Raw genomic sequence first — 57,671 nt, forward strand, 5'->3', positions numbered from 1 at the left:
GCTATTGCCTCGAACCGTTCACACAATAGTTTGTCTGTCTTTGAAATAGATAAGTTTGGCGTGCTTGCTCATTTAGGTGAAATTGACACAACACTTACCGACATTTACGGCATGTGCCTGTTTGTAGAAAATGGCGTCGCTCAGGTGTTTGCTAACGATACCAGCGGCCTCTTCGAACGTTATGAAGTCTCTTTCGACAAAAATAAAAAAACTAAAGGAACGCTTACCCAATCGTTTTCTCTTCCCTCACAACCTGAGGGCTGCGTGGTAGATACACAAACCAACACAGCGTACTTTGGTGAAGAAGGTGCAGGCATTTGGTCAATGGATATTAGCTCTACTAAACACGAGCCTACTTTCGTTTCTGCAATAGCCCCACCAGTAGAGGCGGACATGGAGGGCTTGGCCCTGTTTACTGTTGATGCTCAAACGTACCTTATTGCATCAAGCCAAGGTAACAATAGTTATGCAATCTACAACATCAATAGTAAAAACGCCGACCAGCTTACCTTAATGGGGCTTATTCGCATTACCGCCGATATGAATCACTCAATTGATGGGGTTTCAGAAACCGATGGACTTGAAGTAACGAACGCCAACTTAGGTGGCGTTTACAGCGAAGGTCTTTGGGTAGTCCAGGATGGACGAAATGTCATGCCCTCTGAAACACAAAACTTTAAGCTGGTTTCAGGTACACGCTTAAAAGAGGCCATAAGAAATTTGGTGTCAACGAAACATTAATTAGACAAGTTATAAACCCATTATGCGTTGAAAAGGAGGGGCAACCCCCTTTCTTTTCAACGCTTTAAGAAAGGCTTTTACCCTGCTCGCTGGTAGCCATCATTTAGCTGAACGTCTATCGCACGCAGCACTGCCGTTCGGTTAATGCAGCCTAAAAGCACTCCGTCATCATCAACTACAGGGTAAACGCGAGGCTTTTCTTTTAATAATAACTGCGCTAATTCTATTACCGACATATATGGCTTTACAGACACCACGGGGGTTTTCATAATTTCCCCCACTCTGCAAATTTGCTCTCGGTAATAGCTCGACGCGATCATTTGAGCAATACAGTCTTGCTCTGAAAGAAAGCCAACCACCCTTCCTTTGGTATCTAGTACCGGGCCTCCGCTTTGTCCGCTGGCCAATAATACTTCGACAGCCTGCGCAACGGGCATATCGATATTAAGCTTCACTGGGTGAGTATTCATATAATCACTGACTTGCAACGATTCCATTTTCATTTCTCCAGCCGTGGCGCCCAATGAGACCGATACTGCTAACTATTGGCGTTACGGCACATCAATTGTTTTTAACCACTTGTGAAAGCAATTTTCCCCCACACTTAAAGATTAGACCTATACTCACCCACAAGCCAGCGTAATTAACAATAAAATAACAACTAATCTTTATAGATTGCTATGCTCACTTTACCCTCTGTATCGATGCTAGCGCGGTACATCCCCGCAGAATTGAACGGCATCGCAATGTTACCAACACTATCAATAGCAATAACACCACCGTCGCCGCCCGCTTTAACTAACACATCGTTGACTACAGTGTCGGCTGCTTTTGCTAACGTTAGCCCCTGATACTTCATGCGGGCACAGATATCAGCCGCAACATGGTATCGAATAAAAAACTCACCGTGCCCTGTCGCAGACACTGCGCAACTTTCATTGTCGGCATAGGTACCCGCACCTATAACTGGTGAATCGCCAATTCTTCCGTAGCGTTTGGCTGTCATTCCACCGGTAGAGGTGCCTGCCACGATATTGCCACCGCGGTCTAACACCACGGCCCCCACCGTACCGAAACGCTCATTCCCCTGTTGCGTTCCGTAACCGCTTGATGCCTTTTCCATACGCGCTTTTACTTTATCTAGCGCTTGTTTGCGAAACTCGGTATCAAAGACTGTGTTTTTAACCTGCTCTAGCCCGTTCTCTTTAGCGTACTGTTCGGCACCTTCACCCGACAGCATGACATGGGGCGATTCATTCATTACCAGCAATGCTGCCTCAATAGGGCTTCGTATTGTTTTAACGCCAGCAACGGCGCCCGCGTTTTTACTGCCTCCATGCATGATAGAAGCATCGAGCTCATGCTCACCGTCAAAGGTATAAACCGCGCCTATGCCCGCGTTAAAAAGCGGTGACGTTTCAAGAATTTTAATAGTCTCTACCACGGCAACTTCGCCTTTTTCACCTTCTTTTAAAAGCGAATAGCCATGCTTTACCGCTTTCGATAGCACATTTTTGTAGGCGGCGTCTTTCTCTGCCGTCATGGACGATTTTAAAATAGTCCCCGCGCCTCCGTGAATAGCTATTGCCACCTTCGGCTCCTGGGCTAACGCATTGGTAGCTAATAATGCGGCGGTAACCACGCTGAAGGTGCATAAGGTTTTATACCAACCATTAGATGAGACGCTAAAACGAGCTAAGTTCAAATTACATTCTCCTAAACGCTTTTATTATGAGTACTGAATTAACTACCATTTAATTCAGCGCAGTTAAAGCAGGCTTTATAACCCTTAAACGTTAAAATGACACAATAAGAAATAACAAGCTAGGCCACGGCAAGAAGTTCAATGAAGGTATTAAGATCGTCGTCTATGGAAGGAAGCAGGGCTTTGACTTTTTCCCACTGTGCCCCCTTAGATAATTCCCACACTAGCTCAAAGTCTTTTTTAAGTTGCACAGCACCGATATCCGCTGACATGCCCTTAAGCTTTAAGGAGAGCACTTGAACTTGTGTAAAGTCTTGCTCCTCTACAGCACCTTTTAACTGCTTTAACTTATCAGGCGCACTTTGTGAGTAAAGTTCGCAAACCCGAGAAAACAACGCTTTATCCCCCATTATTCGCGCTATCGCATCGTCTTTATCCCAACTCTCTCTCACCTTTCCATTATCTGGCGCTGGTATATCGCTTAAAGCATTAGACTCGTTGGCGCTTGTTGCTGTGACAGTTTCGTTAGTATCGCTGTGACTGCTCATATGGTCATCCATCGACACCTCTTCTTGCACACTGCTACAAGATGCTTCTTTATTGATAGCGTTTAGCAGGCTATCCACAAGGGCTGGCGCATCGCTCTTTATTTCGTTGTTACGCTTAGCGTCTTCGCTTTTTAATGCCATCGTTTGGTGTATAAGCCATTGCTTAACTTTGGGGATCAACACGTCTGCAATTACGGGCTTAGTCGTAAAATCGTCCATGCCGGCTTCTAAGCACTTCTCTTTCTCGCCAAGCATGGCGTTGGCAGTCATCGCGATAATGGGCACATTGGCATGCAGCGGGCCAGCTTTACCCTCACGGATAGCCCGGGTGGTTTCATATCCATCCATGTTCGGCATTTGGCAATCCATCAAAATACTGTGGATACGACGCCCTTTTTTCTCGCATTTTTGCAAAAATGCAATAACTTCCTCACCGTCGCAGCAGGTAAACATCTTACCAGGCAGGCTTTCCAGTACGCCTTTGGCCACCTCTCTATTTATCAAATTATCATCAACAATAAGTAGGTTAGCGTCTTCAATAGACAATTGAGGGTCTGATGTCTGTTTAACCGTCTCGAAAGCGTCGTCACTTGGACCATTTCCGTCACTGGGATGAAGTTCGTTCATTGACGATGAGTATCCCCCAAGCGCTGCATCGATTCCCTGTTGAACAAGCGTAAAACTTGAACGAAACAGCGGTTTAGGTAAATAAATTGGCTGTATATGGTTAAATTGGTAAGGCGCTCCCTCTATTTTTTGAAGGATGAAAACCACCGGTAAAGCGCAGGCTTCTTGCTCAGTAGTATGCGCATGCCAGATATCGTCTAAATCGTTAATCAAGGGGCTAGACTCATCAACAATAACCGCGTTGAACGTCGACCACTCAATTTTATCGGTATTGCTGTCTAACACGTAGGCATCTGCCCCCACATGCATCGCCAAACTACAGATATTCTCTTCTAGAGGCGAATAGCCAGCCGATACGCCTATACTGATACCACTTAGCATTGCACTTTCCATTTCTAGCGCGCGCTCAAATGATGCTTCGGTATCTGGAGTTTTTTCAGTAAGCGTAACGTAAAATGAAAATGTACTTCCAACGTCTACCACAGATTTAAACGTTATATCCCCGCCTAACAGCTGTGTCAGCTGCTTGCAAATAGACAAGCCAAGCCCTGTTCCACCATACTGAGTCGCAACGGAAGCATCGGCTTGAATAAATGCAGTAAATAGCTTTGGTTGACTTTCCGGGGCGATACCTACGCCAGTGTCACTTATGCTAAAATGCAATTCTTGTAACCCTGCGTCGTTTTCATATAACGCTGCGTTTAGCTGTATGTGTCCTTTTTCTGTAAACTTGATGGCGTTATTCAATAAGTTACTTAATACCTGATTTAGCCTATGGCGGTCGGAATTAATCTCTACACGAGGAAGCCCCGTGGTATCAACTATTAGCTCAAGCCCCTTAGTTGCAGCCTTCACCGCAAACACTTTCGCCAAAGACTCTATCAGCGTTAAAGGTTCGAAAAGCTGGTGGTTAATATCTAATTTACCCGCTTCAATCTTCGATAGGTCGAGAACGTCGTTTATTAGAACGCTTAAATTGTTACAGCTAATTTCCATCATAGACACTAACTGCTCAGCCTTATCATTGAGAGGCTGGCGTTTGAGCAATGACAGTGAACCAACCACCCCATTTAATGGCGTACGCATTTCATGACTAATATTGGAAATAAATGAGCTTTTTACGCTACTCGCCTTACGCGCCTCTTCCGTTGCCTTCGTCAGCTCTTTCGTTCTACTGACCACTTTTTCTTCAAGCTTAAAATTAACTCTTTCTATCGCATCTTTAGCTTTGTGTTCATCAGTCACATCTCGAATGACAACGGCAACGCCAGAAAATTGTGAGTTATCACCCCATATCGTCGATGCAGTAATAAGAAGTTTGTGCTCGTTTTTTTCACCGTCTATATACGCTGTTGTAAATGTCTCTTGCTTACCGCCCTTGGTGAGAACGGTTTCTAAACCAAGCGGTGACAGCGGCTTAAACGAGGAGAAGTGTTGGTTTATAATGACCTGGCTGGGTATACCAAAAAGGGATTCAGCTGCCATGTTCCAACTTTTCACTTTACCAAAAGCGTCTACGCTAAAAATAGCGTCTTTAGATATTGCAACAATTGCCACTGACTCACCGCGGACCTTTGCAAGTTCGATATTCTTACGATTACTTCGGTAAAAAAACAGCAATGCAACCGTGAATATTATCGTCACCGCCACCAATACGCTATAAACACTCATTCGTTTATCATTGAATAACAATGGTGAATGCACGCGAGACGCTATATAGGATGTTTTCCCCTTCCACTGGCGAGAGCCTCGCTCTTCCAGCCTTTAGCGGTTGCACAAATTCACTTTGCCAGTTTATTGAAGGGTTCAAATCTTTAGAAAAGGATTTATCGCTATCTGGGTGTAAGGTAAAGTAACCTTCATTATCAGTTACATAAAGCGATTGATTTTGCGCAAGCGCCTGTTTCATTTGGTCAAGCAAAAAGCGCGCGTTTACGTTCATTATTATAAAGCCGTAACGCTCATTAGCATCACTTAATATAGGAAGCGACAACCTGATAACCGCTTTATAGGGGAATTCCAACTTTCCGTATTCACGATTTAAGTTAATACTAGAAATGTAAAACTCACCTTTGTTGCTTTTTACACTCTCTTTGAAGTAATTTCTCGACGCCTTTGTTTGTAAGTCGATATCACTGGCGATAATGACAGCGCCACCCTCGCGCTCCACCCTAATAACCTCGCTCCCTTCGTTATTAGACTGAATCACTCTCAGTTGGTCAATTTCACTGTTGTTCTCAATAAAAGCAACAAATATCGTTTCTAAACGATGTTTCCATTGATCTAACGTGGTGCTATCTTTTGGGTCTACGTTACCGTTTGCTGTCGCCCGAACTATGCCGCTAATAGGTGGTGTTTGGTGCAGGAAATTAAGTGCATTGGTATACTGAAGTACCTGCATATCGGCCGCGGCTTCCGCATTTGCGGCACTTTTTTCTAGTGCTGAATACGTCTGGGCTATTGCCGCAGCTTTAATATTACCCTCAAATAGCCCCACAACCAGTATGACAAGTACGACCGCAAGCACAACGGTAAGCCCGAACGTACCTTTCGCTTCGCTTAATGTTGACTTGGGTGTAAAAGACGACAAACAAACAATATCCGTATTAATTTTTATAAGGTATAAACTAGACAGCAAACGGGGGTTGCGCAAGTCATTTACAGTGCAGCTAAGACTAAAGATTATAAGTGAATGAATGTTTTACAGTCGCCTTTGCTGCGTATACTCCCTTCAGCATTGCCTATATAACCATCAACATTTGGTATTGTATTTTACGCAGTGTACACTGCGTTCAATATTTCATTGATAACATACTGGTGGTTATGCATACACCTACATTTTTGTGGCACGATTTCGAAACCTTTGGCACAAGCCCACAAAAAGACCTCCCTTGCCAATTTGCCGCTGTTAGAACGGACATGGACTTAAATGTCGTTGGTAAGCCCATCAATATTATGAGCGCAATTGCTAACGATTACCTGCCTCATCCAGAAGCGTGTCTTGTTACTGGGATCACGCCTCAACAAACCATTAGAGATGGCTCAAACGAAGCTGATTTTGCTGCAAAAATTTATCATGAGATGTCTACGCCGAATACCTGTAGCGTGGGCTTTAATAGTATTCGCTTCGACGATGAAGTGTCCCGCTATCTATTTTATCGAAACTTCTACGACCCGTATTCAAGAGAATGGCGCAATGGAAATAGCCGCTGGGACATCATCGACGTAGCAAGAGCCTGCTATGCGTTAAGACCAGACGGTATCAATTGGCCGTTGAGAGAAGATGGCTCGCCAAGTTTTAGGCTTGAAGCATTAACGGCTGCCAATAATATCGGACATGATAACGCACACGATGCGCTAAACGACGTTTACGCCACCATATCTCTTGCCAAGCTGATAAAAGAAAAGCAGCCGCGCTTATTCGACTACGCGCTTTCTTTGCGTAATAAGCATACCGTTATGCAGCAAATAGATTTGAGCAAGCCATCGGTATTGCTTCATATATCGTCAAAGCTGCCGGCCTCACAGGGTTGCTGTACATGGGTTATGCCGATTGCTAAACACCCGACTAATTCCAATGCGTTTATCGTGATTGATTTGTCTCACGATATAGACAGCGTGTTAAATGATTCTGCAGATGAAATTAAGCAAGCACTGTACGCGCCTTCCGATACGTATGATGATGCGCGAGAGCGCCCGGGGCTTAAGCTTATTCACGTGAACCGCTCTCCTTTCATTACCACAGCCAAAGCCATGACAGAAGACAATGCACAGCGGCTCGGCTTAGACCGCGAGCGCTGCTTAGATAACTACAAAAAGCTGGCAAGCACACCAGATTTAGTTAGTAAAATTGTGGCAATATATGAAGAAGAGCGACATAGCAGCGAACTTGATATTGACCACGCGCTATACAGCGGCGGGTTCCTTAGCGATGAAGACCGGCGCTGGTGTGAAAATGTGATAAATGCTAAACCAGAAGATTTAGCGACGTTCGGTGATAAAACGCAGCACGAACGGTTGAAAAAATTGCTGTTTCGATATCGCGCAAGAAACTACCCCAATACGCTTACTGCCGACGAAATGACAAAATGGCAGTACCACCGTCAGGCGCGGCTTACCGACCCGGATTTTCACGGTTCTATAACGCTGGAAAACTATATGATGAGGCTTGAATCTCTGGCTCACGAGCACAGTGACAACCCTGAAAAGCAAGCGATATTACGGGCTCTCTATCAATATGCCGAAAACCTTTGACGGCGGTTTTAGAACGCCTTAAATTAAGAACATTGACAGAAAAACAGCAATTTATTAGACGAAGTCAAGGAATGAAATAATGCTGCCGATAATAACAATACACGCGCGCAAGGGAATAAAGATGTCATGAATGGCGTAACAATAAGTTTCGATAAATCTAGAACCTATATCAACCTAATGCTCAACCCTTCTGAATTTACCTCAGAAGTAGACATACGGGAAATAAAAAAGCAGTTAGAAAGCGGCGAAACCAAACGTCTTTACGTTTCAGAAAAAGCGCTCAAATCTGCCTGTGACACGGCTAACCATTACTTTAAAACAGGTGATGGGACTATCGTTCAAGAAAGAATTGGCGAACGTAAAAACGCGGAAGTAGAATTCCGTGTTCCCGATGACGGCATGCACGCGAACCTTGTGCTCACTACTCCCTATGGTGGAAAGCTACCCGCGTTAAGCACGATTAAATCGCTGGCGATAAAAAGTAGAGTCATCCGAGGTGTAAGCACCAAAAAGATAGAATCTATGCTGAGTAATGCTAGGCGAGCTGAGCCCGGCACGGTGCTAGAAGAAACTATCGCGAAAGGGCTTCCTGCTAAAAATGGTAAAAACTCTAAGTTCATTCCTCTTGTTCCTAATGCCCTAGAACGGGTGTTAAAGCCTCAGGCAGATGACGGCGAGCGCGTAGACATGCGCAACTTAGGCGAAATTATTTGTGTAAAAATAAACACACCTGTGTTACGTCGCACCGCGCCAACCCAAGGTCGCTCTGGTTTTGACGTAAAAGGCAATAAACTCCCTGCCGTCGCAGGCGAGTGGGTCGACTTTAAAATGGGAAGCGGAACCGTTGTGTCAGACGGCGATGCCAACCTTTTGATGTCGACCATTTCGGGCATGCCTAAGTATCGCGACCAAATTATGAATATCGATGACACCTTTATCTGCAATGGCGTTAACGTAGGTACAGGGCATGTGAATTACGAGGGAGCGGTACTTGTAAACGGCGATGTAACAGAAAAAATGCAGATTAAAGCGGCCGGTGATGTAACCATAAATGGTTTTGTTGAGTCGGCGCATATTGAAGCTGGTGGCGATATCATTATCACCGAAGGCGCTATGGGTAAGGTGAATGATTCCCAAGGCGAGTTCCAATGTAAATTAGTCGCATCAGGAAGCATCCACGTGCAGCACGGCCAAGGTATTGATATTCAATGCGGTGGAAACATTACCGTAGGCAGGCAGCTGGCCTACAGCCGCTTGCGTTGCGGGGGAGCTGTTATCGTAGGGCAAATTGACAAGCCTATGGGTAACCTTTTTGCTTGCGATATAATAAGTCAAGATCGCGTGGAGGCAGGCACCCTAGGGGCCGTTTCCGGCAGTACGTTGAAAGTGGACTTTAGCCCGGGCTTTAATCAACTCCTTGAACGAAAAGACTCGCTAGATGAATTGCTACGCCAGATTCGCGAGAACAATTTAAAGCACAAAGAGAAAATAGCACTTATCCAAGGTAAGAAAATTCCAAAAGAACTTCAGCACAAAGCCGCTGAGGCTTTAGAACTTTTCAACAATGAAAGCGCGCTGCTAGAGTGGCTTGAAAATAAGGCCAATGATGTGAAGTCGGCTAAAGAAAACTACCAGTCCGACATTAAACTTATCGCCAATAAACGGCTATACCCTGGCGTATCGGCTAAGTTAAATAACAGAAACTGGCGTTCAGAGCGTGAATATGATCGTGCGCAAATACACTACGACGCTCATCAATGGCACTACGAGCCTTTGATATAATGGGAGATATCGTGCTTTAACTAAGGAGCTATCCTTTATGAAGCACGCTTTCTTTCACATGCTACCGACATAGGTCTCAAGCTATTCCTGTATCTCGACGGCCTAAGCCGTGAAGCCTTAACACACGCTAATAATAACGAAAAGAACGCGTTGTTGAGTAGACGTAGATTTAGACATTATATTTATTCGTTCAAAAATTTATGGCGCTATGCTCACATTACCAAACCCGTGGCGCTTAGATTGATACAGGGCTTTCATGGTACGCTCCATCCAGTCGGAAAACTCTTCACATTGCTTAAGCTCAGACATGCCAATCGCAACTTTAAAATTATCGGTTAGAAGGTAATGACTCGTTACACAATTAAGTAATCTATCTGCGAGTATCTTTGCAGCACCTACCTCGGTTTGTGGGCAAAGTATAATAAATTGCTCACCACTAAAGCGAGACACCACGTCCACCTCTCTAACGGTATTTAAGCATTGGGTGGCAACCACTTTAAGCGGCTCTTCCAGCGATGATGCTTCAAGCGAATGCCCATCGTCATGAGAGTGGGTTAGCTCAAGAATGATTAACGAGGCCGTTGTTTGAAAGCGCTGGAAGCGAGAGATTTCCTCTTCCGCTCGCTGAATCATATGGTTGCGATTGTACAGCCCTGTAATTGTGTCATGGGCAGAAAGAAAGCCAAGGGTTCTGTTTTTTTCCAGCAAGGTGGCCTGTAGCGCGCTTATTTCTTCATTTTTCTGATTAATAATACGCTTGTAGGCACCTACGTGACGGTTCCTCGATATTAACCACAACAGCCCTATTAGCACAATAATAGTGCTCAATATCATCACGGTATAATTACGGCTGTAGCGTATTTGAACATTATTCCATTGTTTGTATATTTCCACTTTCCGAGATTCAGGGATCCGCTCGATGGCAAAGTTGAGTTTATCAACCAAGTGCCCATACGATTTATTTACCCCAAAGGCCAGAGAGTCGAAAGGCTCTGCATAACCAACAATGTTAATGTCTTTTAATTTTAGGTTGTTAATGTGCATATTTACGCTCATCAAAGAGCCGACCATGACATCAAACTCACCATTTGCCAGCTGTTTCAACCCTTCTTCTTCCGACGGCATACGTTTCAACCGTATCCCCGGATAGTTGCGGGAGATATACTCTACTTGTCGATAACCTTGAACTATGCCTACCGTGCGATTACCTACGCCGGAATAACCTTGAAGCATAGGCGTACCTGCCTTCGCCACCAGCACATTAGGCGCTTCGAAGTAAGGAATACTGAAATCTAGAAACTGCTTTCGATAATCCGAGGTATTGAGCATAGGGATCACTTGACACTTTCCCTGCTGAACATATTCTAGGCTCTGTTGCCAACTTTCTGTAGGTATAAGCGTGAATTCAAGGTCAGCAATCTCGGCAATCAGCCGCATATATTGGGCTGAGATGCCAACATGAATACCATTTCTTATCGCTTCGTATGGCGCCCAGTTGGGGTCAATGCAGTAAGTGATCTCCTCAGATGGAGTAAAAGCGGCTTGTTGTTCGGGGCCCGCTTTTAGAATAGCGCTGAAAACACTCGCGCCTAAAAACAACACCACACCAAAAAGATACTTTCTTATTTTTTTCAACCACACACCCAAAACAGTTAACGAGCTCAAAGACAACCGCGAAGTATTAAGCGTAACTAATAAAAATGCAATCAATTAGGCGTATATGGGCCTAATTGCTCAGGTAACGCTCTGTCTTTGCTGGAATGTCGCATTTTCATAACGTTTTTCGTTCATGATTATTGCAAGCCTTGTTACCGCCTTTTCGACATCGGCGAAGCTCAAATAAAGCGGCGCAAACCCTATTCGCAAAATATTAGGCGCGCGGAAGTCAGCGATCACCCCTTCAGCAATCCACGCTTGGCAAATGGCATAAGCCTCATCGTGGGCGAGGGCTAACTGGCTACCCCGGCAATTAATCGGTGGGCTCGCCACACCGAAATGTTCTAACACCCCTGCCCTTTTTGCTTCAGCAATAAAAAAAGCTTGAAGCTTTTTCGACTTCTCGTCGATGGCTTTCAGTGACACATCGTCAAAAACGTCTAATGCCGCATCCAATATACTCATGCCTATAACACCGGGCGTACCGCACAAGTTTTGCTTTACCGAGCTATCTGGCGCGTAGTCGGGAGAAAATGAAAAAGGGGCACTGTGTCCCATCCATCCAGACAGGGGCTGCTGATAGCTATCTTGATGACGGCGCGCAACATAAATAAATGCTGGCGCGCCGGGGCCGCCGTTTAAATACTTGTACGAACACCCTACAGCAAAATCTACGTTGCAATCATCCAAGCATACTGGGAAAGCACCGGCACTATGGGCAAGATCCCACAACGTCAAAATCCCTTTTGCATGTGCTTGCTCGGTAATGCCTTTCATATCAAGCTTAAGCCCACTTCGAAAGTTAACCTGCGTAAGCATAAGCACGGCAATATCATCGGTTAACTGGCTACTAATACTGGCTTCATCTACATAGCGGATACTGTACTCTTCGCCAAGTAAATCTAACAACCCTTGAACCATATAGATATCGGTTGGAAAATTATCACGTGTGGTCGCAATTACTTTGCGCCTTGGGTTCATTTTAAGCGCGGCGCTTAACACTTTAAATAAGTTAATAGAGATAGAGTCACAGCAGATGACCTGGCCCTGTTGCGCGCCTATAAGCTCCCCTATTTTGTCGCCGACTTGTTGAGGTAAGGAAATCCACTGGTGTTTGTTCCAACTTGTAATAAGGCCTTGCCCCCATTGCTCTTGAACTACTTCAACCGCTCGCTTTTCTGCTGATTTCGGTAAAGGGCCAAGAGAATTACCGTCTAAATAGATGGTGTTGTCTGGAAGCGAAAAAGCCCCGGCTTTGTGTGCTAGCGGGTCCTTGTCATCAAGTTGCTCAGCGGAAAAAACCTTATTAATCATGTTCACCAATAACCTCAAGTAAAGCATCAAAGGATGTAGAGTCAGGGTGTAGCCAATCGAAGTGGCCACCATTTGTTATTATCTTTTGTTTTGCGCCAGCCATTGTAGCGTGGAGTTTAGGTACAATGCTATCGGCGTCACCTTGCATCAACACTATGGGTGTATTGATAAGTTTCGCGTTAGGAGTGGCAGCTTGATAAGCCTCGGGGTTTTCATCCGGCATGCTATGCATGAATTTTGCAGTAGCAGTCTGGCAACTGTTGGCTCCAACAGCGTAAGCGTTTATATCGGTGATAGCAGCAAGTCCAATGACTTTCTCAACGCTAACGCTTTGTGTGAATTGCGGCAGTTTCTGTGCGGCAAGCATAGCAAGATGCCCACCTGCCGAATGCCCAGCAATATAAACCTTCGAATAACGTCCATTACCACGGATACGTTCAAGCGACGTTATCATGGCCTCAGTAACATCATTTAAGCTACCAGGCCAACCGCCGCCTTTGTCGCCAACGCGCCGATACTCCATTACGAAGACACCCATCCCTAAATCCGCCAACGCCTTATAAAACCCGCTTGCATGATCATAACCGTAGGCATTCAACCAGCACCCGCCATGAACAAACACAACAGCTTTTCCAGCAAACTTATCGTGCTTTGTATTGCGTCCATGCCACACGTAAACAGACTGGAGCGGGCTTTCTCCGTAGCTAAACAGCTCGTCATGTTCTCTTGTTGGCAAGACACCCAACGCAGCATATGGCACTTGCGTTAACGTTTTACTGCTAGCTGACAGTTCATTAGATTTATCGTGGGTGTCTTTGTAAATTTCGCTAGTATTAGCATGGGTGTCATTCTTAACGTCATCTCGCTTAACGTCAGAGTTTGCGGGTTGCTTAATCTCGGGGGCGCTTTGTGTGGGGCGCGCGTCGCTTTTAACGTGGGTGTCTTTGCTAGCCGTATTTATACGATGGATGTCTTTATTACTTGCTGTAATATCTTGGGTGTCTTTGTAATTGAACTGCGGTTCGATTCCACTTTTGAAAGTAGCTGATTGCGCAACAGCTAGCTGTTGCAAAGAGATAAGTGCGATAAATAGTGCGCGTGTAAAAGTAGTAATGTGTACTGTGTTCTTCATGTTCTGACTTTTTCTTTTGTTGAAACACAGAGCAACATTAAAGTGATGTCACTCTGTGATTAAATCGTTTACATGTACGCTATGAAACTTGACTTAAAGCATCTCAACAGCAAGAGCAACGCCTTCTCCACCGCCAATACACAAAGATGCTATACCTTTACGACCATTGCTTTGTTTAAGTGCATGAAGAAGTGTTACAAGGATGCGTGCGCCAGAAGCGCCAATGGGATGGCCTAATGCGCATGCCCCGCCTTTTACGTTCACTTTGCTTTCATCAAGCCCTAGCTTTTTAATCGCCAGCATAGTTACCATGGCAAAAGCTTCATTGATTTCAAAAAGATCTACGTCTTCTTTTGTCCAACCAGCTTTGTCTAACACTTTTTCCATTGCGCCTACCGGTGCAACTGTAAAATTCTCGGGCTCTATTGAGTTCGTAGCGTGAGCTACCACTTTTGCTAATGGTGTCAATCCAAGGGCTTTAGCTTTACTTTCACTCATAACAACAAGTGCTGCAGCACCGTCAGAGATAGAGCTAGAGTTCGCTGCCGTTACCGTACCGTCTTTTTTAAAGGCTGGGCGGAGTGTGGGGATCTTTTCAGGGCGAGCAGAACCCGGACCTTCATCAGTATCCACCACTGTATCACCTTTACGTGAAGATACAGTTACTGGTGCAATTTCGTCGTTGAACGTGCCGCTATTTATTGCTTCATGCGCTTTAGACAATGAACTTAATGCAAATTCATCCATTTCACCGCGGCCAATATTCTCTTCATCAGCGGTATCTTGAGCAAAGCACCCCATTGCTTTACCGTCGTAAGCATTCTCAAGGCCGTCTAGCATCATGTGATCAATAACTTGGCCATGCCCCATGCGATAACCCGTTCGCGCTTTTGGCAACATGTATGGCGCGTTACTCATACTTTCCATACCGCCAGCTACCACCGCAGAGGCGCTGCCTGCTTTGATAAGATCATGGGCCATCATGACTGCTTTTAAGCCTGAACCACAGACTTTATTGATAGTGGTAACACCGGCACTTAGCGGAAGCCCCGCCCCTATTGACGCTTGTCGCGCAGGAGACTGCCCTAACCCAGCCGGTAAAACACACCCCATAATGACCTCGTCAATTACAGAGACATCCACCTCATCACACGCAGCTTTTATCGCAATTTCTCCAAGCTTTGTCGCAGCGAGAGAAGACAAGCTACCGTTAAAACCACCCATAGGTGTACGTTTCGCCGCGACTATCACTACTGATTCATTACTCATATCCGTGCCCTTAATTTCATTTAAAATATTGAATGAATTGAAGAAAGCCAGTCAAATGTATACAAAAGTAAACACCTCTATCAGCTACAAAACCTGACCTTCACCATGAAAAATTGACGTTAGCAAAATGTTACTTTACCTTAACGTAAAATGTAATTAACGTTAACGTAAACCTGTACTGAGTATGTGTCAACCAAACACTACGTTTTAATATAGCGATGTAAAACCACTCGCTCAAAACGTAATGCTTTTACAAAGACACCCACTCAATTCAGGCAACAAATTACAAAGACACCCATGCAAACGACGGGTGTTAAGCAGCGCTTAAAGAACAAGGTACATGTAATGAACAAGTACGATGACGAAACAACATATGCAATAGGTGAGCTCGCTCGAGAGTTTGACATCACACCTCGCTCCATCCGTTTTTATGAAGAGCAAGGATTAATGTCACCCTCTAGGACGGGGCAAAATCGCGTTTATTTGAATAAAGATAGAGTGCGATTAAAGCTAATTTTGCGTGGTAAACGGCTGGGTTTTTCCCTAGCGGAAGTCAAAACACTGTTCGACATGTACGACACAAACCCTAATTCGGCGGTTCAGCTGGAAGCCATGCTAGATATGACTGAACAAAAGAGAGCTGTACTTAAACAACAACTAGAAGATATTCAAATGTTAATGACTGAACTGGATGATGTTGAAGCACGCTGCCGTGAAGAACTCGCAGAACTAAAACGAGGAAAAATCGCATGAATACCTCCTACCCTACTTTAAATTTCGGGCTTGGTGAAGACATCGAAATGTTACGAGACCAGGTCTATCAATTCGCTCAAAATGAAATAGCGCCTCTTGCTGAAAAGGCTGATGCTGAAAATCAATTTCCTAATCAACTATGGACTAAGCTCGGAGATATGGGGCTTCTAGGGGTGACTGTCTCAGAGCAGTACGGTGGTTCTGAAATGGGCTACCTTGCTCATACTATTGCTATGGAAGAAGTGAGTCGTGCTTCAGGCGGCATAGGGCTAAGTTACGGCGCGCACTCGAATTTATGCGTGAACCAAATATTTAAAAACGGTAACGACACTCAGCGAGAAAAATACCTGCCGAAGCTTGTGAGTGGCGAGCATGTCGGTGCATTAGCCATGAGTGAACCCAACGCGGGATCAGACGTTGTAAGTATGAAGCTGAAAGCGGAAAAGCGCGGCGACAAGTACATTCTTAACGGAAATAAAATGTGGATAACTAATGGTCCTGACGCCCACACATTTGTTATCTACGCTAAAACCGATCCAAATGCAGGCCCTAAAGGGATCACGGCCTTTATCGTTGAGCGAGACTTTCCTGGTTTCAGTCGCGCACAAAAGCTCGATAAGTTAGGAATGCGCTCATCAAACACCTGTGAGTTAGTGTTCGAAGACTGCGAAGTGCCGGCTGAAAACATCCTTGGAAAAGAAGGCGAAGGTGTTCGTGTGTTAATGAGCGGCTTAGACTACGAGCGGCTTGTTTTATCAGGTGGGCCGCTGGGTATCATGCAATCTTGTATGGATATTGTTGTGCCTTACATACACGACCGCCGACAGTTTGGACAGTCAATCGGCCAGTTCCAGCTAATTCAGGGAAAAGTAGCAGATATGTACACGCAAATGAATGCTGCGCGTGCTTATGTTTACACTGTTGCTAAGTCGTGCGACCGCGGCGAAACAACGCGCAAAGATGCGGCTGGCGCCATTCTTTATTCTGCTGAGCTCGCAACCAAAATGGCGCTAGATGCTATTCAGCTTCTTGGCGGTAACGGTTACATCAACGAATACCCTACAGGTCGCCTGTTAAGAGACGCAAAACTTTATGAAATTGGTGCTGGCACATCAGAAATTCGCCGAATGCTAATAGGCCGAGAATTATTTAACGAATCTAAATAACGCAAGGTAGAGGGTGATAATGCCTTCACTGTGTGGCGAAATGCTGCGAAAAGTGAAAAGCAAATTATCAAGACACCCAACCTTGCAGAATTAAAACGCGAATAAGTTGCAAAGACACCCATCACAGCAAAAGATGGTTAGCATGGGTGTCAAGCTAACACCAGTTAACGAGGCACACTTCGTTGATGCCCAACACAAGGAGGGGTTATGCCCGTTCTTCGCTCAAGTATAAATACGAAATCTGAAACGTTTATTGCAAACGCTGAGCACATGCAGGCTCAGGTAAACGACCTATTAGAAAAAATTAATAAAATTTCTCAAGGCGGTGGTGAAAAAGCTGCACAGCGTCATATATCTAGAGGAAAACTACTGCCTCGTGACCGTATTAATGCACTAATTGACGCTGATACACCATTTTTGGAAATAGGACAGCTGGCCGCATGGGAAGTGTACGACGACTACGTGCCCTGCGCTGGCGTTGTTGCAGGTATAGGTATTGTTGCAGGAATTGAGTGCATGATTGTGGCTAACGACGCCACGGTTAAAGGCGGGACCTATTACCCGTTAACGGTAAAAAAACACCTGCGCGCACAAACTATTGCCGAGCAAAACAATCTACCCTGTATTTATTTAGTGGACTCTGGCGGCGCGAACCTACCTCGCCAAGATGATGTTTTCCCTGACAGAGAGCACTTTGGCCGAATATTTTTCAACCAAGCTAATATGTCGGCTAAAAATATTCCACAAATTGCGGTTGTAATGGGCTCTTGTACAGCAGGTGGTGCGTACGTCCCCGCGATGGCAGATGAAAGTATCATCGTAAAAGAGCAAGCAACAATTTTCTTAGGTGGTCCTCCCCTTGTTAAAGCCGCTACAGGCGAAGTGGTTACCGCTGAAGAGCTTGGCGGCGGCGATGTGCATACGCGTATTTCAGGTGTTGCCGATCATCTCGCTAATAACGATCACCACGCACTCTCGCTCGCCCGTAATGCCATATCAAGACTGAATAGGAAAAAGCCCGATTATGTAGACGTGGCCGACGTAAAGCCACCACGTTACGACACAAAAGAAATTTACGGCATCGTTCCCGCAGACAGTCGACAAACCTATGACGTGAGAGACATTATCGCTCGTGTCGTAGATGACTCTGATTTTGACGAGTTCAAAGCGCTTTATGGGACAACGCTTGTGTGCGGGTTCGCACGAATATTTGGATTCCCAGTTGGTATTGTTGCCAATAACGGCATACTTTTCGGTGAAAGTGCACTTAAAGGTGCGCACTTCGTCGAACTCTGCGCAAAACGTAAAATTCCGCTTGTATTTCTGCAAAATATTACCGGCTTTATGGTGGGTAAACAGTACGAGCACGGCGGCATTGCAAAGCACGGCGCCAAAATGGTAACTGCAGTAGCGTGTGCCAATGTTCCAAAGCTCACCGTTCTTATTGGTGGAAGTTTCGGTGCGGGTAACTATGGCATGTGCGGAAGAGCTTATGACCCACGGTTTCTGTTTATGTGGCCAAACGCCCGTATATCAGTAATGGGGGGCGAGCAAGCAGCTGGTGTACTGGCTCAAGTAAAACGCGACCAGAAAGCACGTGCGGGCGAGACATGGAGTGAAGAAGAAGAAAAGTCTTTTAAACAGCCGGTTATCGATACCTATGAAAAGCAGGGTCACCCCTATTACGCGTCTGCGCGGCTCTGGGACGATGGCGTTATCGACCCCGCAGATACTCGCTTGGTACTGGGGCTGTCGCTTTCAGCGTCGCTTAACAAGCCTATCGAAGACACCCAATTTGGCATATTTAGAATGTAGGAGTTTAGGTCATGGAACCATCGGTTATTTACCACGTAGACGAAAGAAACATCGCCACTGTTACATTGAATAGAGCTGAAAAGCACAATGCCTTCGACGATAAAATGATAAGTGAGCTAACCCGTGCATTTAAACAGGCGGGAGAAGATAAGAACGTAAGAGCACTGATCTTAAAGGCCGAAGGTAAAAGCTTTAGTGCTGGTGCTGATCTTAACTGGATGAAAAGAATGGCCACCTATACCGAAGCGCAAAATGAAAATGACGCACTCGGTTTGGCAGAAATGCTGCAAACGCTTTACACAATGCCGAAGCCAACGATAGCAAGAGTACAAGGCGCAGCCTTCGGCGGAGCTGTAGGCTTGATTGCGTGTTGCGACATTGCCATCGGAAGCAAGCTGAGCAAGTTTTGCTTAAGTGAAGTTAAAATTGGTCTTATCCCGGCCACAATTAGCCCTTACGTTGTTGAAGCAATGGGCGCTCGTGTTTGCAGGCGTTATTTCCAAACGGCGGAAGTTTTTTCTGCCAGAAGAGCCAGAAGGTTAGGCCTTCTAAGCGAATCGGTGACTGAAGACGAGCTTGATAGCACTATCGACAACATTTTATCTAACATCATTAAGAACGGACCTCAGGCTGTAGCGAAAGCGAAAGCGCTCGTGCAGTGGGTGTCTTCGCAAGAAATCAATAATGAGTTCCTGAGCAAAACAAGTAAGTTAATTGCCCAAGTTAGGACCTCAGAGGAAGGTCAAGAGGGCTTATCTGCCTTTTTAGAAAAGCGCAGTGCTTCTTGGGTGGAGATGAACAATGATAAATAAATTACTAATTGCAAACCGCGGTGAAATTGCCTGCCGTGTTATAAAGACAGCCATCGCACAGGGCATAAAAACCGTCGCCGTATACTCAGACGCCGACCGCAATGCACTGCACGTAAAAATGGCAGATGAGGCTATTTACCTTGGTCCTTCCCCGTCAAAAGAAAGTTATTTAAAAAGCCATGTAATAATCGAAAAAGCAAAGCAGCTAGGCGTTGATGCTATTCACCCAGGTTATGGTTTTCTCTCGGAAAATGCTGAATTCGCCAAGCTTTGTGCTAAGAACGACATTATCTTCGTAGGCCCACCAGCGTCAGCAATTGAAGCAATGGGCTCTAAATCTGCGGCTAAACACATAATGGAAAAAGCCGGCGTACCTTTAGTACCCGGTTACCATGGCGATGACCAGGACGAATCGGTATTAAAAGCGGCTGCTGATGATATGGGCTATCCAGTGCTTCTTAAGGCTGCTGCCGGTGGCGGTGGTAAAGGTATGCGTCAGGTTTGGAGCGAAAAAGATTTCTCTCAAGCCCTAAACGCTGCCAAACGCGAGTCTATGGCGAGCTTTGGCGATGACCATATGCTTGTTGAGAAATACCTGACTCGGCCTCGTCATGTCGAAATCCAAGTTTTTTGTGACACCCATGGTAATGGAGTTTACCTCTTCGAGCGCGACTGCTCAGTGCAGCGTCGACATCAAAAAATTATTGAAGAAGCCCCTGCCCCAAACATGTCTGCGCATGTTAGAGAAAAAATGGGTGAGGCTGCAATTCTTGCAGCCAAAGCAATCAATTATGTTGGTGCTGGCACTGTTGAGTTCTTACTTGATGAAGATGATTCATTCTACTTCATGGAAATGAACACACGTCTGCAAGTGGAACACCCTGTTACCGAGATGATTACGCGAGAAGACTTAGTACTTTGGCAACTCATAATCGCTGAAGGAAAGCCGTTACCTAAGGCGCAAAACGCACTTACCTTAACGGGACACGCATTCGAAGCGCGTATTTATGCCGAAGATCCAAAGAATGAGTTTTTACCTTCAACGGGTACCTTACGCTTACTGCATGCGCCAGAAGAAAATGATGTAGTTCGCGTAGATACAGGTGTAGAGCAAGGTGATGAAGTAAGTGTGTTTTACGACCCTATGATTGCCAAGCTTGTGGTTTGGGGAGAGAACCGTGAAGTTGCACTGAAGCGTTTAACAAGCGCTTTGGGGGAATATTATATCGACGGGGTAAGCACTAACATTGATTTTTTAAAGCGTGTAGCGTCACACCCATCTTTCGTTTCCGCGGAACTAACAACTACATTCGTGGAAAAGCACCACGATACACTCTTTAGTGAAACGATTAATCAAGACACCCAACACGACTTCCCCGCTATGGCACTACTTTCCATTCTAACGAGAAGCCAAAGCCCAAGAACACCCTCTGTATGGTCGACAGCCGGCGCTTGGAGGGTCAATAGTCAACACAGTGAGACGCTTACGCTGATTAGCGACAACAAGGAAACACAGGTTGAAGTTAAGCATCATTTTGATGATAGCCATGGTTACTGGGAAGTAACCGTAGATGGCCAAAGCTTTGCGGCCTCTGGCGTTATTATTGACCAAACGCTAAACGCTACTATTGACGGACACAAGAGGACGTTTTCATTCTCTCAAGATAGCGAACAGTTTACCCTTTTTAACAAAGACACCCACGTCAAGTATGTTGTTAAGACAGCATCGTTAGGTGACGTCAACAGTACCGATGACCAAGCAAACTTTAATGCACCAATGAATGGCACTATCGTTACCCACCTTGTTAGCAAGGGGCAAGAGGTCAAAAAAGGTGAGCCTATCCTAATAATGGAAGCCATGAAAATGGAGCACAGCATTATTGCTCCTCATGATGGCAAGGTTGAAGAGTTTTATTTCAACCCAGGGGAGCTCGTTGACGGTGGGGCAACGCTATTAGCGTTTTCTTCGAAAGATTTGGCTAAGGCTTAATATTATGCTTCCATCTAAAGTCAGTATTGTCGAAGTTGGTCCGCGCGACGGACTGCAAAATGAAACGCTCAACTTAAGTGCAGCGCAGAAGATTGAGCTAATAAATCTACTTTCAAAAACCGGCCTTAAACGCATAGAAGCAGGCAGCTTTGTTTCTCCAAAGTGGGTACCTCAAATGGCAAATTCGGATGAAGTTTTCCAGGCACTCCCTTCTAGAACAGATGTCCAGTATTCTGCGCTTACACCTAATCTTAGGGGACTAGAAACCGCTATTGACGCTGGCGTAAAAGAAGTTGCTGTGTTCGGCTCTGCATCTGAGGCATTCTCGCAAAAAAATATAAACTGCTCTATAAGCGAGAGTTTGAAACGCTTTGAAGATGTTTTTCAATTGGCTGATCAGAATAATATTAAGGTTAGAGGCTATGTTTCATGTGTTATGGGGTGCCCCTATCAAGGGGACATTTCGCCTAAAGCAGTTACGCAAGTGAGTAAAGCCCTACTTGATATGGGTTGTTATGAAATTTCGTTGGGGGACACTATTGGAGCCGGCACGCCTAGAGCAACGAGTCTACTGTTAGAAGATGTGCTTAAGGATATACCTGCACAAAAACTTGCGGCCCATTTTCACGATACATACGGCCAAGCTCTCGTTAATTTGTACAAAGCACTTGAATACGGGATTGCTACTATCGACTCCGCTGTCGCGGGTCTTGGGGGGTGTCCTTATGCAAAAGGGGCTAGTGGAAATGTTGCAACTGAAGATGTTGTATATATGCTTAATGGGATGGAAATTTCATCAGGTGTGAATATGGATAGATTACTTACTGCATCGTCCTATATCTCTGAGGTTTTGGGCCGCCCACCGGTATCGAAAGCCGCAAACGCATTATTAGCTAAATAATTGATTTTTTGGAGCATGCTGCCCTTCCAAGCATGCTCTTTTTATCGAGCCATCCATCCTAAAAGTTTTTTATGACGCTTTAGCTTGGCGCTTAATCGCCTTCCTCTTATCAAAATACCTCTTAGCAAGACACCCACCATAAATTGTATCGATTACTCATGTAGCCATTTAGTTGCTACTTTTTGATAAAACCTTCTAAAAAGCTAACGTGGGTGTCTGCGTAACTTTCAGTTAAAAGAGAGTTTATATTGGGTGTCTTGCCAAATAGAGAATGTTTAACAATGGGTGTCTTTCCTAGCAGTTCAGGTATTAACAAAACACACCTTGAGTTCAGGTCACAAAGGGCTAGTGATAATGCTACTGTCTTGAAACTTTTTCCAACGATCGTAGAAAAGCATCATGGCGCAAAGCAGGAAATCTCTTATAAGCCTTCAAGATACCCCTTATTATCATTGTATTTCGCGATGTGTACGTCGAAGCTACCTTTGTGGCTATGACCACACAACGAATGTTAGCTATGAGCACAGAAAGTCTTGGGTCGAAAACAGGTTACTGTTTTTAAGTAGTATTTTCGCTATCGACATTTGTGCATATGCCGTCATGAGTAACCATATTCACATTGTGTTGTGTGTAAATAAAAGCGCAGCGCTATCCTGGTCACTAGATACGGTTTTACGCCAATGGCACAAAATACACAGGGGAACTTTACTTACCCAAAGGTATTTAAAAGGAGAGGTTCTGAGCGATATTGAGATAGAAGCAGTCAAAGAAACCGCAGATATCTACAGGAAAAGACTCTTTGACATCAGTTGGTTTATGAGAGACTTAAACGAGCATATTGCAAGAAAAGCGAACGAAGAGGATGAGTGTACAGGCCGCTTTTGGGAGGGACGCTTTCGCTCTCAAGCACTATTAACTGAAAAAGCGTTGCTATCTTGCATGGCTTATGTCGACTTAAACCCTATTCGGGCTAATGCGGCGAAAAGCTTAAACGATTCTGTGTACACGAGCATTTATACACGACTTTTCTGCCCATCAAAAAATAAAAAGACTCAGGGTTTAATACCATTTAAAGGTGAAAAGCGACCCAAAAACAAAAAATATTTAAATCTTACGCTCAAACAATATTGCTTTCTTCTTAGCGATTCGATTGCCGCATTAACTAATTCGTTGCCGAAAAACAGCACAACCTCATCTGAGGTACAAAATGTTGAGCGAGTCATTATTGATACAACCTCACCAGAGTGGCTACAAACCATAAGCAGTTTCGAAAATCTTTTCTCATTTGCAGTAGGTAACACGGCGTCTATGTTGGCGTTCAAAAAGCGCACCAATAGGAAAAGAATGGCATGTATTAAGTCTGCAGCAGTTTGCTTTGACGATTAGCTGCCTATCACTTTTCATTCGGTAAAATAAGTGAAGCGACTATGGCAAATAAAAGCATAGCAGACATGATATATACGACGCTGAACGACAAAACAGGCGTTAAGGCAGCGTAGATAGCCCCAAAGCCAAGCAAAACAAGTCCGATTGCTGTATTAGAAAACCCGACAAGCTCAGTTCTGTCATGACCATCTTTTACATCTAAACTATAGGTTTTTCTTCCTGTCCTTACGCCAGCATGAGCAACGGAGAGAACGAAAAATAGAAGTGCTGAAGTGACTATTGACGTTGATTGAAGTACAAGTAATCCAACGCATGCAAATAGAGCGAGAACGCCTGAGGCTTGAAGCGTTAGCTTTGCACTCTTATCCGCAATTTTACCCCAAATGATTGAAGACAAAAGCGCCGCTAATGCTTCTGCGCCAATATAAATCGGAAGTAACTCTTGGGCCTCGCCGCTTTTTTCAAGCATGAAATAAGGAGCAACTAACGCAGAGTGAACGAATAGGCCTCTAACGAATATAAACTTGTACACCGTCGAATCAAAATCAATGCCCATGGCACCGTCTGAACTGTCATCTAATTCTACGTTTGTTTTGATTGGCCAGACACATACTAATGTTACAAGAAAGGCCAAGACACTCACACACAAAATGACCATAAGCGTATTAGAAGAAAAAGCCCCCTCATAGAGCGCTAAGGGTATAGCTATGAGAAGCGTTATTACTCCAGACACCGTTGAAGCGACGCCAATCAGATTTCCTCGCTGACCCTTTCTCGCTACATCAGCCTCCATATCTTTGACCGTAAGTGAACAAGCTGAGCGCCCTAGACTTAACAATACAAGTGAGGCAAGTATGCATGCTCCCGCTTTGGCACCAGACAAGAGTGTGGCAGAAACAAGCATTCCAATGACAGCAAGAGACTGAACCAACATACCCACCCGCCACACTATGTGTCTCTTTGGGTGTTTACGGAGATATATGCTTATTAGAACCTGAGGAAGGAGAGCTCCAGACTCTCTGATGGGCACTAACCAACCGATCATCCAAATCGGCGCACCAACGCTCAAAAGAAGGGCTGTCAAAGTGGTTTTTGCTGAAATTAAAAGGTCCGCCAGCTTGTTGAAAGACAAGCCCGCGATAAGTTGATTTTTTGGTTTCATTAAGCCGGAGATGTACCGCTATTTTTTGTGATTAATTACGGCACTTTTCGATAATAAGATCATAACGCTGGCTCACTTACACATCATTCTCTACTAGTATTTTTAAGTTCTCTAAACCCATCTCGAAGTCCGGTCCAATCATGCCGTCCATTAATAAAGCGAAATATCGATTGATTGGATTATTGTCTACCGTCCCTTCATCCCTCCAAGTAACTAACGTACCACCTGCGGTTGGCTTTATTTCTACTATCCCCGAAGAGCCCATGTCAAAATCTGGGAAATACAAACGGTAAAGTACACGTTTATTGTGCTCTAATTGAGTAATCTCCATTTCGCCATTTCCCTCAGTCTCGCTTTCCCATACCGAGCGCATGCCAATAGCTCTATCTGGGCCTGAGTAGGTAAGCTGCATATTAGGGTCTCGTTTAAACCAAACGCCCCATTTTTTCCATTCTCTTAAATCTACAACGTATGGGTAGACATCAGAAGGTTCGGCATCAATTGTGATCGTTCTTTCTACACTATAATCTTTCGGAATGAAGAAGCTAGAAATCACGAAAATTGCAATTACAGCGCCAAATACTATTAAAAGTTTCTTCAGTACATCCATTAGAAGCTCCTTAAATAAATCAACCACCTCAAATATAACATTTAATTAACAATTGTCACTGATTGTTCTACTTATTCTTTTCTTGTTTAAAAGTTAGATAGACACCCAACTTAAACTTTTTTACGGATGTTCGGCGCACTTTTCATAGAAGAATGCTTCATGGCCTTGAACAAGAATTAGGGTGGGTGTCTTTGTATATACCTTTGTATATACCTTTGTATATACCTTTGTATATACCTTTGTATATACCTTTGTATATACCTTTGTATATAACTATTCGCATATGCTCGGACTGGGAGCCAAACGCTGATTTCTTAGCATGGGTGTCTTTCTTAAGAATTTAAGATGAATGCAGCTACGAGCTAATTAAATTGGGTGTCTTTGCAAGTCGTCTTTGCAAGTCGGGGGAAGCTGCTTGGCTTGGGTGTCTCTGTAAGCCGCCACACAACACAATTTTAAAAAAATTTACCAATTCGTCACAAACATTGAAAATCCCACTGTCATTCTAAAATATCTTGTGTAGTATGGGTTTATGTTATCAAAAAGCCTGTTCAAACAGGCCTTTCTTATATAGCGCAATCAATCGCAACACTTCGTTTTCTTTTTATATTTCTATCGATACACAGTTGTCGCTTTTTTACAGGAGTTTATAGGAAATGGCAGATCAAAGTTCTCGTTACATCAGTAACCTTACTCGCGATACTTATGCGCTCATTCTTGCGGGTGGAAAAGGTTCTAGATTACACGAACTCACTACTTGGCGAGCCAAACCGGCACTTTATTTTGGCGGTAAATTTAGAATTATCGACTTCCCGCTATCAAATTGCGTGAATTCTGGTATTCGACGAATAGGCGTGGTCACCCAATACAAATCGCACTCTCTCATCCGTCACCTTGTAAGGGGCTGGGGCCACTTTAAGAAGGAGCTCGGCGAATCTGTTGAAATTCTTCCGGCTTCTCAACGCTTTTCAGACAGTTGGTATGAAGGCACCGCTGACGCCGTTTTCCAAAACATAGATATCATCCGAGATGAGCTGCCGAAATATGTCATGATCTTGTCGGGCGATCATATTTACCGAATGGACTACGGCGATATGCTAGCCAAGCACAAAGAATCAGGTGCCAAGATGACCGTTTCCTGCATGTCAGTACCTTTAGAAGAAGCAGCAGGTGCATTCGGCGTGATGTCAGTAGACGAGAACTACCGTATTAACGGTTTTGAAGAAAAACCTGCAAACCCCACTCCCCTTCCAAATGATCCCACTCGCTGTCTAGCGTCTATGGGCAACTATGTTTTCGATACCGAATTTCTTTTCGAACAGCTACGGGTTGACTCTGAAAACATGGGGTCTCAGCGCGATTTTGGTAAGGACATTATTCCATCTATTATTGCAGACCACCCCGTCTACGCTTACCCGTTTGAACAAAGTGGTGGCGATAACGCCTACTGGCGTGACGTCGGCACAATTGATTCCTTTTGGGAAGCGAATATGGAAATGGTTGCACCAGTACCACAGCTTAATTTGTATGATAGAAAATGGCCCATTTGGACATACCAAGAACAATTACCACCGGCCAAGTTTGTATGGGAAGACCACGACAGACGTGGCGAGGCAATTAACTCTGTCGTTTCAGGGGGCTGTATTATTTCAGGCTCAACGCTTCGCTCGTCTATTTGTTTTTCTAACGTACGTGTGCATTCTTACGGTTTAATTGAAGACGCGGTCATCCTTCCCGATGTAGAAATAAAACGCCACTGCAAATTGAAAAGAGTCATTATTGATCGCGGCTGTGTCATCCCAGAAGGCACAACAATTGGTTACGACCTAGAGCAAGATAAAGCGCGAGGGTTCCGCGTATCAGAGAAAGGTGTAGTGTTGGTAACCAGAGAAATGTTAGGCCAGCCGGTTGGCGGTTTAAGCCAGCCCCAAACATCAGCATAACCCTCTAAAAATGATTTGGCGCAACTGCGCCAAATCGTGCCCCACTATGTATTCCACTTCGTTATCGTACGTTCTATAAACGCTGCCACTTGCTCTGGATGTTCTAAAGGAAACATATGCCCCCCTTCAAGCACAACATGATCAATAGCGTTATGCTTCATTAGGCGAGAATACATTTCTGGCTTACATACATTACTTCTACTTCCCGTTGCGAGCACTGCCGGACATTGTAGTTTCCCTCTATACTTTCCCAAATTATGAGGTACGTTTCGAAACAACGCAGCTTCAACGTCAGCACGAAATGTCAGCGATATATTGTCTCCTTTTAACGCAGTCACCGACTTTACATAGTCTCGTACGCAGCGTTTGTCCATATCTCTAAACAAGGCTTTGCTATGAAAGTATGTTTCCATATCGGTATTACTCGGCCAACTAGTATTGCGTGTTTGCGCGAGCTTCGCCGGGGTTAGCTTATTGATTAACGGCGTATACTTAGCAAACCTGAAAAAGTAGCTTAGCGGGCCAACCACCAGCGGCGGGTCGAGTAAAATGATTCCTCGAAATAGCTCTGGCGCCTCGCATGCGGCCATATAGGTGATAACCGCACCAAATGAATGCCCAACGCCAAATACACCGCGTGAGTCCGTATTCTCTTTTCTTACATGCTTAATAAGCTCGTGAACTTGATTTCGCCAATTGCCATTCACGGGAAGCTGAGGGTCGTGGCCGAAACGCTCAACGTGTAAACGATTGAAGTTCTTAGGCAACGCCGAAAACATCGCATTGTAACTGCCAGCGGGAAATCCGTTTGCATGAGCAAAATGAAAACTCAACTCTGTCGAAGACACCGATACACTCCGTTATGTCACAAACAAATAAGGGGCTTGAAATCAGCCCCTTAGCAATAAAGCACGATAATACTACAAGCCTCTGGCTTCTGCCATTTCCCAATCTTTTACGATTTTGGTACTTGTCCATAAGAAAACGGCAATTGAAAGCGCGTAAGGTACTACAAGGTAAATCAGCGCTTGTCGCAATGCCTCTGTTTCGCCAAGAGAGGGAACCAGTGCCTGACTTATAATACCGGTTAGCGTAGGCCCGCCACCTAGGGCAATAATATTTAACACGAAGAAAAATAGCGCCGTTGACATTGCCCGTACGTTTATTGGCGCTAGGGTTTGCGCCATAGCGAAGCTGGGCCCCAAATACGACCCGCTGGTAAATAATAATAGCGTCATTAGCCCAACAGAAAGCCATAAGTCTTGGACCTGAAGCGAAGCGTAAAAAGCCGGCACACCGATAATCAGCGCAATAGCAGGCAAAAGCGCATACGCCTTTTTATTGTGCTTACCCCATCGGTCTGCGATATAGCCACCCAGCCATACACCTAACGCGTATGCAGTACCGTTAATAATTCCAAATACAATCAGCAGTTGGGTAATGTCTAGCCCCGCAAATGCGCGTACGTAATAATCGATTACCCATGTTGATATTGCATAGTTTCCGAAAGAGCCAAACGAAATACCCAGCGCCATTCCCCACCATGTGGGTATCTTTAAAAGCATTTTAAGCGATGACTTTACGCTTGGCTTGTTCGTTGTATCATCACTTGGCGCAGATACGGTTCGAGTTGGCTCTTTTACCGTTAACTTAAGCAGTATCGCAAGGAGCACGCCAGGAATACCCACACTGTACATAACGGTACGCCAGTCTGCTGAGCCCCCTTGCAAGAAAAATGCAGACGCAAAAAACGCTAGCATAACGCCAAAAGGAATACCTAAAGAGTAAATAGCGAGTGCCCCCGCTCGTTTTTCTTTCGGAAAAAGGTCAGAGATAATACTGTGCGACGGTGGGCTGCCCCCTGCTTCGCCAATGCCAACGCCTATTCGAGCAATGGCAAGCTGCATGTAATTTGCCGCCAACCCCGAAGCTGCGGTAAACCCGCTCCACAACGTAAGTGAGATGGCGATGATATTCACCCGGCTGTAGCGGTCTGCGAGCCAAGCAATAGGAATTCCCATCACCGTGTACAATAGCGCGAAATAAACCCCCTTTAACCACCCAAGTTGGGCGTCATCCAAACCTAAATCAGCTTTAATGAAAGGTGAAAGGATCCCAATGATTTGCCTGTCTATAAAGTTAAAGGCGTAGACCAGGGTTAGTATGAATAAAACGTAATTTCGGTAACTTCTTGATGTTCCGGCTTCATTAGCAGGAATACCTTCTACGTGAGTATGGGCCATAACAGTCCTTTTAAGTGACGATAACCCCAGTCTACGCATTAGGTAAAAAAATAAACAACTTATTGTTACTTATTTGTTAACATAACGAAAATTTCTAACTCAGGCTTTTCGTTCTATAGCGCTTAGGGTAGGATGACAAAACACTCAACTCATCAGACCAGACAGCAAGTATGACAGTAGACGAATTGCTCAATATCCCTCAGTTATCACAGACTTCGGAAAACACATGGAAGGTTGATGGCCTTATCATTCCCAAAACGTGGGGACAGGGCCGTACCGCATTTGGCGGCATTTCTGCCGGTATGCTCTACTGTGCAGTAAAGCAACAAGTTACTGACAATCGGGTATTGCGCTCATTCACCACTAACTTTGTGGGCCCTTTGTCACTTGAAGCTCCTTTTTCTATTGAAGTTACTTTGCTAAGAACGGGTAAAAACGTATCGCAATTTACGGCACACGCTATTCAAAACGGAAAAAGCTGCGTGTTCTCTCAAGCCTGCTTTGGCGTTGCCAGGGCGTCTGGAATTCGCGTCGAGAACAACGAAAAGCACGATATGCCTTTACCAAATAAGGCTAAATTCATACCGCAAATTCCTAAAGTAACGCCAAAATTTTTGCGTTACTTTGACTTAGCCATCGACGAAGGTGGCATTCCATTTACGCGCAAGAAAACCAGTCACTACCATGGATTTATGCGTTTTAAAAAGGCGCCTGAAGCCATTACCGATGCCCATATCATCACCATGATTGATGCATGGCCGCCAACCTTGCTGCAAATGATGAAGCTGCCTGCACCAGCAAGCACAGTTAGCTGGAATTTAGAGTTTATTCATCCGCATAAACCTGTAAGCCCCACCGATTGGTTTGGCTATAAAGCGCATACGCGACAAGCGGCTGATGGCTACGGACACACGGAAGCAACAATTTGGGATAAAGACAACGAGGTGATTGCGATAAGCAGGCAAACCGTCGCGATTTTCGATTAAACCGGAAGGCTAAACTGAAGCGTGCATACGCTTCAGTTAATACAACATAAAGGCATTAGGATTAAATAGCGATATAATCGAAATACACTGTAGATTGGTTATATCTAATGCATCTTCTAGATCTTCCCGTTTTAGCGAAAGCGCCTCGTGTTGCTCAGGTTTGAGGTTATGGTAGCTTGGGTAAATCTCAGGGTTTACATTATCGAGAGCTAAAACGTAAGACAACTGCAGAATTTTATCTTCAATAGTCGTGGCCCCTTCCTCCCCTTTGTGAATACTATCAATAGGCGCATAAATCGTACTGGGAATATCCCACTTTTCAATGAGCCTGGCTGATAGCTCGGCATAAGTAAAACCCAACACGCCAAACTGAAGCTCTGCTGGGCTAACTCGGGCATTAAACGCCTGACAGCGCGTAGCCGACTCTGGTAATACGGACACGGTAACAAGCTCCCCAATATTGTGAAGCAACCCGGAAACAAAAAGGCGCTCAGGTTCACGAATATTGCGCATATCTGCAAAATACTTTGCCAAAAGGCCGCAGGAGACACTTTGCTCCCAAAATTTATCTAAATCGATACACTGGCCGTGAACATCGCTAAAGGCCTGACTAACGCCATAGGCAAGTGCTAAATCGTAGGTAGATCGGGTGCCCACCACCTGAATTGCGCGAGTGACGGTATCAATTTTGTTAGGAAATCGATACAACGCAGAGTTCGCCACACGCAGAAGTTGGGTGGCCAACGAAGGGTCAAAAGCAATGATCTCACCGATGTCATCGATGCTTGAAGCTTCGTCATCCATACAAGCTTTAAGTCGAGTTACCGAGTCTGGTAATACGAAGAGGTCTTCCGCTTTGGAAACTAGTTCATCTAAATTCATTCGTGCACTCTCTTAATGCCGCCTTTATCAATATAGCGCTCAAGGTACGTCCATTTGCCTCACGTTTGTTTAGGTATAGGCACAAAAAACGGGTAGGTCAATAAATACCGCTTAGTAAAAAAGTATGATTTTTTTATTAATCAAAACGTTATACTAAGCAATTAAATTGCGTTTTATTAGCTGATTTTTGCACCAGCCATACGCCGAGCTTTTATTTTTAAGCACCTATACAAGGGCAATAATACCGACACTAATAAGCCATATAATCAGCTTCATCCCGATTGGCTTATTATACCGTGCCGCTTGTTTTTACATACCTACAATTGTAATACAAAGAAAAACTCGGGGTAATTACCTATAAGAATTAGATTTTCTAAGGGTTACCCCTTTTTTGCAGTTTCAACGCTAGAGAAGCAGATTTATGTTAGCATTACGCGCTAACACCACAACACCGCGCCTTTTAAGGCTAACCTCAAACGTAAAAGTTAAAATTTCACCATGTTAAATGTTGCTGTAATTGGTTATGTATGGCCTGAGCCTAATTCTTCGGCCGCTGGCCAAAATATGCTAACGCTTATAACGCGCTGTTTAGGCGCTAATTTTAACGTAACGTTTTTAACCGCAGCGACAGATAGCGAGCACAAAGCAGACCTTGAAGCACTGGGCGTGCAAGCCCATTCTGTGGCACTGAACTGCAGTTCATTCAATACGCTGATAGCGCAGTTAAATCCAGACGTGGTTATATTTGATCGCTACATGACAGAAGAGCAGTTTTCGTGGCGGGTGAAAGAAAGTTGCCCCGAAGCGCTACGCATTTTAAATACAGAAGACTTACATAGCTTACGCCAAGCAAGGCACGATGCCGTAAAGAAAACAGGCGATGCTAAACAGGCACAATTAAGCAGTGAGTTAGCACAAAGAGAAATCGCTTCTATATTACGTAGCGACCTCACCCTAGTAATTTCCAAACAAGAGATGGCGCTGCTCACTGAACACTACGGCGTGCCAGCAGCGCAGCTTCATTATCACCCCCTTGTTGTTGGCAATACAACGACGATACAGGTTCCTTTTGAGCAGCGCGCCAATTTCGTTCACATCGGTAACTTTCGCCATGCGCCTAATTGGGATGCAGTACTTCAGCTTAAGCAAAGCCTGTGGCCTGCAATTAAAAAAGCACTTCCCCAAGCAGAACTGCACATTTACGGCGCTTATCCACCTAAAAAAGCCACACAACTTCACAACGACAAGCAAGGCTTTTTAGTGAAGGGTTGGGCCGCAGACGTTGAATCAGTGATGGTAAACGCTAAGGCATTAATTGCGCCTTTACGGTTTGGGGCTGGCGTGAAAGGAAAGCTTTTAGATGCAATGCGATGTTTTACACCAAGTATTACAACATGGGTAGGCGCGGAAGGCATCGTACGTAGAAAGGTAGCGAAAGACGACCCGAGTAATGACGCACCGTATTCATGGCCCGGGGCTATTTGTAGCACTGATATCGCTAAACCTGAGGTGGTTAACAACTATGTAGAGCACGCTGTAGCGCTCTATACCAATAAAGAGGTGTGGGAAAATGCGAGCCACCAAGCGGAATGCTTACTTAATGAGTTTAAAGCCCACCAACCTCAATTTGAGCTCACCACAAAGATACTAAATTTAACGCAAAGTTTAGAATCGCACAGAGCGACGTTATTTATGCAAAGCCTACTTTGGCACCAAACACTGACGGCGAGTAAGTACATGAGCCAGTGGATAGAGGCGAAAAACAAGTAAAATTAAGCCACAGGTTTAATTAGATATCCTTTTTAATTAGATATCCTTAAGCTTCGCTATAACCGACTTGATCCCGTTTCCTCGCGATTGGCTTAAGTGGCGCTCAAGTTGGCATTGCGATAAATAATTTTCAAAATCAAAGGCCGCTCGCTGCTGCTTGGTAAGTGAATTTGCTTTTTCGAGTAAAACGGCGAGTACGCCGCGTATTACCTTACTTGGTGAAAACGCCATAAGACAGCCTTCATCGTGAGAAAAAGCTAACCATACTGGGCTTTCACACCCTTCCACCGCAGTATTATCATTGCGCGATGGCGGTGGTAGCGGAGTTAGCGCCTTTCCCGCTAACATGAGTGTGCGAGTAAAGTCATCCCACCCTTTCGCATTAGCCAGCGATTTGCCAAGAGGAAGTAAACTATCTTCGGATGACATACACAAACCTTAACTTAGTTGCCGTTTAACGCAGCGGCAAGGTCTTCGGCGGTCATAACCAGGTTTTCAACGTCACTTGTTGTTGGGAACATAACAAGTTCAACACCGTTTTTCTCAAGGCCTGGTAGCCACGTTTGAGTAAATTCGTCTAATGCTACGTTTGTACATTGACCAACAATTTCGTTGATATCCACGAATTTCTGCGCCAAATCTTTATGTGGAAATACCGGCAGTTGGACGCTATCACCGTTTTCAAACATGACAAACCCTTCGTTGCCCTGCACCAGCCAAATCTCATTAGCTTTTACGATATAGCTCACAACAAGTTCTTGGCGTTCTTCGGCACTTAGCCTCATTGCCTGTTCAATCACTGCGTCAGTTAGTTTATCTGCAACTGTTTCTGGAAACACAATTCTTTACCTATCCTAAAATTTGCGGCAAGTATACCCGCACTGGTATTCGGCGCAATGAAATAGGCAGGAAAAAAACTCCGTCCCACCTATCCGTTACAAAGACACCCATGATAAAGTTATAAACGTTACAAAGACACCCATGATAAAGTTAAGCCAAACCACAAAAACCATGTAATTTAATCGCGAAGAATCACCGTCCATGCGAAACCTATTTACCGCTCTTAAGCAAGACACCCATGCTAGCCACACCACGCTAGAAAATACTTATCCATTTTCGATTTATCACGATGATAATTTATTTAGCGTTAAGGCTTATCAAGCCGTACTTTTCGTGATGAGAAACTTTCACGAAACTGCTGCCCGTGCGGTAAATCACGCAAAGCAGAACAGCACACAGCTTGAAGGCATTGCATCGATGATTAATAGCGATGCTATTTTAACCGCCATTAGCGAAGACACCCACGCGTTGGATTCAATGAGCAATACCTCAAACACCCAAGAAGAAAACGCCCATATTGAAAAATCTCAGCTCACTGATACTGGTGCCTTTTACAAAGACACCCACCCTAATTTTCACAATACCCTCTTAAGCCAAAGCGAGATTAAAGAAAACATTAAGCAAGACACCCACGCTAAAAAGCCCCTAGATTTCAACTTTAAATCTCCCACATCACAAGCTATCGCAGCAGCTTACGTATGGTTAGGTTCATCGATGGGGGCAAATATCATCGCCAGGCGGCTAGCTGCCAAGCAGAAAGAGATTCCAACGAACTACTATCAGGCTATGGCGAGCTGTGCGAAAAGATGGGTGTCTTTCAAACAAGATGTTGACGCTCTACTTCCAACACTTGTTTTAGAAAATAGTGAGGTAATAACAAACATCATTGATGATGCTAATACATGGTTTGAATATTTAATTGCGTTAGGAAACCAAGTTCAATTAACCAAAGCTTTGCAAGAAGCGAATTTTTAGCCACCTTTTGCGGTCTCTCTTCACGCTATCATCGGTAAGCTATAAATAAACTTAATCTATGCAATCGACTGAATGCATTAATATAGGTGCAATTGTTGATTAAGCGCGCCGACGCTTTCTGATAAACTTGCTAGAAGTTCGTATCAACCAGTTTAAAAAATATGAAAGTTATCTCCTTTAATATAAATGGTATTCGCGCTCGCTTACACCAGCTACAAGCCGTTATCGATGCCCACCAGCCTGACATAATCGGGCTTCAGGAAATTAAGGTTCACAATGAGCAGTTTCCTGTTGAAGCAGTAGAAGTAATGGGCTACCACGTTTACTTCCACGGTCAAAAAAGCCATTACGGCGTTGCCTTCTTAGCTAAAAAAGAGCCTTTATCAGTAACTATGGGCTTTCCCACGGATGAAGAAGACGCGCAACGTAGAATGATCATATTAAAAACTACCGATGACGCTGGCCAGCCTGTCACTATCCTGAACGGTTATTTCCCGCAGGGTGAAAACGAAAAGCATGAAACCAAGTACCCAGCCAAACGTAAGTTTTATAAAGATTTAATGACCTATCTGGATGAAAACCACACGCCAGAAGACAATGTAATTGTGATGGGTGATGTAAACATTTCTCACACAGACCTCGATATTGGCATTGGTGAAGAAAACCGCAAGCGTTGGCTACGAACAGGCAAGTGCAGCTTCTTGCCAGAAGAGCGCGAGTGGCTCAACACCCTCTTCAGCTGGGGTTTCGAAGATAGCTTCCGTACGTTAAACCCTGAAACAAACGAAAGGTTTTCGTGGTTTGATTATCGTTCTAAGGGGTTTAATGACAACAGAGGTCTTCGTATTGATTTGATCTTGGCAACAAAGTCTCTTCATAGCACGCTTGTTGATGCAGGCATTGACTACGAGCTTCGCGGTATTGAGAAACCCTCTGACCACGCCCCAATCTGGGCTGAGTACAAAAGCTAAAAATTGAGAATGTAGGCGCAGTAGCCGGGGAGTATATGTGAGTACACTACAAGTCATAGCTTTACTGATGTATGGTGCCTTTTTATTGGGTGCTGTAAAGAATATCGACTTTATTCACTTTGCCAAAAATAAGCAGCAACAACATCTTATTTTCGGCACCGCGGCTTCGCTGTTCGTACTTTGGTTATTCAAAGCCGGTATATTTGAAGGCCTAGACGTACATTTCCTCGGTTTATCTGTGCTTACGCTCATGCTCGGCTTTAGATACGCAATTATCGCCGCTTTTATCGCCCTTGTTGGCGCCACCGCTACAGGCTATGGAACATGGCAAAACCTGGGTGTAAACGGTCTATTAGGTACGGTGCTCCCCATCAGCGTTACTTACCTATTTTACATGCTGTCGTTTCACCGCATCCCTCGCCAGTTATTTGTTTACATCTTCATTTGCGCGTTTTTCCCCGCCGCCTTTTCGATAGCGCTAAAAACCTTATCACTCGGCGCCTTTTATTACATGGACGGCATTTATGCATGGGACATTATCTTCGATAACTATATTTTGCTCATTCCGCTACTTGTATTCCCAGAAGCATTACTAAACGGTATGGCGATAACGTTACTCGTTATTTACCAACCCACGTGGGTGTACACGTTTCACGATAAATTCTATCTCGATAACTAAACCCTAGGTCAGTTTTTGCGACTAATGGTTAATAAGGCTTTTGTTATTTTAATCTACTATTAATTGGTAGGTTTAGTGGTAAAAGCCAAATGCAAATAGAAACGTTCGAGATACAATGCGCTAACCCTGCGCATATAAAAGAAGACATCGCTGCGCTTTTTGAAAAAAAGTTGCCTTCACTGGTAATTGGCTACGCTAATGCCTGTCTTCCTTTTCAAGATGTTCAGCACGCCTTAAAGCGAGCGTCTACGCCTTTTCTTGTTTCCAGCTCATGTTTGGGTTCACTACTTTGCGATAGCAAAACTGTTAGTGCAAAGTGAGATCTTGCACTTTTTTGTGTGTTTGACGATGCCGGGGCCTACGGCGTTGGCAGTGCCAACATAGATGAGAACAGTGCATTTAAGGCAGGGGCTAATGCTTTACAACAGGCACTCGTGAATGCCGGGCGCCCTTATGAAAGCCCTGCGCTAATATGGTGTGCGCTGCCGCCGGGGAATGAAGAAAGAATTTTAGAAGGGTTTGCCAGTGTGGTTGGGGATCAGGTCCCTATTTTTGGAGGGTCGATGGCAGACAACACCGTTGAAGGCAATTGGACTACCCTCACCCGTGAAGCGCTAGGCGCACAAACAATAGCAGTGGTTGTTATGTACCCTGCTTCCCCCCCTTGGCTTGAGCTATAGCTCTGGTTACAAACCAACTGATACCGTGTTTAGAGTGTCAAAAGCGTGCGGACGACAACTAAGCGAGCTCGACGGCTCACCCGCCAGCCATATTTATAATCAGGCAACAAACCGTTTAATCGAACAACAACTGCAAGGCGGGCAAATTTTAACGCTTACGTCTTCGGCCCCACTGGGCCGGCCAGTAGCACTAGAAAACGGTGCAACGAGCTATTTACTGTGCCATCCAGATTCTACAGAGGCGAATGGCGCGCTAAACATGTTTTCTGAAGTGGAAGAGAATGAAGATTTAGTGTTGATGGAAGGTAGTATTTCAAGCCTTACCTCTCGCGCCGAGCGAGTCATTAACAATGCCATTATGCTTTTACCCGAAAATCGACAGCCCATAGGCGTGCTTATGATCTATTGTGCGCGTTGCCGGCTTATGATGGGCGACGAAATAGACAATATGCTTTGCTCCCTACAAGAAAAATTTGCATCTCTTCCAATATGCGGCCCCTTTACGTTTGGCGAACAAGGTCGTTTTCTTGACGGCAAAAACAGGCACGGCAATCTCATGATTTCAGCAGTAGTGTTTTCCCAATGAATAAAGATTATGAAAACGTTTTAGAAGAGCTTGCGCTTGTCTATCGGCTGAAACAACAAGCTGAAGCGCACAAAAAAGAAAGCGACGCTTTGTTAGAAGGAACACAGGCGCTGCTAACCGCCGAAGATAAACAAGACTTGTACCATAAAATTTTCAGTGTCTTTAAAGGGCTGTACAATTACGAAGTATGTTTTGTGCTACAAAACGAAGGGCCAAAGCGTATGACTTGCATTAACAGTACCTACGCGCCGCTTCTTAATACCGTTTGGGAAATTGACGAAACCTTATCCCGTGCGGTCAAAAGTACGCCCGTTGCCCTGTTTGATATCAGACAACAACCTATTTGGCAACAACATCTCTCGCTATTTGACACTCAAGTCACCTCTGTACTTTACTGCCCGTTTAACGTGCACCAGCAGCAAGCCGTTATCGTGTTTTGCCATCAGTCGCTTGGCTATTACACACAAGAGTATGTAGACATGGCCAACCGCTACCGCACGTTTACTGAACAAATTGCAATGAGTATGCACGCTAAATTAATGGCTCTTGAAACAGTAAGGCTGAAAGAGGAGAAAGCACAAGTAGAGAAAAGCCTTATCGACTCAGAAAAAATGGCGTCGCTAGGCTTGCTTGCGGCAGGTGTCGCACACGAAATCAATAACCCCATAGCCTTTATCAATAGTAACATCCATTTTCTGCGAAATGTGTTGCCAGCTTTATCTCAAATGCAAAATATTGTGGTTAAACTGTCACAAAGCCAAAGTGATGAAGAACGCGCCCAACTAACTGCAGAAGCCATAGCCTGGCAAACACAGAACAAAATTGATTCATTGAGTGACGAAATTTCAGATATTTGTAGTGAGTCTGAAGACGGGCTTGTTCGAGTCACTGATATCATCACCAGCCTGCGCTCGTTTTCCCATGACGCGGATGTTCAAGACGATGAGACGATAAACGTTAATGACTGCATTGGTCACGCCCTTAGGCTGGTAAATAGTGAACTAAAGCACAGAATAAAAATTCAGCAAAAATTAAACAATGTGCTTCCTGTTAAGGGGAGAACAGGCAAGCTAAACCAAGTCTTGGTTAACCTATTCGTAAATGCAGCGCAATCCATGAACGATGGCGGCACGCTCACAATTACTTCATACAATGATACGACAAACCATAATACAGTTGTGGTTATTAAAGACACGGGTTGCGGAATAGAAAAACATGCCTTACAAAAATTGTTTGAACCTTTCTATACTACAAAGCCCACCGGCAAAGGTACAGGCTTAGGGCTTTATATCTCATTTTCTATTGTTGAAGCCATGGGAGGCACCATTTCGGTAGAAAGCGAAGTAAACGTGGGTACAACTTTTACCTTAGCCTTCCCTGCGAAATTAGCGCATAAAAAAACCGCACAACAGTGCGGTTTCAATACGTCTGGTAATGATACCTAAGCGTTCAATGCTTATTTATCAAATAATATGTCCATAACGTCAGCAAGCTCACCCTTGCCCTCACGAATTTCTTCTTCAGAAAGGCCTGCAATTTCATGCGGGAATACTAACCACTCGTCACTTTCGTTAACGTAATAATCTGGCACAATGTCAGTGGTATTGTTTTGTGGCTTATACCATGGGCACGCAATACGAATATCTTTAGGCATGTTCAAGCGCATTAGCTTGTTAATTTGCTTGATAAGCGCATCAACACTACGGCCAGAATCAAAAACATCATCAACTATCAGTAGCTTGTCGTCTGCGTTGGCGTTTTCAACTAGGTAGTGCAAACCGTGAACACGGATTTCTTTCGATTGCTGGTTAATACCATAGTAAGACGAAGTACGCACTGCAATGTGGTCGGTAGACGTATTCTTAAATTCGAAGAATTCCTGAACCGCGATACCAATTGGAGCACCACCACGCCAAATACCGATAATAAAGTCAGGGCGAAAGCCATCTTCATACACCTTTGCCGCTAAGCGAAAGGAATCCTGTAGAAGCGATTGCGAGGTGATAAAATTCTTGTTCATGACGTCTCACTGGGCGAAATTTAAAAGACCGCGAGTATAGTGAATTTCGCGTCGATTTGCACGGTTAATTCACCCCATTATTCGTTTTGAAGTGCTTGAGATGGGGCTATTTTCATTGCTTTTCGCGCCGGATACACGCTTGCAAGCACGCAAAGAAGCAACGAGAGCAATGCAATACCAGCAATCTGTACAGCGTCCATTTCTACAGGTAAACCGCTTCCATCGGCCGCAAGTGCTAATGGCGAACCAATCAAATCCAAAATGTTATTCAATTGAAGCGTAATAATGACGCCTAAGATAAGGCCTATGCCCGCTCCTTTTATGCCGTTAAACAATCCGTTAAGTACGAAAATCCACATAACAGTTCCAGGTAGCATGCCTTGTGTTTGCAATACGGCAATATCACCTTGCTTTTCAGTTACTACCATCACCAGCGCAGACACAATGTTAAATGCCGCTACCGCTATTATTAGCAGTAGCATAAGCGTCATCATGTTTTTTTCCATCTTCACCGCATCAAATAATGGCCCTTGGCGCTCACGCCACGTTCTAATATTGCTTACAGAGACACCCATCGTATCGGTTAAATGATCAACCACCGCTAAATAGTTAAACGCATCGTTTAAAAACAAACGTAGCGACTGCCCGTTGCCTTTTGGGTCTCGCATCAACCGGTTGACATCTTTTAGGTTCATATACATAACCTTGTCATCCATTTGCGAGCCCATATCGAAGACACCCACGATTGTTACTAGGCGCTGACTCGGCATTCGCCCAAAAGGCGTATACACGCTTGCCCCTGCCACCATTACGCGAAGCCTGTCGCCAACCCTCGCATCAAGTTTTATGGCAAGGGCGCGGCCAATAATGGCAGAAAAACTTCCTTCAACTAAATCGTTAAATCTTCCCTGCTCCATGTGATTTGCCACAAGAGTGTGCTCTAGCATCACGCCGGGCTCGACACCGTGAACTTGAACGCCGCGTAGATCTGAACGTGACTGAACGACTGCTTCAGTTTCTCGATATGCCATGCTTGCTACCACCCCTTTGATGGGTGTCTTGCTAAGCGCGTCTACTGTCATAGCCGATTGAGATTGAGGGCTTACGGTGGGTGTCTTTGTAAGCTTCGAGCTATCGTCTTCAGAAATGGGAGGCTTACTGACTGTTGAGGTGGGTGTCTCTGTAAGCTTTTGGGTTTGTTTGTTTACGATGGGTGTCTTTGTAAGTGTTGCGTCTTTACTTGTTGTCGTGGGTGTCTTCGTAATTTCGGTGGGTGTCTTTGTAATTTCAATGTGCGGCACGATGCCTAAAACACGTTGTTTTAGCTGGCCCTCTAAGCCGTTCATTACCGACACTACGATGATTAATGCCATTAGGCCTAAGGCAATGCCGGCTACCGAGAATCGGTTAATGAACGAGACAAAACTGGTTTGGCTTGATTTGCTAGATTTAGCATAACGATAGGCAATGAATGCAGAAACAGGATAAAACATAGCGCCTTGCTTTTCAGTAATACGGTAATCTGCCTTACATTTGGCTATGCTTATTGAACAAATTATTCAGATAAGTAGCCCAAAGACGAGATGACGGGGTAACCCCAAAATAGTAAAGTGGGTATACTACGTGTAAGCTACTGGCTGCACAAGAATTAGTGGCAGAGGAATGATGTGAGCGAACTTAGCCAAGAACAAAAACAAGCCCAATTCGATGAATACTTCTCAATCGCCTATTGCGTTAACGCCAACGTGCGTCCTCTAGGTGCTAATGAAACCGTACCTGATGAAGATAACCTTGAAGAGTCAATGCCCTATGCCTTTCGCATCGCAAGCGAAATGGCCGCATTGGAAGCCCAGGCTATTCGCCCGCTAAGAAACCTTGGCGATCACGCTGAGACACTCGCCGAATATCTCAATCATCAGTCGAGAAAAATCGACCTAATGATGTCGTTTGTTTTGCACCAGCAAGATGAGCCCGAACACCGCTTCAAAACGGTGAAACTTGGCGGTGGCGGCGTTATTATCGAATCAAAAGACAAACTAGAGGTAGGCACTCAGGCAGAACTTAAGCTTTTCCTAGATGCCGAAGCTGCCGCTATTTTTTGTTACGGTGAAGTAATTACTTGCGAGCAAGTTGAAGATAGTTACCATATTGCTTTTATTTTTAACACGATACGAGAGCAAGATCAGGAGCTTCTGGTTCGCGCAAGCTTGCATATTCAAACCCAGCAGCTGCGAAAACGGTCAAAAGATAAAAAAGCGGGATCCTAATTTGCCCCAATAACAGTATATAAGCCGTAAAAAAACCTCTTGCACTAAAATAAACAGGACGTCATGACAGCCACTTTATTATCGCTACCATTACCTGCGCCTAAAAGAGAAGCCGCTTCACAAGACCACAAGCATTGGGGCCAGCTTCAAGGCAGCAGCGCCGCGCTATGTATCAGTCAAGCACTTAGCCAGTATAAAGGCCCTATTGTACTTATCACCGCCGACACGCCTTCGGCGATGAAGCTTGAAAAAGAAATAGCGTTTTTCTTAAGCGATAATAAGCATAATACGCCCATTACTCTCTTCCCTGACTGGGAAACGCTGCCTTATGACTCATTCTCGCCCCATCAGGATATTGTTTCCCAGCGTTTAGAAACCCTGTTTCGTTTTACTCAGCAAGGCGATGGCATTTTCATTGTTCCTGTTAACACGCTAATGCAGCGTCTAGCGCCCACCGACTATTTGGCTAAGTACTTACTGATGCTAAACAAGGGCGACACGTTAGACAGAGACCAATTCAGACGAAACCTAGAGCAAGCCGGCTACTTACATGTAAGCCAAGTAATGAGCCATAGCGAATTTTCTGTGCGCGGCAGTATTATCGACTTGTTCCCAATGGGAAGCGACCAACCGTTTCGTATCGACTTATTCGACGATGAAATAGACTCTATTCGCTACTTCGATACAGAAACCCAGCGTTCTGGCGAGTCAGTCAATAAAATACGTTTGTTGCCAGCCCGTGAATTCCCTACCGATAAAGAGGCCATTACGCTTTTTCGGCAGCAGTTTTTGGAAAAGTTCGATGCGAACAACGCGTCAGAAAGCGTATTTTCCCAAGTAAGCAAAGGCACAATGCCAAGCGGTGTGGAATACTACCTTCCTCTGTTTTTCAAAAACACCGCAACGCTGTTTGATTACCTGCATCCAAAGAGCCTGCTGCTGCTTCACGGCGATGTACAAGACGCCAGTGAGTTTTTCTGGGCCGACGTACAAGAGCGCTACGAGCAGTATCGATATAATTTAGCGCGCCCCCTGCTTGCGCCTGATGAACTCTTTTTACCTATAAACGAACTGTTTGGCGCAATTAAGCAGTGGCCCCGCGCATCGTTAACCAACGCCGTACTTGAAGAAAAGCCGGGCACCACTAATTTACAGTGCGAAAAGCTTGACGACATTGCCATTAACTCGCAGAAAAAAGTGCCTGCCGAGCGTTTAATTAAAACAGTAAACCACGCCACCGACAACGGGGCTAAAGTACTGTTTTGTGCAGAAACCCAAGGCCGTCGAGAAGGCCTGCTGACGGTGCTTGCTAAAGCCGGCATAAAGCCCACTATCGTAGACAGTTACAGTGATTTCATCGCAAGCCACAACAGTATTGGTATTACGGTTGGCATGGTGGATAACAGCTTCCGCTGGCAAACCGAGGAAGGCGAGCTGCTGTTTATTACTGAAACCGAGCTGCTAGGCCAAAAGGTTAGCCAGCGTCGCCTACGTGATAAAAGAACCGCTACCGATGAAAGCGCCATTATTCGCAACTTGGCCGAGCTTTCTATTGGCCAACCCGTGGTGCATTTAGATCACGGCGTAGGTCGCTATTTAGGGCTACAAACCCTCGACGCGGGTGGCGTAACCACAGAATATCTGTGTATTGAATACGCTAAACAATCGAAATTATATGTACCGGTAGCCTCGCTTCATTTGATTTCTCGCTACACCGGTGGCGATGCAGACAGCGCGCCAGTTAGCGCCTTAGGCTCAGACGCGTGGACGAAAGCGAAGCAAAAGGCGGCTGAAAAAGTACGTGACGTAGCCGCTGAGCTGTTAGACGTATACGCACGCCGCGCGGCGAAACCCGGCTTCGAATACAAGATTAACTGGGACGATTATCAAGCCTTTGCCGATAGTTTTCCCTTTGAAGAAACACCCGACCAAGCCCAAGCTATTGCAGCGGTTATGCATGATATGGGCAGCCCGTCAGCGATGGACCGCCTAGTATGCGGAGACGTGGGCTTTGGTAAAACTGAAGTTGCCATGCGCGCCGCTTTCCTTGCCGCAAATGCAGGTAAACAAGTGGCTATTTTGGTGCCTACAACGCTACTTGCTCAGCAGCATTATGAAAACTTTAAAGACCGCTTCGCAGCCTGGCCGTTCGAAATAGAAGTAATGAGCCGGTTTGTTAGCGGTAAAGCGCAAAAGTCGGTGGTTGAACGTATTGGCGAAGGTAAAGTAGACATTGTCGTGGGAACCCACAAACTGCTTTCTAGCGATATAAAGTACAAAGACTTAGGCCTTGTCATCATAGACGAGGAACACCGCTTCGGTGTTCGCCAAAAAGAAAAACTGAAATCGCTGCGCGCCGATGTTGATATTCTCACGCTTACCGCAACCCCTATTCCACGTACGCTAAACATGGCCCTTTCCGGCATGCGCGACTTGTCGATTATCGCCACCGCCCCTGCCCGTCGTTTGTCTATTAAAACGTTTGTGCAGCAGCGCAATAAAGCGGTTATTCGCGAAGCCATTATGCGTGAAATTTTACGCGGTGGTCAGGTTTACTTCCTTCACAATGAAGTTGAAAGTATTGCACGAACCGTAGAAGAGATTGCCGAAATTGTTCCCGAAGCACGCATTGCAATGGGGCACGGTCAAATGCGCGAGCGCGAGTTAGAAAGCGTGATGAGCGACTTTTATCACCAGCGCTACAACGTGCTTGTGTGTACCACTATTATCGAAACGGGCATTGATGTACCTAGTGCGAACACCATTATTATGGATAGAGCCGACCATTTAGGTTTAGCGCAGCTTCACCAACTGCGCGGGCGTGTGGGCCGTTCACATCACCAAGCTTATGCGTATCTGCTAACGCCGCACCCTAAGCGCATGACAAAAGATGCCGTGAAGCGCTTAGAAGCGATATCTCAGTTAGAAGACCTAGGTGCAGGTTTCGCACTGGCTACTCACGATTTAGAAATACGTGGTGCAGGCGAGCTTTTAGGCGACGACCAATCGGGTCAAATCGCAAGCGTAGGGTTTAGCCTTTACATGGACATGCTTGATAAAGCCGTTAATGCCCTTAAAGACGGCAGAGAGCCGTCGCTAGACGATGCGATGTCTGGCCATACCGAAGTAGAGCTTCGCATTCCTGCCCTATTACCGGAAGATTACATTGCCGATGTAAACACACGCTTATCACTGTATAAGCGCTTGGCGAGCTGTGCGACGCAAGATGACATTGATGAGTTCCAGGTAGAATGTATCGACCGCTTTGGCCTACTGCCAGAGCCGGCGAAGAACTTAATTGAAGTGGCTGAAATTAAACTAAAAGCCCATGCTTTAGGCATTCTAAAAGTAGACTTGTCGGCACAAGGCGGTACCATAGAGTTCAAAGAGAACACGAAGGTCAATCCGGGCTATATTATTAGCCTTGTACAAACCAAGCCGAACACCTTCAAATTTGAAGGCAGCCAAAAACTGCGTTTGGTGAAAAAGACCGACACAGCTAAAGCGCGAATTGCGTTCATTAGCGATATTATTGCCGATTTTGCAAAGGAGTCGCGGTAACATGAAGTTATCTCGCTGGTGCCCGTTAGTTGCCTCGATAGGCGCAATTTTCTTAAATACTGTTTCAACCCCTGCACTTGCCAATGATAATTGGTGGTTTGATGTTGAAGTCATTGCATTTAAGCGCAACGTGGCACTAACAGAACTAGAAGAGCAGTTCTCGCTGGCTGACAACCTATCGGCCCCGCGCGCTCAGGCAGACATCATCAGTGATATTATTTCACCTGATATTAGCTACTTAAAACAGGGCTTAGCGGTTTGTGGGGCAGATACCACGGTAAAGTGGCCGAACGAGGCGTTGTTTAATCTGCCACAAATCGATCTTCCGGCTGCACGCGCTTTCTACAGCAGTACGTTTGATACCGAAGAAAATTTAATGCCTGCTCCGAATGCTGAAACCATCGCGGGCTATTGGGCGTCGTTTTTCGGCGTTAAGCACAGCACTCCCATACAGGTGCCGGAATTCAAGTACTGCGAAGAAGAAAAGCCGTGGCTTAGTGCAGAGTTCACCACCCTTGCCAGCGCAACTGCTGTGGTAAATGACGACATCAGCGACAGTGAGGCCAGTAGCGACGCGCTACAACCCGCTATCGTATGGAAAGCCCATTACCCGGATAACAGAATGCCAGCGCCTGCTGATTTGCCGATTATTGTAGAAGGAAATGACTGGCCGTTAGCGTCAAAAGCGCATTTACTTACCAGTAACGAACAGGCCTTGTCATCGATTTCTCGCCAAATTCGCTCGAATCGCGACCTAGAGCGTTTATTCCACGCTACATGGCGTCAGCCCGTAATGTTTGGGAAAAACAATGCCTTCAAAGTGAGGCTATTCGGTGGTCAAAATTATGCGCAGCAGTACAACCTTTCCGGCGGGATGCGCAAAGATATACAAACTAGCGCGACAGACAATGGGTTAAATGAGAACCCACAATTTGGTTACGATGCCACCGCGTCGCTAACCACAGAAACCGGCACCACTTTTAATACCACTAATACTGCTGCCAATAACGCTCAAATATCTGCCAATGTGCCTAACGCACAAGGCGTGCAAGGTATGCCAGACGCCAGCAAAAGCAGTAACGTAGCGTCGGAATTAGTGGCAGTGCAAGACCTCTTTACCGCGCTAGAGCGCCGATTGGAAAAACCTAAACCCATTGCGTTTAACGCCTTTAAAGCGCTAGATGGGCCGTTAATTGTTGAGCAAGGCGAAGGCGGCGCAGGCGATGGGGCCTTAAGAACGCCTATTTGGGAAATTGACGGTACCATTAAAGTATTCCTTAAATATATTAACCGCGTCCCCTACCTTCACGTTGATAGTGAAATGTTTTACCGACAGCCCGTGCCATTGAGTTACTTTAGCAGCGAATATGGCAGCACAGTGGAAAATACCGCGCCACCTGAATACCGGTTAGTGTCGGTGCCACTTGTAGAGCAACGCCGAATTATTAGTACCCAGCTACATTATTTCGACCACCCTTTATTTGGTTTTGTCGTTCAGGTGCGCCGATACCAGCGCCCTTCCACCGGCAACGACGAGTAACCAATGCCTAGTTAAAAAGGGCCCGGTTAAGATTGGCAGGCTGAAGACACCACATTGGTGGGTTTCTTTTAAGACCGGTAAAGGCTACTCGTTTTAGCCTCGCTTCTAAGAAGCAGCTTTCAAAAAATTAGCTTTAGGTAAGATTTTATGAAAATTTATACTCGTACTGGCGATAAAGGCAGTACGCAAATTTATGCTGACAAAGCCGTTCGCGTTGATAAAGACGACTTAGTTGTGCAAAGTTATGGCGATATGGATGAACTCAATAGTCATATTGGCTTGTTAGTTGCCCATGTACCAGCAACGCATAATTCTCTGCTACACGACATTCAGCGCAGTCTCTTTCAAGCGGGCTTTGCCATTTCAGCAAGTTCTACATTAACCCCCAACGACGTTGAAAAGCTTGAAAGCGCTATCGACTCCCTTACTAGCCAAATGCCGCCCAATACGTCATTTGTCTTGCCAGGCGGAAGCAAAGCCGCAGCACAGGCTCACGTTTGTCGTGCGGTCTGTCGTCGCGCCGAGCGTTCGGTCATTAGCCTTTCAAAACACTACGATGTACCAGAAGTGGTTCACGCCTACTTAAACCGGCTAAGCGACTTTCTGTTCACCTTTGCGCGCTTCTTAAACATAGAAGCCGGCGTAGATGAAGTACCGGTGTAACCGGTACTATCGTTCACTTAACCGCGCAATAAGGGCCGCGGCGCTTTCATACTTATCGTAAAGCCCGGCGGGCATCACTCGCCCATACAGTGCCATCACACGCTCTTGCCTTGCTACGTCACTGTTATTCGGGTTTGAAAAGCGTGCCTCTAAACCATCTAGAATACTCTCCGCGCCTTTCGGGTTGTTGCACGCCAGTACCATATCGCACCCAGCTTCAAGCGCTGCTTCAGCGCGCTCAACATAACTTCCGGCAACGCTTGCACCGTGCATCGACAAATCATCAGAAAACACGGCACCGTAAAAACCTATATCATTTTTCAAAATGGTTTTTAGCCACGTTGAAGAAAAACCAGCCGGCTTGTCACAAACTTGATTATAAATAACGTGGGCGGGCATAACGCCATCTAGCAGCGCACGTTCAATAACGCGTTCAAACACCACCATATCCGTACGGCGTATCTCGTCAAAACCGCGCTCATCCACAGGTAAAGCAATATGAGAATCTGGAGCCACGCTGCCGTGCCCGGGAAAGTGCTTCCCAATAGCAGGCATGTTCACGGTTTTTAGCCCTTGAATAAGCTGTGTAGCAAGGCGAATAACCTCATCAGCATTATTACTAAACGCCCTATCGCCAATAACTTGCGACACACCATTAATATCGAGAACCGGTGCGAAGCTAAAATCGATATCTAGGGTTTTGAGTTCGTAAGCTAACGCTAAACCACACGCTTTTGCATATGCCGCGCTTTCATCCTGATGTTCAGACTGCCGTAAAATATCGCCCATTGCCGGTATCGCGGTAAACCCGTCGCGAAAACGCTGAACGCGACCACCTTCGTGATCCACAGCAATTAGCACGTTATTTTTAGCAAAACGCCGGATATCTTGAACCAAGGCAGATAACTGGCGCTTATCGTGATAGTTTCGGGTAAATAAAATTACGCCCCCAACCACTGGGTGTGCTAACTTTTCCTTTTCTTCAGGCAAGAGTTCTTCGGCCTGACAGTCCAACATTAACGGCCCCACAGCACCACCTTAATATTTGTCATAAAACATCACTTCAAATTTGCAAGTTCTGTGGTTAGGATAGAGAAAAATAGGGAGTTTTACACGTGATAAATTGGATCAAGTGGTTGGTTTTTGGTGTTTTAACGCTGCTTTCAGTTACTGCTATTGCACTTTATATTTCGCTACGCCTAAGCCTGCCCGCTCTTGATGGAAACAGTGCCACTTATCACGTAGACGCGCCTACTGAGCTCAGTCGCGATGATTTAGGCCACGCGATAGTAAAAGCCAACGACATTTTCGACGCCGCCTACGCGCTTGGCTTTGCTCACGCCCAAGACCGTTTCTTTCAAATGGATCTTCAGCGGCGCACAGCTTCAGGCAATTTGTCCCAATGGGTGGGTGACATTGCTCTTGATATAGACGAAAAAGCGCGGTTCCACCAGTTCGAGCAGCGCGCAAAAGCCGTATTTGAAAACTTGCCTGCTAGGCAACAAGAGCTACTAGTACGCTACGCTCACGGCGTGAACGATGCGCTATCTGAATACACCCTGCCGCCGTTTGAATACTTAGCCGCGGGTGTGGACGTGGTGCAGTGGCACCCTACCGACAGCATCCTTGTTATTTACAGCATGTATATGGATTTACAAGGTAGCCAGGTAGAGCTTGACTTAGCCAGAGAAGCATTGCTTTCAACCTTCGGGCAGGACGTATACGGTTTTATTACTCAGCCAAGTAACTATCAGGCGGCCCTTGATGCCAGCGAAATTCCTTTACTCGACGCGCCCATACCGGACTATCCAGCATCTCTTCGTACTACAGCGCCTCAACCAGATGTAGGTACCCCAAAAGAAGACACAGCGATAGCGCGCGCCCATTACAATGCCGCAGAACTACCGGATATTGGCAGTAACAATTGGGCAGTAACAGGTGCACACACGTCAACAGGTGCAGGCCTTTTAGCCAACGATATGCACCTAAGCCTTCGTGTGCCAATAATTTGGTACCGAGCACAGCTTAACTACCAAGACGCGGGTAAAAATGTACAAGTAACGGGCGTATCGCTACCCGGGTTACCCGGCATTGTTGTAGGCACCAACGGGCACATAGCATGGGGCTTTACAAACGCAAATTTAGACAATGTGGACTGGATTGCGCTGGATGACGACACAGCAACAACAACTGTTACTGAACGTATTCCTTTGCCAGATGGTGAACATGAATTTTCCTTCGATATGAGTCAGTTTGGCCCGGTGAGGGAATTGAACGGCAAACGCTACGCCCTAAATTGGGTGGCCCACCACCCTTTCGCCGCTAACTTAGGCATTGTGGACTTTGGTACAGCGAACAGTGTTGATGCCGCGGTTAAAACCGGTAAACGCATAGCCATTCCCACCCAAAACTTAGTCATTGTTGATAAAGACGGCAGCGCGGCTTGGTTACCAGGGGGCGCAGTAATGGCAAGAGAACGCGCTACTTTTACGGCAATTAAAGAAAGTAATACAGCGAACACTCCCCCTCAACGCGCAACTAATTTACCTGAAGTTATTAACCCAAGTATGGGTAGGATCTGGACCGCGAACGCTCGCGTGATATCGGCAGAAGACACGAAAGTGTGGGGTAACGGTGGCTACGCGCTAGGTGCGCGCGGACAGCAAATAAGAGATAGGCTGTTTGAGAAAGACACCTTCAATGAAACCGACTTTTACGCTATTCAGCTAGATAATCATGCGCAGTTTCTTATTCCCTGGCAGCATTTACTGTATGGCCTGTTAAATATGCAAGACATTGAGTTTAAGCCAGACCTTGCCTATTTAAACGCATGGAAAGAATGTGCCTGCGAAGACTCCGTAGGTTATACGCTGGTAAAATACTTTAGGCAGGAAGTGGTGCAAACGCTCTTTGGCGGCTTACTTTCAACGTTAGACAAACAAGGGGTTAACAGCCAAACGCTATTAAGGGGCATAGAGCCCGCCACCTGGCAGTTAATTCACAGCCAGCCAAGCTCTTGGCTACCTGCCGACACTGAAAGCTTCGACGAACTGCTTGTGGATGCCTACCGCCGCGCCAAACATAAACTGCTAGATAAGTATTCGCCAGTTGAAGCCGATATGGAAACGTTAGCATGGGGCAAGGTTAATGCCCTCTCAGTAGAGCACCCCTTCGCGAGTCAAATCCCATTAGTAGGAAGCATGTTAAACATGCAGCAAGTGGAAGGCTTTGGCGATACGTATATGCCCGCAGTGCAAGCGCCTAAATTTGGTGCGTCTGAACGATTTTTTGTAAGCCCTGGCCACCTTGAAGACGCAATCCTCACCTTACCTGGCGGCCAATCGGGCCACCCACTGTCAGATTTTTTTACAGCAGGATTTAACGACTACGCAGTGCATGCAGCAACGCCCTTGTTACCCAGCAAGCCCATACACAGCCGAGTCTTTTATAAGAAAGAAGCCGAATGACACCTGCCATTACATTACTTACGAAAAAGCGTATTGCCCATAAGGTATTGAAGTATGAACACGATGCCAACGCGACATCGTACGGGCTAGAAGCCGTTGAAAAGCTTAACCTTAATGCAGACACCGTATTCAAAACATTAGTGGTTAGTACAGACAGTAATAAGCTTGCGGTTGCTGTGGTACCCGTAAACACCAAGCTAAGCGAAAAGAAAATGGCAAAAGCACTAGGTGTTAAAAAAGTAGAAATGGCGCAGGCCAACGCAGTGATGGTAGCAACAGGCTATGTGCTGGGTGGCGTTAGCCCTTTGGGCCAAAAAAAACGGTTAGCCAGCGTTATTCACAAAAGCGCCGAAGGCCTTGCCATTATGCACGTGAGTGCGGGAAAACGAGGGTTAGAAGTGGCGCTTTCCCCCGCTGATTTAGTAACACTTACCGGTGCTAAGTTTGCGGATATCTCGGTAGGTTAGTTCAGTTAATTTAATATCAACACTGAGCGTATTAGCAACTTAACCAAAAACCAACATCTCAGGCATTTAGTTATGCAACTGCCGTCATTCCAGCGCAGAGTTAAGAATTCAGTGTAAAGACGAGATAGACTAGTCTATAGAGAAAAGCTGCTTATTTGCTCGATTTCGCTAGCCACTGCTTGCGCGCTTCTTGAAGCGCCGCATCATCGGGCTGTTCGCTGCCAGAAATGGCTACAGCAATTTGCTGAATAATTGCATCACGCTTTTCAATCAGAGCATCGGTGCGTGGGAATAAGTCTTTGGCTTCAGGGTATTGGGCTTTTAGCGATTCAACGTCTTCTAAAGCATAATAGCGCGCTTCAAACGCTTCGTTATACAGCTGTCGTTTAGCATTAAATACCACGTAGTCTTTAGCGGCTTCCGAGGCTAAGTAATCCATATCTTCAGGCGATAATTTCGCGGCCTGCCCTACTTCACGGGCTTGCTCCATCCAAGAATCTACTTGTTCAGCGTTGTTATTTTTCACCGCTTGGTTAACGCCTTTCTGCAAATCGCTGGCGTGAAGAATTTCCATTACCGTTATTAATGGCACTTCGGCTGCGTTTTGATCACGTTGGTCGGCATCTAACGACAAGTAAGTAAACCACGAAAAAACGGCGACGATAACAACAGCAAGAACAACAAGTGCTTTCTTCACACTTCCTCCGAAAAAATAGCTTGTGAATATCAGTGCGATTGCACTGCAAAAAAGAGGCAATACAAAAAGAGCGAGAAGCCTCTCGCTCTTTTTCAGTATTGTAACGACCTAAAGATTATTGGTCGACAGGCTCTGAGTTTTCAACTCGGCTTTTTAGTTTTTGACCCGGGCGGAACGTTACCACTCGACGCGCTTTAATAGGAATGTCTTCACCGGTTTTAGGATTACGGCCAGGACGTTCATTTTTATCACGCAGGTCAAAGTTGCCAAAACCTGACAGTTTTACTTGCTCACCAGATTCCAGAGCGCCTTTAATCTCTTCGAAAAAAAGCTCTACCAGATCCTTCGCATCACGCTTGTTAATGCCTAGTTTCTCGAATAGGTGTTCAGCCATCTCGGCTTTGGTCAATGCCATAGTTTACTCTCTTAACGCGGCCCCAAACTCAGATTCCAGACCTTTAACCACAGTATCTACGGCTTGCTGAATTTCAGCTTCTTCTAAGGTTTTATCCGGATCTTGTAAATGAAGTGACAAAGCAAGGCTCTTGTAGCCAGGCTCAATTCCCTTGCCTTTGTACTCATCGAACAAGTTTAGAGCAACTAGTTGATTTACGCCAATTTTTTCTATGTAAGAAAGGACATTTCCTACACGCACTTCATCTTTAACCGTAATAGCAATATCACGGCGGTTCGACGGGAAGCGCGATACCGGTACTGCCGACGGTAATTTACGCTCGGTAATGGCATCTACCGCCAACTCGAACACAAATACACGGCCGTTAACACCAAGCAATTTAGTAAACTGCGGGTGTATAGCACCAATATAGCCAACTTCTTCATCATTAAGCAAAATTTTTGCAGTCATACCAGGGTGTAACGCACTGTGCTGCCCTGTTACAAAAGTAAACTCACCCTGCTTACCGGTAAGGGCAAGCAACGCTTCAACGTCTGCCTTTGCATCGAAGAAATCAACCGGGCTATCGCCCAAGTCCCAATGCTCTTCGTTACGACGCCCTGCTACTACACCACCAATTACCTGTTCTTGCAATACACCATTAGGCGCATCTTGTTGAGGTATAAAGCGTAATCCGGTTTCGAACAGTCGAATTCGCTGTTGCTGACGCTTCTGATTATAAGCAGCAGCACCAACTAAACCCGGCCATAAACTTACGCGCATTACCGACATATCAGATGAAATTGGATGTGGTAACACCATACCCTTCACATCTGGGAACAAGGCGTTTTGAATTTTAGGGTCGACAAACGAATACGTAATCGCTTCGTTATAACCACGACTTAGTAACAACGACTTCATTGTATTAAGCGGCAGCTTAGCTTCTTGCGAAGGTAGCATTGCCAAGGTCGCTTTTGGCGCCACGTTTGGAATGTTGTTGTAGCCGTAAACACGGGCAATTTCTTCAATCAAATCTTCTTCAATTGAAATATCGAAACGGTAGCTTGGCGCAACTGCTTCCCAGCCAGCTTCAGTTTGCGTAATGTCTAAACCAAGGCGGTTAAGCATTTCCGTTACTTTTGCATCGTCAATGCTAATGCCTAGTACGCGAGACAAACGTTCACGACGTAGCGTAACCGTTGCTTGCTTAGGTAGCTTGTCTTCAGCCACTGCTTCAACAACAGGGCCAGCTTCACCACCACAAATTTCAAGAACTAGTGCAGTAGCGCGCTCCATAGCTTTACGCTGAAGTAGCGGATCTACACCACGCTCGTAACGGTGCGACGCATCGGTATGTAAACCATACTGACGGGCACGGCCCATAATGGCATCACGGCTAAAGAACGCACTTTCAAGCAAAATATCTTGTGTTTCAGTAGTTACACCAGAGTGTAGGCCGCCGAAAATACCTGCCATTGCTAGCGCTTTATTGTCGTCAGCAATAACCAAAGTATTGCTTTGCAGCTTAGCTTCGGTTTCGTCTAGCAACGTAAGGGCTTCGCCTTCTTTCGCCATTCGTACGTTAATGTTGCCTTCAATGCTGGCAAGGTTAAACGCGTGCATCGGTTGGCCAAGCTCTAGCAATACAAAGTTAGTCACATCAACAATGGGGTCGATACTGCGAATACCGCAACGACGTAGCTTTTCAACTAACCACAGTGGCGATGCAGCTTTAACATTTACGCCTTTAACAACACGGCCTAAATAACGTGGGCATGCGTCATCCGCGCTTAACGTAATTGATAATTTATCATCAATAGTTGCGTCTACCGCAGCGACTTCAGGCTCGCACACGTCAAGGTTATTAAGCACGCCTACTTCACGGGCAATACCGCGAATACCCAAGCAATCTGCACGATTTGGGGTTAGGTCTACTTCAATGGCGTTGTCATCAAGACCAAGGTAATCGCGAATGTCTTCGCCAATAGGTGCATCGGCTGGAAGTTCGATAATACCGTCGTGGTCGTCGCTAATACCTAGCTCAGAGAAACTACATAGCATGCCAAAAGACGGCTCACCACGAAGCTTCGCTTTCTTAATTTTAAAATCGCCTGGCAATACAGCGCCAACAACCGCTACCGCTACTTTAATGCCCTGACGACAGTTAGGCGCACCACAAACGATATCAAGTAGCTCATCGCCACCTACGTTAATTTTCGTTACGCGCAGTTTGTCGGCGTTCGGGTGCTGACCGCACTCCACTACTTCACCTACTAGCACGCCTTTAAAATCGCCTGCTACTGGCTCAACGCCGTCTACTTCCAGGCCAGCCATGCTCAACTGTTCAGACAGCTCATGTGCCGACAGCGACGGGTTAACCCACTCTCTTAACCATTTTTCACTGAATTTCATGTGTACTCTCTGCCTTAGTTGAACTGCTTAAGGAAACGAAGATCGTTTTCAAAGAACGCGCGCAAGTCGTTAACACCGTAACGAAGCATAGTTAAGCGCTCTACGCCCATACCAAAGGCAAAACCTGTGTACTCTTCTGGGTCGATACCCACAGCTTTAAGTACATTTGGGTGCACCATGCCGCAGCCCAATACTTCAAGCCACTGGCCGTTTTTACCCATAACGTCTACTTCAGCTGAAGGCTCAGTAAACGGGAAATAAGACGGACGGAAGCGAATTTCTAGCGACTCTTCAAAGAAGTGATGTAAGAAGTCGTGCAAAATACCTTTAAGGTCGGTAAAGCTAACGTTTTTATCAACCATCAAACCTTCCACCTGATGGAACATTGGCGTGTGGGTTTGATCGTAGTCGTTACGATACACGCGCCCTGGCGAGATAATACGCAATGGCGGCTTTTCCGCTTCCATGGTGCGAATTTGAACACCAGAGGTTTGCGTACGAAGCATCATGTCTGGGTTAAAATAGAAGGTATCGTGATCAGCACGCGCTGGGTGATTCGCAGGAATGTTCAGTGCGTCGAAATTGTGAAAACCGTCTTCAATTTCAGGGCCGGTCTTAACTGAAAAGCCAAGTTCACCAAAGAAAGATTCAATACGCGCAATAGTGCGGCTAACCGGGTGCAAGTTACCTGGCTTTTCAGTGCGGCCAGGCAAAGTTACATCAATAGCTTCTTCGGCTAGCTTTTTGTTAAGCTCTTCAGTGCGTAAAAACTCACCTTTTGCAGAAATAGCTTGCTGAATAACCTGTTTAGCTTGGTTAATCTTTTGGCCTGCGGCAGGACGTTCTTCGTTCGATAACTTTCCAAGCCCTTTAAGTAAGTCGGTAAGTTTACCTTTCTTACCCATGAATTCGACCCTAACTTGGTCTAATGTGGCTGCATCTTGTGCAGCGTCAATCTGGCTTTGTGCCTGATTGATAATAGCGTCAAGCTCCATGTTTTCCTCAATTTACATGATGACTGCATGGCCAAAGCATAGGAAGAATTTTTCTGTGCGCTAAGGCTTGCCTGAAATAAAAGCGGTAGTTTACACGAGTGACAGACATTACCGCTACCCTATATAGCTGATAATGGCGAAATTTTGTGGGAACAAGAGAGAACGTCATATACGACATATGCAAAGCTCGCCTCGAGGTAAGGTCTCATTTTCGTTTATTTTCGTGATAAAGCTCTACCAAACAGCAATTAATCTTGGCATTATACTATTATCGAGTTTAACCTTGCTCACTCGATTAACTTACCGTCTTTTACAGACTAAATCTGTTGATTCACTTAAAGGGATTTGGATGTCTTCATCAGCAGCTCTTGTTATATTTTTATTCGCTTCTTTAGTACTGCTTTATTTAGTTAGTCAGTTTTCCTCAGTTAACTTCAGCAAACTAAAGATTTCTGATGAGCCAAATATAAAAAACAAAGATGTCTCAATAACAGCTTTATTTCTTCTATTAATATCCTGTGTCATTTCTATTTGCTTGAGTACATATAACTTCACAGATTTTAGTGTCGACTACGACTCGATGTCCGTTCAACTAAACTTTCTTATTAAAGATGAAATAAAGTTCCAAATGTGGAACGGCAGGTTTTTTCCCTTATCTCATGTCGACAATGCAGTTATACTTAAAATTTTTAAAAGCTTTAGTGCTTTAAAAGTATATCTGATACTTCATTTTATTTTTCTGATGACACTTACCTACTTTGCGTTTGATTTTATTCCTAAAAACAGACGCTTTGTACTTCTAAGCTTAATCGCCGTTTCTCCCCCAATTGTTAACATATATTCTTCAGCGATATACTCTGAAAGAAATATCCTTCTCTTTCTTGTAGCTAGTACTCTCTTTTTACGGCTAGGTATAAAAGAGGTATTAAATGCTAAATTAGCTTTATTTTTCTCAGTGTCATTATTTTTCATATCTCTTTATTTCAAAGAAACTACGATACTGTATTTAA

General features: G+C 45.2%; 48 protein-coding genes (2 of these 48 only partly in view). 26 read left to right on the forward strand and 22 right to left on the reverse strand.

Annotated features, from left to right (window positions below):
- Window positions 1–741: the final stretch of a phytase gene (locus ACTRWF_RS01335; protein ID WP_462834976.1), read on the forward strand. The gene continues 1,584 nt to the left of window position 1, outside the view; only the last 741 of its 2,325 coding nucleotides appear in the window; the start codon falls outside the window, past its left edge; it ends in the stop codon at window positions 739–741.
- A gap of 77 nt (window positions 742–818) precedes the next feature.
- On the opposite strand, the gene ACTRWF_RS01340 is transcribed toward ACTRWF_RS01335, so the two are convergent.
- From ACTRWF_RS01340 to ACTRWF_RS01355, 4 genes are all read right to left on the reverse strand, one after another.
- Entirely contained in the window at window positions 819–1,238 is a 420-nt protein-coding gene (locus ACTRWF_RS01340; RefSeq protein ID WP_012518171.1) for a CBS domain-containing protein, read from the reverse strand.
- Window positions 1,239–1,402: 164 nt separating this feature from the next.
- Window positions 1,403–2,446 (reverse strand): isoaspartyl peptidase/L-asparaginase, encoded by a 1,044-nt coding sequence (locus ACTRWF_RS01345; protein ID WP_462834977.1) that lies wholly within the window; start codon window positions 2,444–2,446, stop codon window positions 1,403–1,405.
- A gap of 119 nt (window positions 2,447–2,565) precedes the next feature.
- Window positions 2,566–5,292: an ATP-binding protein gene (locus ACTRWF_RS01350; RefSeq protein ID WP_462834978.1), complete on the reverse strand. Its 2,727-nt coding sequence runs from the start codon at window positions 5,290–5,292 to the stop codon at window positions 2,566–2,568.
- A gap of 7 nt (window positions 5,293–5,299) precedes the next feature.
- The gene (locus ACTRWF_RS01355; protein ID WP_462834979.1) at window positions 5,300–6,211 is read right to left on the reverse strand and encodes a hypothetical protein; all 912 of its coding nucleotides are present in this window, start codon (window positions 6,209–6,211) and stop codon (window positions 5,300–5,302) included.
- A 233-nt stretch (window positions 6,212–6,444) separates the two neighbouring features.
- Between ACTRWF_RS01355 and sbcB the strand changes: the two genes are divergently transcribed.
- Both sbcB and ACTRWF_RS01365 read left to right on the forward strand, forming a co-directional pair.
- Window positions 6,445–7,875: an exodeoxyribonuclease I gene (gene sbcB, locus ACTRWF_RS01360; protein ID WP_462834980.1), complete on the forward strand. Its 1,431-nt coding sequence runs from the start codon at window positions 6,445–6,447 to the stop codon at window positions 7,873–7,875.
- Between the two features lie 126 nt (window positions 7,876–8,001).
- Window positions 8,002–9,657 (forward strand): FapA family protein, encoded by a 1,656-nt coding sequence (locus tag ACTRWF_RS01365; protein WP_462834981.1) that lies wholly within the window; start codon window positions 8,002–8,004, stop codon window positions 9,655–9,657.
- A 198-nt stretch (window positions 9,658–9,855) separates the two neighbouring features.
- Here ACTRWF_RS01365 and ACTRWF_RS01370 read toward each other — a convergent pair whose 3' ends face one another.
- The 4 genes from ACTRWF_RS01370 to ACTRWF_RS01385 all read right to left on the reverse strand — a co-directional run bounded on the left by ACTRWF_RS01370 (window position 9,856) and on the right by ACTRWF_RS01385 (window position 15,028).
- Window positions 9,856–11,259 (reverse strand): diguanylate cyclase, encoded by a 1,404-nt coding sequence (locus ACTRWF_RS01370; protein WP_462835077.1) that lies wholly within the window; start codon window positions 11,257–11,259, stop codon window positions 9,856–9,858.
- A 132-nt stretch (window positions 11,260–11,391) separates the two neighbouring features.
- A complete protein-coding gene (gene kynU, locus ACTRWF_RS01375) occupies window positions 11,392–12,627 on the reverse strand; it encodes a kynureninase (RefSeq protein ID WP_012518165.1) in 1,236 nt (411 codons plus the stop codon).
- Window positions 12,620–13,759, reverse strand: a complete 1,140-nt coding sequence (locus ACTRWF_RS01380; RefSeq protein ID WP_462834982.1) for an alpha/beta fold hydrolase — start codon at window positions 13,757–13,759, stop codon at window positions 12,620–12,622. The genes kynU and ACTRWF_RS01380 overlap by 8 nt, the downstream gene beginning before the upstream one ends.
- 93 nt (window positions 13,760–13,852) lie before the next feature.
- Complete coding sequence (locus ACTRWF_RS01385) at window positions 13,853–15,028, reverse strand: thiolase family protein (protein ID WP_015066941.1); 1,176 nt, start codon at window positions 15,026–15,028, stop codon at window positions 13,853–13,855.
- A 345-nt stretch (window positions 15,029–15,373) separates the two neighbouring features.
- Here ACTRWF_RS01385 and ACTRWF_RS01390 point away from each other — a divergent pair, with 345 nt between their 5' ends.
- The 7 genes from ACTRWF_RS01390 (at window position 15,374) to ACTRWF_RS01420 (ending at window position 23,851) form a co-directional block, all read left to right on the forward strand.
- Window positions 15,374–15,781 carry a MerR family transcriptional regulator gene (locus tag ACTRWF_RS01390; protein ID WP_015066940.1) on the forward strand — a complete coding sequence of 136 codons (408 nt, stop codon included), beginning with the start codon at window positions 15,374–15,376 and terminating at the stop codon, window positions 15,779–15,781.
- A complete protein-coding gene (locus ACTRWF_RS01395) occupies window positions 15,778–16,947 on the forward strand; it encodes an isovaleryl-CoA dehydrogenase (protein ID WP_348680553.1) in 1,170 nt (389 codons plus the stop codon). Before ACTRWF_RS01390 ends, ACTRWF_RS01395 begins: the two co-directional genes overlap by 4 nt.
- Window positions 16,948–17,154: 207 nt before the next feature.
- Window positions 17,155–18,762 (forward strand): carboxyl transferase domain-containing protein, encoded by a 1,608-nt coding sequence (locus tag ACTRWF_RS01400; RefSeq protein ID WP_020743391.1) that lies wholly within the window; start codon window positions 17,155–17,157, stop codon window positions 18,760–18,762.
- An 11-nt stretch (window positions 18,763–18,773) separates the two neighbouring features.
- Window positions 18,774–19,574: an enoyl-CoA hydratase-related protein gene (locus ACTRWF_RS01405; protein WP_462834983.1), complete on the forward strand. Its 801-nt coding sequence runs from the start codon at window positions 18,774–18,776 to the stop codon at window positions 19,572–19,574.
- Entirely contained in the window at window positions 19,564–21,564 is a 2,001-nt protein-coding gene (locus ACTRWF_RS01410) for an acetyl-CoA carboxylase biotin carboxylase subunit (RefSeq protein ID WP_462834984.1), read from the forward strand. Before ACTRWF_RS01405 ends, ACTRWF_RS01410 begins: the two co-directional genes overlap by 11 nt.
- A 4-nt stretch (window positions 21,565–21,568) precedes the next feature.
- Window positions 21,569–22,465 carry a hydroxymethylglutaryl-CoA lyase gene (locus tag ACTRWF_RS01415; RefSeq protein WP_020744911.1) on the forward strand — a complete coding sequence of 299 codons (897 nt, stop codon included), beginning with the start codon at window positions 21,569–21,571 and terminating at the stop codon, window positions 22,463–22,465.
- A 399-nt stretch (window positions 22,466–22,864) separates the two neighbouring features.
- Entirely contained in the window at window positions 22,865–23,851 is a 987-nt protein-coding gene (locus ACTRWF_RS01420; protein WP_278384154.1) for a transposase, read from the forward strand.
- 7 nt (window positions 23,852–23,858) lie between these two features.
- Here ACTRWF_RS01420 and ACTRWF_RS01425 read toward each other — a convergent pair whose 3' ends face one another.
- Both ACTRWF_RS01425 and ACTRWF_RS01430 read right to left on the reverse strand, forming a co-directional pair.
- Window positions 23,859–25,013, reverse strand: coding sequence for an MFS transporter (locus tag ACTRWF_RS01425; protein WP_023559632.1), 1,155 nt, complete (start codon window positions 25,011–25,013; stop codon window positions 23,859–23,861).
- A gap of 76 nt (window positions 25,014–25,089) precedes the next feature.
- Window positions 25,090–25,623 carry an SRPBCC family protein gene (locus ACTRWF_RS01430; RefSeq protein WP_462834985.1) on the reverse strand — a complete coding sequence of 178 codons (534 nt, stop codon included), beginning with the start codon at window positions 25,621–25,623 and terminating at the stop codon, window positions 25,090–25,092.
- 656 nt (window positions 25,624–26,279) lie between these two features.
- Between ACTRWF_RS01430 and glgC the strand changes: the two genes are divergently transcribed.
- Window positions 26,280–27,566 (forward strand): glucose-1-phosphate adenylyltransferase, encoded by a 1,287-nt coding sequence (gene glgC, locus ACTRWF_RS01435; protein ID WP_015066933.1) that lies wholly within the window; start codon window positions 26,280–26,282, stop codon window positions 27,564–27,566.
- Window positions 27,567–27,610: 44 nt separating this feature from the next.
- On the opposite strand, the gene ACTRWF_RS01440 is transcribed toward glgC, so the two are convergent.
- Together ACTRWF_RS01440 and ACTRWF_RS01445 are read right to left on the reverse strand one after the other, a co-directional pair.
- The gene (locus ACTRWF_RS01440; RefSeq protein WP_287148846.1) at window positions 27,611–28,414 is read right to left on the reverse strand and encodes an alpha/beta fold hydrolase; all 804 of its coding nucleotides are present in this window, start codon (window positions 28,412–28,414) and stop codon (window positions 27,611–27,613) included.
- 72 nt (window positions 28,415–28,486) lie between these two features.
- Complete coding sequence (locus ACTRWF_RS01445) at window positions 28,487–29,809, reverse strand: spinster family MFS transporter (RefSeq protein ID WP_287148845.1); 1,323 nt, start codon at window positions 29,807–29,809, stop codon at window positions 28,487–28,489.
- A gap of 170 nt (window positions 29,810–29,979) precedes the next feature.
- On the opposite strand from ACTRWF_RS01445, the gene ACTRWF_RS01450 reads away from it, so the two are divergent.
- Window positions 29,980–30,795, forward strand: a complete 816-nt coding sequence (locus tag ACTRWF_RS01450; RefSeq protein WP_012518149.1) for an acyl-CoA thioesterase — start codon at window positions 29,980–29,982, stop codon at window positions 30,793–30,795.
- 36 nt (window positions 30,796–30,831) lie between these two features.
- On the opposite strand, the gene ACTRWF_RS01455 is transcribed toward ACTRWF_RS01450, so the two are convergent.
- Window positions 30,832–31,677 carry an HDOD domain-containing protein gene (locus tag ACTRWF_RS01455; protein WP_015066931.1) on the reverse strand — a complete coding sequence of 282 codons (846 nt, stop codon included), beginning with the start codon at window positions 31,675–31,677 and terminating at the stop codon, window positions 30,832–30,834.
- A gap of 498 nt (window positions 31,678–32,175) precedes the next feature.
- On the opposite strand from ACTRWF_RS01455, the gene ACTRWF_RS01460 reads away from it, so the two are divergent.
- The gene (locus tag ACTRWF_RS01460; protein ID WP_462834986.1) at window positions 32,176–33,447 is read left to right on the forward strand and encodes a glycosyltransferase; all 1,272 of its coding nucleotides are present in this window, start codon (window positions 32,176–32,178) and stop codon (window positions 33,445–33,447) included.
- Window positions 33,448–33,483: 36 nt separating this feature from the next.
- Here ACTRWF_RS01460 and ACTRWF_RS01465 read toward each other — a convergent pair whose 3' ends face one another.
- Both ACTRWF_RS01465 and ACTRWF_RS01470 read right to left on the reverse strand, forming a co-directional pair.
- The gene (locus ACTRWF_RS01465; protein WP_462834987.1) at window positions 33,484–33,876 is read right to left on the reverse strand and encodes a SufE family protein; all 393 of its coding nucleotides are present in this window, start codon (window positions 33,874–33,876) and stop codon (window positions 33,484–33,486) included.
- A gap of 14 nt (window positions 33,877–33,890) precedes the next feature.
- Window positions 33,891–34,286, reverse strand: a complete 396-nt coding sequence (locus ACTRWF_RS01470; protein WP_287148841.1) for a DUF2750 domain-containing protein — start codon at window positions 34,284–34,286, stop codon at window positions 33,891–33,893.
- A 202-nt stretch (window positions 34,287–34,488) separates the two neighbouring features.
- Between ACTRWF_RS01470 and ACTRWF_RS01475 the strand changes: the two genes are divergently transcribed.
- The 6 genes from ACTRWF_RS01475 (at window position 34,489) to ACTRWF_RS01500 (ending at window position 39,623) form a co-directional block, all read left to right on the forward strand.
- Window positions 34,489–35,262 (forward strand): heme oxygenase-like domain-containing protein, encoded by a 774-nt coding sequence (locus ACTRWF_RS01475; protein WP_462834988.1) that lies wholly within the window; start codon window positions 34,489–34,491, stop codon window positions 35,260–35,262.
- 161 nt (window positions 35,263–35,423) lie between these two features.
- Complete coding sequence (xthA, locus tag ACTRWF_RS01480; RefSeq protein ID WP_462834989.1) at window positions 35,424–36,233, forward strand: exodeoxyribonuclease III; 810 nt, start codon at window positions 35,424–35,426, stop codon at window positions 36,231–36,233.
- A 37-nt stretch (window positions 36,234–36,270) separates the two neighbouring features.
- Window positions 36,271–36,912: an energy-coupling factor ABC transporter permease gene (locus ACTRWF_RS01485; protein ID WP_020745780.1), complete on the forward strand. Its 642-nt coding sequence runs from the start codon at window positions 36,271–36,273 to the stop codon at window positions 36,910–36,912.
- 338 nt (window positions 36,913–37,250) lie between these two features.
- Window positions 37,251–37,592, forward strand: a complete 342-nt coding sequence (locus ACTRWF_RS01490; protein WP_462834990.1) for an FIST N-terminal domain-containing protein — start codon at window positions 37,251–37,253, stop codon at window positions 37,590–37,592.
- Window positions 37,593–37,626: 34 nt separating this feature from the next.
- Window positions 37,627–38,178 (forward strand): FIST C-terminal domain-containing protein, encoded by a 552-nt coding sequence (locus ACTRWF_RS01495; protein WP_462834991.1) that lies wholly within the window; start codon window positions 37,627–37,629, stop codon window positions 38,176–38,178.
- Complete coding sequence (locus ACTRWF_RS01500; protein ID WP_462834992.1) at window positions 38,175–39,623, forward strand: ATP-binding protein; 1,449 nt, start codon at window positions 38,175–38,177, stop codon at window positions 39,621–39,623. The genes ACTRWF_RS01495 and ACTRWF_RS01500 overlap by 4 nt, the downstream gene beginning before the upstream one ends.
- Window positions 39,624–39,634: 11 nt before the next feature.
- Here the strand turns inward: ACTRWF_RS01500 and ACTRWF_RS01505 are convergent, their stop codons facing one another.
- Both ACTRWF_RS01505 and ACTRWF_RS01510 read right to left on the reverse strand, forming a co-directional pair.
- On the reverse strand, window positions 39,635–40,198 hold the full coding sequence (locus ACTRWF_RS01505) for a phosphoribosyltransferase (RefSeq protein WP_015066922.1): 564 nt from the start codon (window positions 40,196–40,198) through the stop codon (window positions 39,635–39,637).
- Window positions 40,199–40,275: 77 nt separating this feature from the next.
- The gene (locus ACTRWF_RS01510; RefSeq protein WP_462834993.1) at window positions 40,276–41,691 is read right to left on the reverse strand and encodes an FtsX-like permease family protein; all 1,416 of its coding nucleotides are present in this window, start codon (window positions 41,689–41,691) and stop codon (window positions 40,276–40,278) included.
- A 174-nt stretch (window positions 41,692–41,865) separates the two neighbouring features.
- Between ACTRWF_RS01510 and ACTRWF_RS01515 the strand changes: the two genes are divergently transcribed.
- The 4 genes from ACTRWF_RS01515 (at window position 41,866) to ACTRWF_RS01530 (ending at window position 48,229) form a co-directional block, all read left to right on the forward strand.
- The gene (locus ACTRWF_RS01515; protein WP_012518137.1) at window positions 41,866–42,465 is read left to right on the forward strand and encodes a PilZ domain-containing protein; all 600 of its coding nucleotides are present in this window, start codon (window positions 41,866–41,868) and stop codon (window positions 42,463–42,465) included.
- Between the two features lie 63 nt (window positions 42,466–42,528).
- Entirely contained in the window at window positions 42,529–46,026 is a 3,498-nt protein-coding gene (mfd, locus tag ACTRWF_RS01520) for a transcription-repair coupling factor (RefSeq protein WP_462834994.1), read from the forward strand.
- A gap of 1 nt (window position 46,027) precedes the next feature.
- Entirely contained in the window at window positions 46,028–47,566 is a 1,539-nt protein-coding gene (locus tag ACTRWF_RS01525) for a CsiV family protein (protein WP_462834995.1), read from the forward strand.
- A 147-nt stretch (window positions 47,567–47,713) separates the two neighbouring features.
- Window positions 47,714–48,229, forward strand: a complete 516-nt coding sequence (locus ACTRWF_RS01530; RefSeq protein ID WP_287150717.1) for a cob(I)yrinic acid a,c-diamide adenosyltransferase — start codon at window positions 47,714–47,716, stop codon at window positions 48,227–48,229.
- A gap of 6 nt (window positions 48,230–48,235) precedes the next feature.
- On the opposite strand, the gene nagZ is transcribed toward ACTRWF_RS01530, so the two are convergent.
- On the reverse strand, window positions 48,236–49,246 hold the full coding sequence (gene nagZ, locus ACTRWF_RS01535; protein ID WP_462835078.1) for a beta-N-acetylhexosaminidase: 1,011 nt from the start codon (window positions 49,244–49,246) through the stop codon (window positions 48,236–48,238).
- Between the two features lie 98 nt (window positions 49,247–49,344).
- Between nagZ and ACTRWF_RS01540 the strand changes: the two genes are divergently transcribed.
- Window positions 49,345–51,696 (forward strand): penicillin acylase family protein, encoded by a 2,352-nt coding sequence (locus ACTRWF_RS01540; protein WP_462834996.1) that lies wholly within the window; start codon window positions 49,345–49,347, stop codon window positions 51,694–51,696.
- A complete protein-coding gene (gene ybaK / locus ACTRWF_RS01545; protein WP_462834997.1) occupies window positions 51,693–52,163 on the forward strand; it encodes a Cys-tRNA(Pro) deacylase in 471 nt (156 codons plus the stop codon). Before ACTRWF_RS01540 ends, ybaK begins: the two co-directional genes overlap by 4 nt.
- A gap of 151 nt (window positions 52,164–52,314) precedes the next feature.
- Here the strand turns inward: ybaK and ACTRWF_RS01550 are convergent, their stop codons facing one another.
- The 4 genes from ACTRWF_RS01550 to pheS all read right to left on the reverse strand — a co-directional run bounded on the left by ACTRWF_RS01550 (window position 52,315) and on the right by pheS (window position 56,661).
- Entirely contained in the window at window positions 52,315–52,860 is a 546-nt protein-coding gene (locus ACTRWF_RS01550; protein WP_462834998.1) for a hypothetical protein, read from the reverse strand.
- Between the two features lie 115 nt (window positions 52,861–52,975).
- Window positions 52,976–53,275, reverse strand: a complete 300-nt coding sequence (gene ihfA / locus ACTRWF_RS01555) for an integration host factor subunit alpha (RefSeq protein ID WP_012518129.1) — start codon at window positions 53,273–53,275, stop codon at window positions 52,976–52,978.
- 3 nt (window positions 53,276–53,278) lie between these two features.
- Entirely contained in the window at window positions 53,279–55,666 is a 2,388-nt protein-coding gene (gene pheT, locus ACTRWF_RS01560; protein WP_020745771.1) for a phenylalanine--tRNA ligase subunit beta, read from the reverse strand.
- Between the two features lie 14 nt (window positions 55,667–55,680).
- On the reverse strand, window positions 55,681–56,661 hold the full coding sequence (pheS, locus tag ACTRWF_RS01565; RefSeq protein WP_015066912.1) for a phenylalanine--tRNA ligase subunit alpha: 981 nt from the start codon (window positions 56,659–56,661) through the stop codon (window positions 55,681–55,683).
- A 349-nt stretch (window positions 56,662–57,010) separates the two neighbouring features.
- Here pheS and ACTRWF_RS01570 point away from each other — a divergent pair, with 349 nt between their 5' ends.
- Window positions 57,011–57,671: the 5' end (the start) of a hypothetical protein gene (locus ACTRWF_RS01570; protein WP_462834999.1), read on the forward strand. Its footprint extends 836 nt past the window's final position; 661 of the gene's 1,497 nt are visible here — the first part of the coding sequence; the start codon lies at window positions 57,011–57,013; its stop codon lies off the right edge, out of view.

Source organism: Alteromonas sp. G5_S2_22_S1 (genome assembly GCF_054968525.1).

Excerpts from the sequence above, each read along its gene's own strand:
- ACTRWF_RS01450 (WP_012518149.1), top strand. The coding sequence starts at position 29,980 with ATGACAGTAGACGAATTGCTCAATATCCCTCAGTTATCACAGACTTCG.
- ACTRWF_RS01400 (WP_020743391.1), top strand. The coding sequence starts at position 17,155 with ATGCCCGTTCTTCGCTCAAGTATAAATACGAAATCTGAAACGTTTATT.
- ACTRWF_RS01445 (WP_287148845.1), bottom strand. The coding sequence starts at position 29,809 with ATGGCCCATACTCACGTAGAAGGTATTCCTGCTAATGAAGCCGGAACA.
- pheT (WP_020745771.1), bottom strand. The coding sequence starts at position 55,666 with ATGAAATTCAGTGAAAAATGGTTAAGAGAGTGGGTTAACCCGTCGCTG.
- ACTRWF_RS01425 (WP_023559632.1), bottom strand. The coding sequence starts at position 25,013 with ATGAAACCAAAAAATCAACTTATCGCGGGCTTGTCTTTCAACAAGCTG.
- ACTRWF_RS01510 (WP_462834993.1), bottom strand. The coding sequence starts at position 41,691 with ATGTTTTATCCTGTTTCTGCATTCATTGCCTATCGTTATGCTAAATCT.
- ihfA (WP_012518129.1), bottom strand. The coding sequence starts at position 53,275 with ATGGCATTGACCAAAGCCGAGATGGCTGAACACCTATTCGAGAAACTA.
- ACTRWF_RS01465 (WP_462834987.1), bottom strand. The coding sequence starts at position 33,876 with ATGTCATCCGAAGATAGTTTACTTCCTCTTGGCAAATCGCTGGCTAAT.
- ACTRWF_RS01385 (WP_015066941.1), bottom strand. The coding sequence starts at position 15,028 with ATGAGTAATGAATCAGTAGTGATAGTCGCGGCGAAACGTACACCTATG.
- ACTRWF_RS01500 (WP_462834992.1), top strand. The coding sequence starts at position 38,175 with ATGAATAAAGATTATGAAAACGTTTTAGAAGAGCTTGCGCTTGTCTAT.
- pheS (WP_015066912.1), bottom strand. The coding sequence starts at position 56,661 with ATGGAGCTTGACGCTATTATCAATCAGGCACAAAGCCAGATTGACGCT.
- ACTRWF_RS01390 (WP_015066940.1), top strand. The coding sequence starts at position 15,374 with ATGAACAAGTACGATGACGAAACAACATATGCAATAGGTGAGCTCGCT.
- ACTRWF_RS01415 (WP_020744911.1), top strand. The coding sequence starts at position 21,569 with ATGCTTCCATCTAAAGTCAGTATTGTCGAAGTTGGTCCGCGCGACGGA.
- ACTRWF_RS01475 (WP_462834988.1), top strand. The coding sequence starts at position 34,489 with ATGCGAAACCTATTTACCGCTCTTAAGCAAGACACCCATGCTAGCCAC.
- xthA (WP_462834989.1), top strand. The coding sequence starts at position 35,424 with ATGAAAGTTATCTCCTTTAATATAAATGGTATTCGCGCTCGCTTACAC.
- ACTRWF_RS01350 (WP_462834978.1), bottom strand. The coding sequence starts at position 5,292 with ATGAGTGTTTATAGCGTATTGGTGGCGGTGACGATAATATTCACGGTT.
- sbcB (WP_462834980.1), top strand. The coding sequence starts at position 6,445 with ATGCATACACCTACATTTTTGTGGCACGATTTCGAAACCTTTGGCACA.
- ACTRWF_RS01525 (WP_462834995.1), top strand. The coding sequence starts at position 46,028 with ATGAAGTTATCTCGCTGGTGCCCGTTAGTTGCCTCGATAGGCGCAATT.
- ACTRWF_RS01505 (WP_015066922.1), bottom strand. The coding sequence starts at position 40,198 with ATGAACAAGAATTTTATCACCTCGCAATCGCTTCTACAGGATTCCTTT.
- nagZ (WP_462835078.1), bottom strand. The coding sequence starts at position 49,246 with ATGTTGGACTGTCAGGCCGAAGAACTCTTGCCTGAAGAAAAGGAAAAG.
- ACTRWF_RS01340 (WP_012518171.1), bottom strand. The coding sequence starts at position 1,238 with ATGGAATCGTTGCAAGTCAGTGATTATATGAATACTCACCCAGTGAAG.
- ACTRWF_RS01460 (WP_462834986.1), top strand. The coding sequence starts at position 32,176 with ATGTTAAATGTTGCTGTAATTGGTTATGTATGGCCTGAGCCTAATTCT.
- ACTRWF_RS01455 (WP_015066931.1), bottom strand. The coding sequence starts at position 31,677 with ATGAATTTAGATGAACTAGTTTCCAAAGCGGAAGACCTCTTCGTATTA.
- ACTRWF_RS01420 (WP_278384154.1), top strand. The coding sequence starts at position 22,865 with ATGGCGCAAAGCAGGAAATCTCTTATAAGCCTTCAAGATACCCCTTAT.
- ACTRWF_RS01530 (WP_287150717.1), top strand. The coding sequence starts at position 47,714 with ATGAAAATTTATACTCGTACTGGCGATAAAGGCAGTACGCAAATTTAT.
- ACTRWF_RS01430 (WP_462834985.1), bottom strand. The coding sequence starts at position 25,623 with ATGGATGTACTGAAGAAACTTTTAATAGTATTTGGCGCTGTAATTGCA.
- ybaK (WP_462834997.1), top strand. The coding sequence starts at position 51,693 with ATGACACCTGCCATTACATTACTTACGAAAAAGCGTATTGCCCATAAG.
- ACTRWF_RS01410 (WP_462834984.1), top strand. The coding sequence starts at position 19,564 with ATGATAAATAAATTACTAATTGCAAACCGCGGTGAAATTGCCTGCCGT.
- ACTRWF_RS01365 (WP_462834981.1), top strand. The coding sequence starts at position 8,002 with ATGAATGGCGTAACAATAAGTTTCGATAAATCTAGAACCTATATCAAC.
- kynU (WP_012518165.1), bottom strand. The coding sequence starts at position 12,627 with ATGATTAATAAGGTTTTTTCCGCTGAGCAACTTGATGACAAGGACCCG.
- ACTRWF_RS01380 (WP_462834982.1), bottom strand. The coding sequence starts at position 13,759 with ATGAAGAACACAGTACACATTACTACTTTTACACGCGCACTATTTATC.
- ACTRWF_RS01405 (WP_462834983.1), top strand. The coding sequence starts at position 18,774 with ATGGAACCATCGGTTATTTACCACGTAGACGAAAGAAACATCGCCACT.
- ACTRWF_RS01395 (WP_348680553.1), top strand. The coding sequence starts at position 15,778 with ATGAATACCTCCTACCCTACTTTAAATTTCGGGCTTGGTGAAGACATC.
- glgC (WP_015066933.1), top strand. The coding sequence starts at position 26,280 with ATGGCAGATCAAAGTTCTCGTTACATCAGTAACCTTACTCGCGATACT.
- mfd (WP_462834994.1), top strand. The coding sequence starts at position 42,529 with ATGACAGCCACTTTATTATCGCTACCATTACCTGCGCCTAAAAGAGAA.